The organism is Acinetobacter junii CIP 64.5, assembly GCF_000368765.1.
Taxonomy (GTDB): domain Bacteria; phylum Pseudomonadota; class Gammaproteobacteria; order Pseudomonadales; family Moraxellaceae; genus Acinetobacter; species Acinetobacter junii.
Window position 1 is genome coordinate 257,048 of sequence record NZ_KB849655.1, and the last position, 57,671, is coordinate 314,718.

46 protein-coding genes and 7 pseudogenes (1 of these 53 cut by a window edge) are annotated in these 57,671 nt (G+C 38.3%); 24 read left to right on the forward strand and 29 right to left on the reverse strand.

The window, feature by feature from the left end; all coding sequences use genetic code 11:
• A pseudogene (locus F948_RS15795) lies at positions 1-206 on the forward strand (IS701 family transposase); the annotation flags it as partial.
• Positions 207-341: 135 nt separating this feature from the next.
• Here F948_RS15795 and F948_RS06940 read toward each other — a convergent pair.
• The 3 genes and pseudogenes from F948_RS06940 to F948_RS06950 all read right to left on the reverse strand — a co-directional run bounded on the left by F948_RS06940 (position 342) and on the right by F948_RS06950 (position 5,014).
• A complete protein-coding gene (locus F948_RS06940) occupies positions 342-2,546 on the reverse strand; it encodes an OsmC domain/YcaO domain-containing protein (RefSeq protein WP_004961935.1) in 2,205 nt (734 codons plus the stop codon).
• Between the two features lie 261 nt (positions 2,547-2,807).
• The gene (locus F948_RS06945; RefSeq protein WP_004961937.1) at positions 2,808-3,881 is read right to left on the reverse strand and encodes an amidohydrolase family protein; all 1,074 of its coding nucleotides are present in this window, start codon (positions 3,879-3,881) and stop codon (positions 2,808-2,810) included.
• 199 nt (positions 3,882-4,080) lie between these two features.
• A pseudogene (locus F948_RS06950) lies at positions 4,081-5,014 on the reverse strand (LysR substrate-binding domain-containing protein).
• Between the two features lie 111 nt (positions 5,015-5,125).
• Between F948_RS06950 and F948_RS06955 the strand changes: the two are divergent.
• The 15 genes from F948_RS06955 to mdh all read left to right on the forward strand — a co-directional run bounded on the left by F948_RS06955 (position 5,126) and on the right by mdh (position 20,726).
• Positions 5,126-6,241, forward strand: a complete 1,116-nt coding sequence (locus tag F948_RS06955) for a muconate/chloromuconate family cycloisomerase (RefSeq protein ID WP_004961946.1) — start codon at positions 5,126-5,128, stop codon at positions 6,239-6,241.
• A gap of 12 nt (positions 6,242-6,253) precedes the next feature.
• The gene (gene catC / locus F948_RS06960) at positions 6,254-6,544 is read left to right on the forward strand and encodes a muconolactone Delta-isomerase (protein WP_004911173.1); all 291 of its coding nucleotides are present in this window, start codon (positions 6,254-6,256) and stop codon (positions 6,542-6,544) included.
• A gap of 143 nt (positions 6,545-6,687) precedes the next feature.
• The gene (gene catA, locus F948_RS06965; RefSeq protein ID WP_004961950.1) at positions 6,688-7,608 is read left to right on the forward strand and encodes a catechol 1,2-dioxygenase; all 921 of its coding nucleotides are present in this window, start codon (positions 6,688-6,690) and stop codon (positions 7,606-7,608) included.
• An 82-nt stretch (positions 7,609-7,690) separates the two neighbouring features.
• Positions 7,691-9,067, forward strand: a complete 1,377-nt coding sequence (benA, locus tag F948_RS06970; RefSeq protein ID WP_004954312.1) for a benzoate 1,2-dioxygenase large subunit — start codon at positions 7,691-7,693, stop codon at positions 9,065-9,067.
• Positions 9,068-9,078: 11 nt separating this feature from the next.
• A complete protein-coding gene (gene benB, locus F948_RS06975) occupies positions 9,079-9,579 on the forward strand; it encodes a benzoate 1,2-dioxygenase small subunit (protein WP_004961954.1) in 501 nt (166 codons plus the stop codon).
• A 70-nt stretch (positions 9,580-9,649) separates the two neighbouring features.
• The gene (gene benC, locus F948_RS06980) at positions 9,650-10,666 is read left to right on the forward strand and encodes a benzoate 1,2-dioxygenase electron transfer component BenC (RefSeq protein WP_004961956.1); all 1,017 of its coding nucleotides are present in this window, start codon (positions 9,650-9,652) and stop codon (positions 10,664-10,666) included.
• 17 nt (positions 10,667-10,683) lie between these two features.
• Entirely contained in the window at positions 10,684-11,469 is a 786-nt protein-coding gene (locus F948_RS06985; RefSeq protein WP_004961958.1) for a 1,6-dihydroxycyclohexa-2,4-diene-1-carboxylate dehydrogenase, read from the forward strand.
• Between the two features lie 39 nt (positions 11,470-11,508).
• Positions 11,509-12,741, forward strand: a complete 1,233-nt coding sequence (benE, locus tag F948_RS06990; protein WP_004961959.1) for a benzoate/H(+) symporter BenE — start codon at positions 11,509-11,511, stop codon at positions 12,739-12,741.
• 18 nt (positions 12,742-12,759) lie between these two features.
• Positions 12,760-13,443, forward strand: a complete 684-nt coding sequence (locus F948_RS06995; protein WP_004961962.1) for a 3-oxoacid CoA-transferase subunit A — start codon at positions 12,760-12,762, stop codon at positions 13,441-13,443.
• A gap of 10 nt (positions 13,444-13,453) precedes the next feature.
• Positions 13,454-14,107, forward strand: a complete 654-nt coding sequence (locus F948_RS07000) for a 3-oxoacid CoA-transferase subunit B (protein ID WP_004961964.1) — start codon at positions 13,454-13,456, stop codon at positions 14,105-14,107.
• Positions 14,108-14,517: 410 nt separating this feature from the next.
• Positions 14,518-15,744: a 3-oxoadipyl-CoA thiolase gene (gene pcaF, locus F948_RS07005; protein WP_004961969.1), complete on the forward strand. Its 1,227-nt coding sequence runs from the start codon at positions 14,518-14,520 to the stop codon at positions 15,742-15,744.
• Positions 15,744-16,517, forward strand: a complete 774-nt coding sequence (gene pcaD / locus F948_RS07010; protein WP_004961972.1) for a 3-oxoadipate enol-lactonase — start codon at positions 15,744-15,746, stop codon at positions 16,515-16,517. Before pcaF ends, pcaD begins: the two co-directional genes overlap by 1 nt.
• 189 nt (positions 16,518-16,706) lie before the next feature.
• Positions 16,707-18,071, forward strand: coding sequence for an aromatic acid/H+ symport family MFS transporter (locus tag F948_RS07015; protein WP_004911205.1), 1,365 nt, complete (start codon positions 16,707-16,709; stop codon positions 18,069-18,071).
• A 52-nt stretch (positions 18,072-18,123) separates the two neighbouring features.
• Positions 18,124-19,377, forward strand: a complete 1,254-nt coding sequence (locus tag F948_RS07020) for an OprD family outer membrane porin (protein ID WP_004961976.1) — start codon at positions 18,124-18,126, stop codon at positions 19,375-19,377.
• 176 nt (positions 19,378-19,553) lie between these two features.
• A complete protein-coding gene (mdh, locus tag F948_RS07025; RefSeq protein ID WP_004911209.1) occupies positions 19,554-20,726 on the forward strand; it encodes an iron-dependent methanol dehydrogenase in 1,173 nt (390 codons plus the stop codon).
• A gap of 223 nt (positions 20,727-20,949) precedes the next feature.
• Here the strand turns inward: mdh and F948_RS07030 are convergent, their stop codons facing one another.
• Positions 20,950-22,131, reverse strand: a complete 1,182-nt coding sequence (locus F948_RS07030) for a hypothetical protein (RefSeq protein WP_004911210.1) — start codon at positions 22,129-22,131, stop codon at positions 20,950-20,952.
• 139 nt (positions 22,132-22,270) lie between these two features.
• Between F948_RS07030 and exaC the strand changes: the two genes are divergently transcribed.
• Together exaC and F948_RS07040 are read left to right on the forward strand one after the other, a co-directional pair.
• Positions 22,271-23,782 (forward strand): acetaldehyde dehydrogenase ExaC, encoded by a 1,512-nt coding sequence (exaC, locus tag F948_RS07035; protein ID WP_004961979.1) that lies wholly within the window; start codon positions 22,271-22,273, stop codon positions 23,780-23,782.
• Positions 23,783-24,039: 257 nt separating this feature from the next.
• A complete protein-coding gene (locus F948_RS07040) occupies positions 24,040-24,915 on the forward strand; it encodes a bile acid:sodium symporter family protein (RefSeq protein WP_004961983.1) in 876 nt (291 codons plus the stop codon).
• Positions 24,916-24,975: 60 nt separating this feature from the next.
• Here the strand turns inward: F948_RS07040 and F948_RS07045 are convergent, their stop codons facing one another.
• The 19 genes and pseudogenes from F948_RS07045 to F948_RS07140 form a co-directional block, all read right to left on the reverse strand.
• Positions 24,976-25,977: a 2-dehydropantoate 2-reductase gene (locus F948_RS07045; RefSeq protein WP_004961986.1), complete on the reverse strand. Its 1,002-nt coding sequence runs from the start codon at positions 25,975-25,977 to the stop codon at positions 24,976-24,978.
• 146 nt (positions 25,978-26,123) lie between these two features.
• Positions 26,124-27,002 carry a glyoxalase III HchA gene (gene hchA / locus F948_RS07050; protein ID WP_004961988.1) on the reverse strand — a complete coding sequence of 293 codons (879 nt, stop codon included), beginning with the start codon at positions 27,000-27,002 and terminating at the stop codon, positions 26,124-26,126.
• Positions 27,003-27,108: 106 nt separating this feature from the next.
• Positions 27,109-28,113, reverse strand: coding sequence for an NAD(P)H-quinone oxidoreductase (locus F948_RS07055; protein ID WP_004961992.1), 1,005 nt, complete (start codon positions 28,111-28,113; stop codon positions 27,109-27,111).
• Between the two features lie 7 nt (positions 28,114-28,120).
• A pseudogene (locus F948_RS07060) lies at positions 28,121-28,997 on the reverse strand (AraC family transcriptional regulator).
• A gap of 159 nt (positions 28,998-29,156) precedes the next feature.
• Positions 29,157-29,465 (reverse strand): hypothetical protein, encoded by a 309-nt coding sequence (locus tag F948_RS07065; protein ID WP_004962001.1) that lies wholly within the window; start codon positions 29,463-29,465, stop codon positions 29,157-29,159.
• Positions 29,466-29,496: 31 nt separating this feature from the next.
• On the reverse strand, positions 29,497-30,192 hold the full coding sequence (locus F948_RS07070; protein WP_004639207.1) for a GntR family transcriptional regulator: 696 nt from the start codon (positions 30,190-30,192) through the stop codon (positions 29,497-29,499).
• 11 nt (positions 30,193-30,203) lie between these two features.
• Entirely contained in the window at positions 30,204-33,809 is a 3,606-nt protein-coding gene (gene uca / locus F948_RS07075) for an urea carboxylase (RefSeq protein WP_004962006.1), read from the reverse strand.
• A gap of 16 nt (positions 33,810-33,825) precedes the next feature.
• Positions 33,826-35,652: an allophanate hydrolase gene (gene atzF, locus F948_RS07080; RefSeq protein ID WP_004962009.1), complete on the reverse strand. Its 1,827-nt coding sequence runs from the start codon at positions 35,650-35,652 to the stop codon at positions 33,826-33,828.
• A 404-nt stretch (positions 35,653-36,056) separates the two neighbouring features.
• A protein-coding gene (locus tag F948_RS07085; protein ID WP_155118015.1) for an IS3 family transposase occupies positions 36,057-37,195 on the reverse strand; the annotation gives its coding sequence in 2 pieces (ribosomal slippage) (positions 36,057-36,937 and positions 36,937-37,195; 1,140 coding nt in all).
• Positions 37,196-37,268: 73 nt separating this feature from the next.
• A pseudogene (locus F948_RS07095) lies at positions 37,269-37,858 on the reverse strand (uracil-DNA glycosylase family protein).
• Between the two features lie 128 nt (positions 37,859-37,986).
• Complete coding sequence (locus tag F948_RS07100) at positions 37,987-38,859, reverse strand: MBL fold metallo-hydrolase (protein ID WP_004962018.1); 873 nt, start codon at positions 38,857-38,859, stop codon at positions 37,987-37,989.
• A gap of 14 nt (positions 38,860-38,873) precedes the next feature.
• Entirely contained in the window at positions 38,874-39,284 is a 411-nt protein-coding gene (locus F948_RS07105) for a DUF6691 family protein (RefSeq protein ID WP_004911272.1), read from the reverse strand.
• Complete coding sequence (locus tag F948_RS07110) at positions 39,281-39,700, reverse strand: YeeE/YedE family protein (protein WP_004954238.1); 420 nt, start codon at positions 39,698-39,700, stop codon at positions 39,281-39,283. The genes F948_RS07105 and F948_RS07110 overlap by 4 nt, the downstream gene beginning before the upstream one ends.
• 568 nt (positions 39,701-40,268) lie before the next feature.
• Positions 40,269-40,742: a DUF6438 domain-containing protein gene (locus tag F948_RS07115; protein ID WP_004962023.1), complete on the reverse strand. Its 474-nt coding sequence runs from the start codon at positions 40,740-40,742 to the stop codon at positions 40,269-40,271.
• Between the two features lie 118 nt (positions 40,743-40,860).
• The gene (ispD, locus tag F948_RS07120; protein WP_004962028.1) at positions 40,861-41,565 is read right to left on the reverse strand and encodes a 2-C-methyl-D-erythritol 4-phosphate cytidylyltransferase; all 705 of its coding nucleotides are present in this window, start codon (positions 41,563-41,565) and stop codon (positions 40,861-40,863) included.
• Positions 41,549-41,920 (reverse strand): cell division protein FtsB, encoded by a 372-nt coding sequence (gene ftsB / locus F948_RS07125; RefSeq protein WP_004911282.1) that lies wholly within the window; start codon positions 41,918-41,920, stop codon positions 41,549-41,551. The genes ispD and ftsB overlap by 17 nt, the downstream gene beginning before the upstream one ends.
• A 10-nt stretch (positions 41,921-41,930) precedes the next feature.
• A complete protein-coding gene (eno, locus tag F948_RS07130) occupies positions 41,931-43,220 on the reverse strand; it encodes a phosphopyruvate hydratase (RefSeq protein WP_004962031.1) in 1,290 nt (429 codons plus the stop codon).
• Positions 43,221-43,265: 45 nt separating this feature from the next.
• Entirely contained in the window at positions 43,266-44,123 is an 858-nt protein-coding gene (gene kdsA, locus F948_RS07135; protein ID WP_004962034.1) for a 3-deoxy-8-phosphooctulonate synthase, read from the reverse strand.
• A gap of 32 nt (positions 44,124-44,155) precedes the next feature.
• A complete protein-coding gene (locus tag F948_RS07140; protein ID WP_004911289.1) occupies positions 44,156-45,793 on the reverse strand; it encodes a CTP synthase in 1,638 nt (545 codons plus the stop codon).
• 366 nt (positions 45,794-46,159) lie between these two features.
• On the opposite strand from F948_RS07140, the gene F948_RS07145 reads away from it, so the two are divergent.
• Both F948_RS07145 and F948_RS07150 read left to right on the forward strand, forming a co-directional pair.
• Positions 46,160-46,603: an outer membrane protein assembly factor BamD gene (locus tag F948_RS07145; RefSeq protein ID WP_004911292.1), complete on the forward strand. Its 444-nt coding sequence runs from the start codon at positions 46,160-46,162 to the stop codon at positions 46,601-46,603.
• Between the two features lie 230 nt (positions 46,604-46,833).
• Positions 46,834-47,508, forward strand: a pseudogene (locus F948_RS07150) (metal-dependent hydrolase); the annotation flags it as partial.
• A gap of 40 nt (positions 47,509-47,548) precedes the next feature.
• Here the strand turns inward: F948_RS07150 and F948_RS07155 are convergent.
• Positions 47,549-48,624, reverse strand: a protein-coding gene (locus F948_RS07155; protein WP_115636315.1) for an IS3 family transposase whose coding sequence is annotated in 2 segments (ribosomal slippage) — positions 47,549-48,372 and positions 48,372-48,624 — 1,077 coding nt in all. Because the reading frame shifts where the segments join, the coding sequence is not laid out codon by codon here.
• A gap of 71 nt (positions 48,625-48,695) precedes the next feature.
• Between F948_RS07155 and F948_RS16570 the strand changes: the two are divergent.
• Positions 48,696-48,869, forward strand: a pseudogene (locus F948_RS16570) (metal-dependent hydrolase); the annotation flags it as partial.
• A 45-nt stretch (positions 48,870-48,914) separates the two neighbouring features.
• On the opposite strand, the gene F948_RS07165 reads toward F948_RS16570, so the two are convergent.
• The 4 genes from F948_RS07165 to F948_RS07180 form a co-directional block, all read right to left on the reverse strand.
• On the reverse strand, positions 48,915-50,009 hold the full coding sequence (locus F948_RS07165; protein WP_004962042.1) for a YheT family hydrolase: 1,095 nt from the start codon (positions 50,007-50,009) through the stop codon (positions 48,915-48,917).
• Between the two features lie 19 nt (positions 50,010-50,028).
• Entirely contained in the window at positions 50,029-50,745 is a 717-nt protein-coding gene (locus tag F948_RS07170; protein ID WP_004962046.1) for an SGNH/GDSL hydrolase family protein, read from the reverse strand.
• 33 nt (positions 50,746-50,778) lie between these two features.
• The gene (locus F948_RS07175) at positions 50,779-51,186 is read right to left on the reverse strand and encodes a nuclear transport factor 2 family protein (protein ID WP_004962049.1); all 408 of its coding nucleotides are present in this window, start codon (positions 51,184-51,186) and stop codon (positions 50,779-50,781) included.
• A gap of 73 nt (positions 51,187-51,259) precedes the next feature.
• Positions 51,260-53,284, reverse strand: a complete 2,025-nt coding sequence (locus tag F948_RS07180) for an NADPH-dependent 2,4-dienoyl-CoA reductase (protein ID WP_004962052.1) — start codon at positions 53,282-53,284, stop codon at positions 51,260-51,262.
• A 124-nt stretch (positions 53,285-53,408) separates the two neighbouring features.
• On the opposite strand from F948_RS07180, the gene F948_RS07185 reads away from it, so the two are divergent.
• Together F948_RS07185 and F948_RS07190 are read left to right on the forward strand one after the other, a co-directional pair.
• On the forward strand, positions 53,409-53,969 hold the full coding sequence (locus F948_RS07185) for a PadR family transcriptional regulator (protein ID WP_004962055.1): 561 nt from the start codon (positions 53,409-53,411) through the stop codon (positions 53,967-53,969).
• Positions 53,969-54,889 (forward strand): annotated as a pseudogene (locus F948_RS07190) (alpha/beta fold hydrolase). The gene F948_RS07185 and the pseudogene F948_RS07190 overlap by 1 nt, the downstream one beginning before the upstream one ends.
• Positions 54,890-54,937: 48 nt before the next feature.
• Here F948_RS07190 and F948_RS07195 read toward each other — a convergent pair.
• Positions 54,938-55,978 carry a 3-deoxy-7-phosphoheptulonate synthase gene (locus F948_RS07195; protein WP_004911319.1) on the reverse strand — a complete coding sequence of 347 codons (1,041 nt, stop codon included), beginning with the start codon at positions 55,976-55,978 and terminating at the stop codon, positions 54,938-54,940.
• Positions 55,979-56,586: 608 nt separating this feature from the next.
• Between F948_RS07195 and F948_RS07200 the strand changes: the two genes are divergently transcribed.
• On the forward strand, positions 56,587-57,671 hold the 5' portion of the coding sequence (locus tag F948_RS07200) for an ATP-binding cassette domain-containing protein (protein ID WP_004962067.1). Its footprint extends 487 nt past the window's final position; 1,085 of the gene's 1,572 nt are visible here — the first part of the coding sequence; the start codon lies at positions 56,587-56,589; its stop codon lies beyond the right edge, outside the window.

Consider the following 57,671-nt stretch of genomic DNA (forward strand, 5'->3'; position numbering starts at 1 on the left):
TTCAAGTAAGACGATCTAAACTGATTTTGAATCATATTTTTTCAGCCTTGATGGCCTACGTTGAGATACAAAAGAACCAGTTTGAGCGGATCTTTGAAAATATATATCGTTGGCAGAAGAAATTATTTAGACCAATGATCAAAAACTTCATTGATGACTTTATTCTTGATAAAAATCATCTGCTACCACAGAGAATCTATAAATAATAGTGCGTAAGTCCTAATAAAATATAATTTTAATTTATTTTTCTGATTTTAATAAAAAAATACACTTGACTAAAAACGCCTATATCGTGGATAGTCAAGTGTATTCAGTATGAATTTAAAAACTCATGCTGTTAATTATTTATTTAAACCGACTGCTTTTGCACGAGCCGCATGCAATTTTTTGTAGCTTTCAATCAAACGTAAATGACGATCCAAACCTTCTAGTTTCATACTAGTTGGCGTTAAACCATAAAAACGAACACTACCTTCTACTGAACCAATAACAGCGTCCATTCGTTCATCACCAAACATACGACGGAAGTTCTTTTCGTAATCTTGCAATTCCATCTCGTCATCAAGAATAACTTCTAGCACGACGTTCATACATTGATAAAACAAACCACGTTCTACAGTGTTGGTGTTGTATTGGAGGAATTGCTCAACTAAATCTTTAGCTTCTTCAAATTGCTTCAGAGCAATATAAATAAGAAGTTTTAATTCCAGTAGTGTCAATTGTCCCCAAACCGTATTGTCATCAAACTCTATGCCGATTAAGGTTGTGATTTCAGTATAGTCATCAAGTTCGCATTCTTCTAAACGTTCAACCAGTGCTTCAAGACGTGTGTCATCTAAACGATGAATATTTAGAATATCTTCACGGAATGCCAATGCTTTATTGGTATTGTCCCAAATCAAATCTTCAACTAAATAAATCTCAGAATAATCTGGCACGAGGATACGACAAGCTGTAGCACCTAAATGTTCATAGACAGCCATGTAGACTTCTTTGCCCATTTCTTCAAGAATGCCAAATAATTCAGCAGCCTCATCTGCATTCGAGTTTTCACCCTCATTGGTGAAATCCCATTCTACAAAATCATAATCAGATTTTGAGCTGAAGAAACGCCAAGATACCAAACCACTTGAATCAATAAAGTGTTCCACAAAATTATTCGGTTCAGTCACGGCTTCACTTTGGAAGGTTGGCTGAGGTAAGTCATTGAGACCTTCAAAACTACGACCCTGCAATAACTCAGTCAAACTACGCTCTAAAGCGACTTCAAAACTTGGATGCGCACCAAATGAAGCAAACACACCACCTGTGCGTGGGTTCATCAAAGTGACACACATCACAGGGAATTGACCGCCCAGAGAGGCGTCTTTAACCAATACTGGAAAACCTTGTTCTTCTAAGCCTTGGATACCTGCAACAATACTTGGATACTTAGCCAAAACTTCTTCAGGAACATCAGGTAGTGCAATTTCACCTTCGATAATTTCACGTTTTACTGCACGTTCGAAAATTTCAGATAAGCACTGAACTTGAGCTTCTTCTAATGTATTCCCTGCACTCATACCATTACTCAGATACAAGTTTTCGATCAAGTTTGATGGGAAGTAAACTGTTTCGCCATCAGATTGGCGCACAAAAGGCAGTGAACAAATACCACGTTCAATATTCCCAGAGTTAGTATCGTATAAATGCGTACCTAGTAACTCTTTTTCAGGATCGTAAATCTCAAGACAGTATTCATCTAAGATTTCTTTTGGTAGCTCACCATTTGGTCCTGGTTTAAACCATTTCTCATCTGGGTAATGCACAAACTCTGCGTTTGCAATTTCTTCGCCCCAAAATTGATCGTTATAGAAGAAATTACAATTAAGACGCTCAATAAACTCGCCTAATGCAGATGCTAATGCGCTTTCTTTGGTTGAGCCTTTACCATTGGTAAAACACATAGGCGACTGTGCATCACGAATATGCAGTGACCAAACATTTGGTACGATATTACGCCATGATGCAATTTCAATTTTCATGCCTAGACCAGCCAAGATTGCTGACATATTGGCAATGGTTTCTTCTAAAGGTAAATCTTTGCCTTGAATATAAGTAGTACTTTCAGATGCAAGATTTGGCATCAATAAAGCTTGAGCATCTGCATCGATACTTTCTACTTCTTCGATGACAAATTCAGGGCCCGTTTGAATAACTTTCTTTACGGTACAACGGTCAATTGAACGTAAAATCCCCTGACGATCTTTTTCAGAAATATCAGCTGGAAGTTCAACCTGAATTTTAAAAATCTGTTTATAGCGGTTTTCTGGATCAACAATATTGTTTTGAGATAATCGAATGTTGTCCGTTGGGATATCACGTGCAGCGCAATAGACTTTCACAAAATATGCTGCACAAAGTGCTGATGATGCCAAGAAATAGTCAAATGGACCAGGTGCAGAACCATCCCCTTTATATCGGATCGGTTGATCTGCAATTACTGTGAAGTCATCGAATTTGGCTTCTTGTCGAAGGTTGTCGAGGTAATTTACCTTGATTTCCATGCTGGCACCTAAAATATGCTTATAGTTCTATTGCAAGAAATATAAGTTTAAAAATGAATAAATAAGCCAAATCGAAGATAAGAGACTGACTTAGAAAGGATTAATTAGCATTACTTCATTTAAAATCACTTTTAAATCAGGAATGCTAATAAGGACGGCTAATTTTACAGAATTATGCGCTGAAATTGAGTAATTTTATTGAACTTTGCAAATTATTTATTGGATTTGGTCAAAACAAATACATTGGAATTCCAATGACAACTAATGTTTATTTATTTGATAAAAGGTTTCCGCATTACTTCTAAAAATTGCTCGCTGCGCCTCTTCACCTAGTGGTGCTGTCATTTCAATATACGCTTGAATGAGATCTTTTAAGGTGGTGTTGGGTTTATCCATTGGAAAGTTGGATGCAAATACAATGCGTTGGGTACCAAAACTCTGAATCGCATGTTCAATGAGTGGTGAAAGTAAATCTTGTATTTGCAGTACATTCGCCGTTATTTGTTGTTTATAAAATTGATGTCCCAGTACTGGCATCATTAATCCTGAAATTTTGGTATAAACATTTTTTTGTTCAGCTAGTTCTGAAATATCCTCTTTCCATTTTGCAAATATAAGCTCACGCTCAGTTGGTGTTCGCCCCGTTCTTTTTCCGACTTTTCCAAATAATCCGACTGGTGTTGCAAGATGATCTACCATGATCTTTGTATCAGGGAAATTTTGTGCGAGTGATTTGATTTCTTTAATTTGAGTGGAATATCCCCAAGCATCGAATGACAAATTCATCTTTGCTAGATGCTCAAAGCCCTTCAGGAATTTTTTCTGGGTGTATAAATGTGGCTGATCACACCAGCGATGAATACCATCATCTGGATACCATGCTGCCATTTTACGAATACCACAAAAATGTGGACTGGCATCTTGATGAGCTTTGAGAATATCCAAAAATCTTTTATTTCTTGGATCTGCTGTAGCCACGATACCCGCAAGTTTTAGTTGTTGCTGATTAAAAGGTAAATGATGAATCCATTTTGTTTCTTCAACCACACCAAAGTTTTTTTGGTGATGCCAATTCGCCTCAACATGAATAACACTATCAATCGAACATCCTGCACTATCAACTCGATAATCAAAAGGTAGATATGGTGATAAAGCATATTGAGTGATGCCTAAAGTTTCGATTAAGTCTTTAGGTTTAACAACGCGTACAATTTTGTCCATCAATTTAGGATATTTACCAAATGCCTTGACCAATCTCGCTGCTGAGTGTGGCGTAGTGTATGGATTCCACTGATGAATATGGGCATCAAGAATTGGGAAGTTTAATTGGTTCATTTTTATAATCTCTCTAAAATCCTTTTCTCAAGTTTTATTTAACTTGAAGTGGCCTATCATATTTATAATTATTTTGAAGTTACTAGATCGTTTGATTACAACCAAATGATTTATATGAATCTATCCATATGAAATAGATTCATTATTTATAACTCAAATAAAGACACTTTACCACAAGTAAGTATCTTTAAATATACGGCTATACTGTTTGACCCCATTGAAAAGTCGTTCTCTTGTATTCTATCCCTTCTAAATCATAAACCTGATAAATCGTATCGTATAAAGACTGGATATCTTCACTGTTATCCATGGCTCTTGCTGTAATAAAAATCGGACTGACTGCACCACTATCTAGGATTGGAATATAAAGTAAATGTGGGAATCGAATGGTATCGGCACTAGCAGGAATGACACATAAGCCTTCTCCTGCAGCCACCAAACCTAAAGCCAATTGAATTTCTCGTAATTCACGGACATTTTTCGGCACCAAACTATGCTCAGCAAAAATATTTAAAAGTTGGCTTGAAAAATTAGGTTTTGGTGTATTGGGATAAACAAATAATTTTTCATCAACCAAATCTGCTAAATGCACTCCCTCGACGCGTTGAGCAATTGGATGACTTGAATGGGCTGCAACAACTAGTCTTTCTTTGCGCAAAAGTACTCTTTTTTACAGCAGGATCGCTGATTCTCAACCGACCAAAACCAACATCTATTCGCCCTTCTTTGAGTGATTGAAGTTGTTCATTGGTACTGAGTTCTATCAACTGAATATTTAAATGTGGGTGTTGTTGGCGGTAGAGATAAATAATTCTAGGTAATAAACCAAATAATAATGAACCTACAAAACCAATGGTTAAGGTTCGCTCAATCAAACCAATTCGCTTCGTCATACTCTTAACCTCTTCCGCATTAGACAAAAGTTTTAAGGCATGTTGGTACAAAAATTGACCTGCGGTTGTGGTTTGAAGTGGTCTACTTCCTCGTTCAAAAAGCTGCACACCTAGTTCATTTTCAAGGTTTTGAATTTGCCGACTTAAAGGTGGCTGTGCGATGAACAGCCGTTCTGCTGCTTTGGTAAAGCTTTGCTCTTCCACCACTGCGACAAAATAACGTAAATATCTGAGTTCCATTCCTTATCTCCATACCTAATAGGTATAAAAAAATACATATTCAGTCTTAGACACAGTTTAATCATTCTTTTAAGGTATAGGAAGAGCATAAAGAACCAGTGATGGTGTGAAATGTACAAAACAATCGAAACCATATTAGTCGATATCCCAACGATACGTCCACATAAGCTATCTGTGACGACCATGCAAACCCAAACCTTGGTATTGGTCAAAATCACAACAACGGATGGTCTTGTGGGTTGGGGTGAAGCGACCACGATTGGTGGACTTAATTATGGTGAAGAAAGCCCTGAAAGTGTCAAAGCAAATATCGATACTTATTTTGCCCCGCTCTTATTGTCGATCAAATCTTCAATAAATGTGGCTCAAACACTCAAATTGATTCGTAAAAGTATCAATGGCAATCGCTTTGCAAAATGTGCCATTCAAACTGCGCTCTTGGATATTCAAGCGAAACAACTCAATTTGCCACTAAGCGAAGTATTGGGTGGTCGTCTACGTGATCGTCTCCCTGTGCTTTGGACTTTGGCTTCAGGTGATACTGAAAAAGACATCGCTGAAGCAAAAAAAATGATTGAACTCAAACGCCACAATATTTTCAAGTTAAAAATCGGTTCCAATCCTGTGCAACATGATGTTGATCATGTGATTGCCATCAAAAAAGCTTTAGGACCTGAAATCAGTATTCGTGTTGATGTAAATCGTGCTTGGTCAGAATTGGAATGTATCCAAGGTATTCAACAGTTGCAGGATGGCGGCATTGATTTGATCGAACAGCCTTGTGCGATTGAACAAACTCAAGTGTTGGCTCGCCTAACGCAGCGTTTTGATGTGGCCATCATGGCAGATGAAGCTTTGACAGGTCCTGACAGTGCTTATCGTTTAGCGAAACAGCATGCGGCAGATGTTTTTGCTGTGAAAGTTGAGCAATCAGGTGGTCTGATTGAGGCTTGTGAAGTAGCCAAAATCGCTAAGTTGGCGGGAATTGATCTGTATGGCGGCACTATGTTGGAAGGTCCGATCGGCAGCATCGCTTCGGCACATGCCTTTAGTACTTTTGACAGCCTTGCCTTTGGTACAGAGTTATTTGGTCCTCTCTTACTGACTCAAGACATTTTAAAAACACCATTGCGTTATGAAAATTTTGAATTGGTGGTGCCAAATACTGCAGGTCTAGGCATCGATATTGACGAAGACAAAATCGAGCAGTTGCGTCGTAAGGCTTAAGGGAGAAAGCACATGTTATTTCAGGTTCGTATGGATGTGCATCTTCCTGTGGAGATGCCTGCTGAACAAGCCAATCAGATTAAAGCGGTTGAGAAAGCTTATTCGCAAGATCTACAGCGTCAAGGTAAGTGGCGTCATATTTGGCGGATTACAGGACAGTATTCAAACATCAGTATTTTTGATGTCGAAAGCAACGAAGAGCTACACAACATTTTACAGGGCTTGCCCTTGTACCCCTACATGGACATTGAAGTGATGGCATTGAATCGTCATCCCTCTTCGATCCGTGAGGATGATCGTTAATTCACAACACCCCATCGTCACTCGACAGCGTCATCACATGCTCAGAGTGTCGTAGAGATAAGGACAGTGGTACGGCATAACGGATTGAATGACTCTCCGTTTCCCCACCACCTACGCGAGATGCATAGTTAAGGAGAAATCATATGAATCGTCAGGATATTGATGCATTAGTGAAAAAAATGAATGTTGATACTGCTACAGGTGCAGTCGATCAACGTGTTCAAAGCATCGTGGTACGTTTATTGGGAGATTTATTCCAAGCAATTGAGGATTTGGATATCCAAGCTTCAGAAGTGTGGAAAGGTCTAGAATATTTTACAGATGCAGCTCAAGCCAATGAATTGGGCTTACTCGCTGCGGGCTTAGGTCTAGAGCATTATTTAGATTTGCGTGCTGATGAAGCCGATGCCAAAGCAGGTGTTTCTGGTGGTACGCCACGTACGATTGAAGGCCCACTGTATGTTGCGGGTGCACCTGAGTCTGTAGGTTTTGCGCGTATGGATGATGGTTCTGAATCAGACAAAATCGATACTTTAATTATCGAAGGTACAGTGACGGATACAGACGGCAATATCATCGAAGGTGCCAAAGTTGAAATGTGGCATGCGAATAGTTTGGGGAACTATTCTTTCTTTGATAAGTCTCAATCTGATTTCAATTTACGTCGCACCATTCTTTCTGATGTGAACGGTAAATATGTGGCTTTGACCACCATGCCTGTAGGTTATGGTTGCCCACCTGAAGGAACGACTCAGTTTGTTCTGAATAAGTTAGGTCGTCATGGTAACCGCCCTTCGCATGTTCATTATTTTGTTTCTGCACCGGGTTTCCGTAAGTTAACCACACAGTTCAATATCGAAGGCGACAAGTACCTGTGGGATGACTTTGCTTTTGCAACACGTGATGGTCTTGTAGCGACTGCTGTCGATGTCACTGATGAGGCTGAAATTCAACGTCGTGGTTTAGATAAACCATTCAAACACATCACTTTCAACATCGAATTAGTTAAAGAAGCGGCTTCTGCACCTTCTACTGAAGTTGATCGTCGTCGTGCATCTGCATAAGCAAGCGTAATTTAGGAACCGAGTTATTGAAATTTAATCAAATAACTCGGGGCTTCCTCCTTAGGAAAGTCGGAGAACGGACATGCCAAAAATTCCAGTAATCAACACGACGCATCTTGATCGAATTGATGAATTGCTTGTTGATAATGAAGAAACAGGTGAATACAAACTTCATCGTTCAGTATTCACAGATCAAGCGATGTTTGATCTTGAAATGAAATATATTTTTGAAGGCAATTGGGTCTACCTAGCTCACGAAAGTCAAATTCCAAAAAATAATGACTTTTATACGACTTATATTGGTCGTCAACCAATCATTATTGCTCGCAATCGTAATGGCGAATTAAATGCCATGATTAATGCTTGTTCACATCGTGGTGCACAACTCTGTCGTCATAAACGCGGCAATAAAGCGACTTATACATGCCCTTTCCATGGTTGGACATTTAACAACTCAGGTAAATTGCTCAAAGTTAAAGATCCTACCGATGCGGGTTATTCTGACTGTTTTAACCAAGATGGCTCACACGATTTAAAGAAAGTTGCGAAGTTTGAAAGTTATAAAGGTTTCTTATTCGGTAGTTTGAATCCTGATGTTCCCTCTTTGAAAGAGTTTCTTGGGGAAACAACCAAGATTATTGACATGATCGTTGGTCAGTCAGAACAAGGTTTAGAAGTATTACGCGGCTCTTCAACCTATACCTATGAAGGTAACTGGAAGCTCACCGCTGAAAATGGTGCTGATGGTTATCACGTATCTGCCGTGCATTGGAACTATGCAGCTACTACACAACATCGTAAAGAAACTGAAGCTGGAGACAACATCCGTGCAATGAGCGCTGGTTCTTGGGGTAAACAAGGCGGTGGATCATATGGTTTCGAACATGGTCATATGTTGTTGTGGACTCAGTGGGCAAATCCAGAAGATCGTCCAAACTATCCAAAAGCAGATGAATACACCGAGAAATTTGGTGCTGCAATGTCTAAATGGATGATTGAGCGTTCGCGCAATTTATGTCTTTACCCAAATGTTTATTTGATGGATCAGTTCGGTTCACAGATTCGTGTGCTTCGGCCACTGAGTGTAAATAAGACCGAAGTGACCATTTACTGTATCGCACCAGTTGGTGAAGAGCCTGAAGCGCGTGCTCGTCGTATTCGTCAATATGAAGATTTTTTTAATGCTTCTGGAATGGCGACACCTGATGATTTGGAAGAGTTCCGCGCATGCCAAGCAGGTTATGCAGGCTTAGAGCTGGAATGGAATGATATGTGCCGTGGTTCAAAACATTGGATACATGGACCCGATGATGCAGCAAATGAAATTGGTTTAAAACCTAAATTAAGTGGCATCAAAACTGAAGATGAAGGCTTATATCTAGCTCAACATCAGTATTGGTTAAAGTCGATGAAGAATGCTATCGCAACTGAGAAAAAGTTAGCTGAAAGCCAAATTTAGGAAGATGCCAAATGAACACAACAACTCAAGCAACTTTAGAAAATATTGCTCAGTTTCTATATCGTGAAGCACGTTTTCTAGACGATGAACAATGGGATGAATGGTTAAGTTGTTATTCACCAGAGGCTTCTTTTTGGATGCCTGCATGGGATGACGACGATAAGTTAACGGAAGATCCACAGTCTGAAATATCACTGATTTATTACCCAAACCGTCAAGGTTTAGAAGATCGTGTATTTCGTATCAAAACAGAACGTTCATCAGCAACGATGCCAGATACACGGACCAGCCACAATATTAGCAATATTGAGGTGCTCGGACGTGATGGAGACAAAGTCACTGTTCGGTTTAATTGGAACACATTGAGTTTTCGCTACAAAACCAACTACAGCTATTTTGGTATGTCTCGTTATGTGATCGATTTTTCTAACGAACAACCAAAAATCATCAGCAAATATGTGGTGTTAAAGAACGATTATATCAATCAAGTGATTGATATCTATCATCTCTAACCAGCAAGCCCAGCCAAATGGAATTTTGGTTGGGTAAGCGAGATCAAAATTTTTAAATAGGATGATTGCCATGTCTAACCATAATGTAGCACTTCAATTTGAAGATGGTGTGACCCGTTTTATTACAGTTGCACAAGGTGAAACTTTATCTGACGCAGCCTATCGTCAGAAGATCAATATCCCTTTGGATTGCCGAGATGGTGCATGTGGTACGTGTCGTGCATTCTGTGAATCTGGTAGTTATAACATGCCAGAAGAAACTTATATCGAAGATGCTTTAACACCAGAAGAGGCTGAACAAGGCTACATACTTGCTTGCCAGTGTCGTCCTACTTCGGATGCAGTTTTCCAAATTCAAGCATCATCTGATGTTTGTAAGACAGAAATTCATAGCTTTCAAGGCACTTTATCACGTGTCGAAAACCTATCTGACTCAACAATTACATTTGATATTCAACTAGATGATGGTCAACCTGAAATTCACTTCTTAGCTGGTCAATATGTAAATGTTGGTATTCCAGGAACATCTGAAACACGTTCATATTCATTTAGTTCAAAACCAGGCAATCGTTTAACGGGTTTTGTGGTGCGTAATGTTCCAAATGGTCAGATGAGCGAATTTTTGAGTAAGAATGCAAAAGCTGGTGACAAAATGCACTTCACAGGTCCATTTGGAAGCTTCTACTTACGTCATGTCACTAGACCCGTTTTGATGCTCGCAGGTGGAACTGGTATTGCCCCATTTATGTCAATGCTTCAAGTACTTGAAGAAAAGGGTTCAGATCACCCTATTCGTTTAGTTTTCGGTGTGACAAATGACTTTGATCTTGTCGCAATAGAAAAGTTAGATGAATTGCAAAGTAAGTATCCTTGGTTTGAATATCGAACGGTTGTTGCACATCCTGAAAGTCAACATGAGCGCAAAGGCTATGTAACAGGTCATATTGAAAATGATTGGCTTAACAATGGGGATGTTGACGTATACCTCTGTGGGCCAGTACCAATGGTTGAAGCTGTTCGTAGTTGGTTAGATCAAGAAGGAATTAAACCTGCCAATTTCTTATTTGAAAAATTTTCTGCAAATTAATCAAATCGGAGATCAGCATGATATTTCAAGATAGATTTAAGAACAAAATCGTCATCGTAACGGGTGCTGCTCAAGGGATTGGACGTAGCGTTGCAATTCGGGTAGCCGCTGAAAATGGATATGTGGTTTTAGCCGATCGTTCAGAGTTGGTCGATGAAGTTGCTTCAGAAATCCGTAGCACAGGTGGTCATGCAATCACAGTACAAGCTGATTTAGAGCGCTATGATGGTGCCCAAGCTGTTGTACACAAAGCGATTCAGGAGTTTGGACGTGTAGATGTACTCATCAATAATGTTGGCGGTGCGATCTGGATGAAACCCTTTGATGAATTTAGCGAAGAGCAAATTATCAAGGAAATCAATCGTTCTCTGTTTCCAACTTTATGGTGTTGTCGTGCAGCTCTACCTGAAATGTTGAAGCATCAATATGGGGTCATCGTCAACGTATCGTCTATCGCTACCCGTGGTATCAATCGCATTCCATATTCGGCAGCTAAAGGTGGTGTAAATGCACTTACCGCATCGTTGGCTTTTGAGCATGCCAAAAATGGCATCAGAGTGAATGCGATTGCTACGGGTGGAACAGACGCTCCACCACGTAAAGTACCTCGTAATTCAACTCCACTTAGCGAAGATGAAAAAGTTTGGATGCAACAGGTTGTAGATCAAACCAAAGAAAGAAGTCTGATGGGACGATATGGAACTATCGGTGAACAGGTAAATGCCATTCTTTTTCTAGCATCTGAAGAGTCGTCTTATATGACTGGCAGTGTAATTGCAGTTGGTGGTGGTGATCAGGGTTAATTCTGATCTAAACAGCAGGAAATCTTGCAAGGAGGCGCTATGACTAACCTGTTGACGAGTTTAAAAAATGATTGGTCTATTTCAGCAACTATTGCAGGATTTTTAGCGGTTCTGATTTCATATTCTGGTCCGCTTATTATCTTTTTCCAAGCAGCACAAAAAGCCAATATCTCAACAGAAATGATGATTTCATGGATTTGGGGCATATCAATTGGTGCTGCTGTTGCTGGAATCTATCTTTCAATTCGTTATAAAACCCCTGTCATCACAGCATGGTCAGCTCCTGGTACGGCATTATTGGTTTCACTGTTTCCAAATATCTCTTTGAATGAAGTTATTGCAGCTTATATCACTTCAGCGATTGTCATTTTTATAGTTGTAGCGACAGGATATTTTGACAAATTGCTGAAATGGATTCCTCAAGGAATCGCAGCAGGCATGATGGCAGGGATTTTATTTCAATTTGGGCTCGGATTATTTGTAGCAACGGATTCCATGCCTTTGATCGTTTTCAGCATGTTGTTTTGTTATTTATTAGCAAAACGATATTCACCTCGTTACACCATGCTGTGGGTTTTGTTGTGTGGTGTTTCACTCAGCTTAGTTTTAGGAAAAATGAATCCTGTAGAAATGCAGTTTAGTTTTGCTATTCCTCATTTGATTTATCCAGAATGGACTTGGCACTCTACATTAAACTTGGCTTTACCTTTAATTCTTGTGAGTCTGACAGGACAGTTTTTGCCAGGTATGGCAATTATGAAACTGAGTGGCTATGACACCCCTGCTAAACCGATTATTACAGCATCAAGCATCGCTTCACTCGCAGTCGCATGTGTAGGTGGAATTACGATTGTACTTGCTGCAATTACTGCTGCTCTATGTATGGGTAAAGATGCTCATGAACTCAAAGAGAAGCGTTATATCGCAGGTATTGCGAACGGTATTTTCTATATTTTAGGTGGCTTATTTGCTGGCAGTATTGTCATGCTCTTCAGCCTTCTTCCCAAAGAACTCATCGCAGCTTTAGCAGGATTAGCTCTGCTTGGGGCGATTGGGACAAATGTCATGATTGCGATGAAAGATGATCATCAGCGCGATGCAGCATTAATCACATTTCTTGCAACGGTTTCAGGAATGCACTTTCTTGGACTTAGCTCAGTTTTTTGGGGCATCTGTATCGGTGTTATTGCCCAGATTCTTTTAAATCCTAACACCCACCCAAATACTGTGATGACCCAGTCATCTTCTGAAAAACAGATCAGCAAGACTTGATTGTAGGATGAATTTATTATGATCGACAAATCACAAGCTTCACTGGTTGAAGCACTCTCCCAAATCCAAGATGGCTCAACCATCATGATTGGTGGTTTTGGAACCGCAGGACAACCTGCTGAACTCATCGATGCTCTGATTGAACTCGGGGTTAAAGACCTTGTCATCGTCAATAACAATGCAGGCAATGGCGATTATGGTCTTGCCAAACTCCTAAAAACAGACGCAGTCCGTAAAATCATCTGCTCTTTCCCACGTCAGTCTGATTCATGGGTGTTCGATGAACTCTACCATGCAGGCAAGATCGAATTAGAACTCGTCCCACAAGGCAATCTCGCTTGCCGTATCCAAGCTGCTGGGATGGGATTAGGGGCGGTATTTACACCCACTGGCTTCGGAACATTATTGGCAGAAGGCAAAGAAACCCGTCATATCGATGGCAAAGACTACGTTCTTGAATATCCCATTAAAGCTGACTTTGCCTTAATCAAAGCTCACAAAGGCGATCGTTGGGGCAATTTAGTTTTTAATAAGTCGGCACGTAACTTTGGACCAATCATGGCCATGGCTGCAGATGTCACCATCGCTCAAGTCTCTGAAGTAGTAGAACTCGGTCAGCTTGATCCTGAACACATTATTACCCCAGGGATTTTTGTCCAGCATGTGGTTGCTGTTAAAGCAACATCACCTGTTGCGCAATAAGGAGAATAACATGAGCTATCAAAAACTCAGCCGTGATCAAATTGCAGAACGTGTTGCACAAGATATTCCTGATGGTGCTTATGTCAATTTAGGTATTGGCTTACCGACCAAGATTTCAAATTACTTACCAGCCGATAAAGATGTCTTTCTACATTCTGAAAATGGTTTATTGGCATTTGGCCCACCACCAGCCAAAGGTGAAGAAGATCCTGAGCTGATTAATGCAGGCAAAGAATATGTGACCATGCTCACTGGGGGATGCTTTTTCCATCATGGTGATTCCTTTGCCATGATGCGTGGTGGTCATCTGGATATTGCGGTACTCGGTGCATTTCAAGTTGCAGCCAACGGTGACCTTGCCAATTGGCATACAGGTGCTGCCGATGCGATTCCTGCTGTGGGTGGTGCAATGGATTTAGCTGTAGGTGCAAAGAAAGTGTTTATCACCACCGATCATATCACCAAACAAGGTGAACCTAAGATTGTGGAAGAGCTGTCTTATCCTGCAACAGGTCTGAAATGTGTTGATCGTATCTATACCGATCTGTGTGTGATTGATGTGACCACAGAAGGTTTAAAAGTGATTGAGAAAGTAGATGGTCTGAGTTTTGAGGAACTACAGGTGTTGACGGGTGCTCAATTGATTGATGCAACGCAGGAATAATGTTTACCAGCCACTAATTACGGGTTAAACCGAAAGCTTTTTGTATAAGCAGCACCTTACTTTTCAAGGATAAAAAGTAAAAAAATCCTTTGTTACTCAGACACAACATCCGTGTTGTGCTGAGTAACGAAGCGACATCAATGTCGCCACCGTGAAATACTGATTGGTATGATTTATATGCAGTTTTTTACTCACTTATATTTAGATTTTTTCTCGTACTTAACTATCGTGACAGGCGACATTGATGTCGCCCGTTGGACAGGGGGGCAAGGAAGCCTCCTCTGTTCAACAATGGGTTTTGTCACTTTTGCCCTGTCAAAAGTGAGGCATTGCCTACGCAAAGGAAGTATGACTGAACCCATAATTTGTGGCAGTGGTCACAACAGATTGATATATGGAAGTGTAAGACTATGAAAAACGCTTATATCATTGATGCGATTCGCACCCCATTCGGTCGTTATGCAGGTGGTTTAGCCCCTGTACGTGCTGATGACCTTGGTGCAGTTCCGATTCAAGCCTTAATGCAACGTAATCCAACGGTCGATTGGCAACAGGTGGATGATGTGATCTATGGCTGTGCCAATCAAGCGGGTGAAGACAACCGTAATGTGGGGCGTATGTCTGCGCTGTTAGCAGGCTTGCCTTATCAAGTCCCTGCAACCACAGTAAACCGTTTATGTGGTTCATCTTTAGATGCGATTGCCATGGCTGCACGTGCGATTAAAGCAGGTGAAGCAAATCTCATCATTGCGGGTGGTGTCGAGAGCATGAGCCGTGCACCCTATGTGATGGGTAAATCGGACAGTGCTTTTGGTCGTAGTCAAAAGATTGAAGACACCACGATGGGTTGGCGTTTTATTAATCCAAAGCTCAAAGAAATGTATGGTGTAGACACCATGCCACAAACTGCAGAAAACGTGGCAGAGCAATTTAAGATTAATCGTATTGATCAAGACCAGTTTGCCCTAAACAGCCAACAACGGACTACAGCAGCGCAAGCCAAAGGCTTTTTTAAACAAGAAATCATTCCAGTCACGATCCCACAACGTAAAGGTGATGTGGTCGTGATTGATACCGATGAACACCCACGTGCATCCACCACGATTGAAGCATTAACGAAACTTAAAGGTGTGGTGAAAGCAGATGGCACAGTGACTGCGGGTAACGCTTCAGGTATTAACGATGGTGCAGCAGCACTATTGATCGCTTCAGATGATGCGGTTGCTCAATACCAACTTAAGCCACGTGCCAAAATCATTGCCGCCACTACGGTGGGTGTTGAACCACGCATTATGGGTTTTGCCCCTGCGCCTGCAATCAAAAAGTTACTCAACCAAGCCAATCTTACTTTAGAACAAATGGATGTGATTGAGTTAAACGAAGCCTTTGCAGCTCAAGCTCTAGCGGTGACTCGTGATTTAGGTTTGGCAGATGATGATGCGCGTATCAATCCGAATGGTGGTGCGATCGCTTTAGGTCATCCACTCGGTGCATCGGGTGCGAGATTAGTGACCACAGCGCTGAACCAACTTGAACAGATCAAGGGGCAATATGCTTTGTGTTCGATGTGTATCGGTGTGGGTCAAGGTATTGCTTTGATTATTCAGCGTGTTGATCTAGATACAGGAGAACAGTAATGCCGATGTTTCAATCCGCAGATGTCATGATTCATTATCAGACCTTTGGTGATGCAAATGCCCCTGCTCTGGTGTTCTCCAACTCCCTAGGTACGAATTTTGGGATGTGGCAACAGCAGTTTAATTTTTTTAAAGATCGCTTTTTTGTGATTTGTTATGACACTCGTGGTCATGGTTCATCTTCTACTCCAACTGGTCCTTACACTTTGCAGCAGTTAGGTGAAGATGTGATTGCTTTACTAGATCATTTGAAGATTGAAAAAGCCGCCTTTTGTGGAATTTCAATGGGTGGACTAACTGGACAATGGTTAGCGATTCATTATCCATCGCGTTTTAGTCATGTGATTGTTGCCAATACAGCAGCGAAGATTGGACAGGAACAAGCATGGCAAGATCGTGCCGAACTGGTACGAAAGCAAGGTTTAGAACCAATTGCTGCAACCGCAGCATCTCGTTGGTTTACCGATCCCTTTCTCCAAAGTCATCCTTCAGTTGTTAGCCACCTATGTAACGACTTAAGTGCTGGCAGTGCACTGGGCTATGCCAATTGTTGTGAGGCTTTGGCTAAAGCGGATCTTCGTGATGAACTAAAACAAATCACGATACCTATTTTAATTATTGCAGGAACTCATGATCCTGTGACCACAGTTACAGATGCTGAATGGATGTTGCAACACATACCAAAGGCTCAGTTGGTTGAAATTAATGCTTCGCATATTTCAAACGTTGAAGCGCCTGTTGTGTTTAATCAGTATATAAATCAATTTATTTAATATACCTATTGTTATAAAAAAGCAGAGTATAAAAATACTCTGCTTTTTGTCGTCAAAAATTTAGATAGAAAATAATAAATTCAATACCTTAAAGACATAAAGATATATCAATTTAGTTTTTGACTGAATCTCCATAACAAAATAGTTTAAACATTAATAAAACAAAGCTTCACAAATTGGAGGTGAAGGATGTATATGGAAAAAGTAAATATCAATGAAACAATTGATAATGCCAAATTTAGTTTATTTCATTGGAAGGTTTTAGTTTGGTGTTTACTAATTATTATTTTCGACGGCTATGATTTGGTTATTTACGGTGTTGCATTACCATTATTAATGCAGCAATGGTCATTAACGGCTGTTCAAGCAGGATTATTAGCAAGTGCTGCCCTATTTGGAATGATGTTTGGTGCAATGATATTCGGTACATTATCAGATCGTTTAGGAAGAAAGAAAACCATCATGATCTGTGTCACTTTATTTAGTGGTTTTACATTTCTAGGGGCTTTTGCAACCAATCCCGTTGAATTTGCAATTTTAAGATTCATAGCAGGATTAGGTATAGGCGGCGTAATGCCAAACGTTGTTGCATTAATGACGGAATATGCACCTAAAAAAATTCGAAGTACTTTAGTCGCAATTATGTTTAGTGGCTATGCTATTGGCGGTATGACTTCAGCATTATTAGGTGCTTGGTTAGTCAAAGATATGGGATGGCAAATCATGTTCCTGATTGCAGGGATTCCATTGTTAATGTTGCCTATCATTTGGAAATTCCTACCTGAGTCATTGGCATTTCTGATCAAATCTGGAAAGGAAGAACAAGCTAAACAGATCATCAATAAGCTGTTACCTACACGAGACATTCATCAAAATACTCAATTGGTTTTCAATGAAAATATTCATCATGAAGCACCAGTAAAAGCCCTTTTCCAAGATGGTCGTGCATTTAGTACATTCATGTTTTGGATCGCTTTCTTTATGTGCCTATTAATGGTGTACGCATTGGGAAGTTGGTTACCTAAATTGATGTTGCAAGCAGGATATTCTTTAGGCGCAAGTATGCTGTTCTTATTTGCATTGAACATTGGTGGTATGGTTGGTGCAATTGGAGGCGGTGCTTTAGCAGATCGATTCCATTTAAAACCAGTCATTACCTCAATGTTTGTAATCGGAGCTGCTGCCTTAATACTATTGGGATTCAACAGTCCTCAAATTGTTCTCTATAGCTTAATTGCTTTAGCAGGTGCAGCAACGATTGGTTCACAAATTCTTCTATATACTTTCGTCGCACAATTTTATCCAACTACTGTTCGCTCAACAGGTATGGGCTGGGCATCAGGTATCGGTCGTATAGGTGCAATCATTGGGCCTGTACTTACAGGTGCATTACTCACTTTTGAACTACCTCATCAAATGAACTTCTTAGCAATCGCAATTCCAGGTGTGATTGCTGCATTTGCGATCTTCCTTGTCAATCTAAAAGTCTCGGTCAATGTACCTGAAAGTTCAAAATCAACTCTTCAAACACAAGCTTCAGTCAACCAACAATAAGTAATGTTGCGCCGAGGATTGGCGCAACTCAACTCAAAATGGAAATTAAAAAATGCATACATTTAAATGTAATAAGCTTATTTTGTCTTCTATTTCACTCCTAGGTGGATTAGTTTCAACTTCACTTTGGGCTGATAATGTAAGCGCTAAAGAAGAATGGAAATTTACCTTAAAAAATGCCTACATCAATCGTAATTTTGAGAATGAAGCACTGAAGGATACTGGAAGTTGGTCTCAAGCTGCCTCTTTGTTTTATAACTCACGAATGCTTGAGACACCATTAAGTATTGCCGAAAAACCTTTTACAATCGGTGTGGATGCTTCCGTTCAATATGCTGTTAGATTAAGTTCAGATAAACATGTGGCTGATACGGTATTACCATTTGATAAAGCGACTCAATCACAAGCTTCCGATTATTTAAAACATGGCGCCACTTTAAAATTAGGTTATGACCAAACCTTGTTGAGTGTTGGTGAGCTTTGGTTAGACTTACCTGTTACTGCCGTAGATACCAGTCGTCAGCTCTTAACATCTTATTGGGGTGCAAACCTTAAGTCACAATTAACTGATCAACTTTACGCAGAAATAGGTCATGTTGAAAAAGTATCCCCTCGTAATGAAGAAGATTTTCGTAAATTCTCTTTTACTTCAAATGGAAAGACAGAATACTCGGATGGCTTAAATTATATTGATTTACGTTATCAGTTCTCCCCTGATTTAAAGGGAGAATATTATTATGGCAATATGGAGGATTTATACAATAAACATTATTTGGGTTTAGAGCATAATTTGAAAGGAAAAAATTATGTACTTAATTCAAAATTTAAATATTTTAATGCTCAAGAAGATGGAAATAATTTTAATATTGATGCACAAAATATTGGTTTATTAGAAACATTGAAAGTAAATAATCATACTTTCGGTTTAGGCTATCAGCAAATTATTGGTGAATCTGCCTACCCATTACCAGATGGTTTTCTTCCTGAAACATATTTCATTAATTGGAATGCTACAGGTTTTTTTAAAAAAAATGAGAAATCATATCATTTTATTTATGGTTATAATTTTAAAGATTATATCCCCGGTTTTAATGCAGCCGTAAAATATGTTTATGGTGAGGATTTTGAAATGGCTGATGGTAAAAAAAATCATGAAAGTGAGTCTAATATTATCTTGAACTATGCTTTTCAACAGCCCTATCTCAAAGGTTTGGCATTGCAATATATTCGAATTGATTATGATGTGAAGCATGGAAATGATTTTGGTGAGGATCGCATGTTTGTAAACTACACTCATAAATTCTAAAGACTTAAACTTTGTATAGGGATACTCAACTTTATGTAGCGTATCCCTTTTATTTTTAAAACAATATTTTGGTAGGTATTTGGTAGGTAGGAAATTTTTTTAAGCACTCCATACTAAGTTCTAGGTGTAAATCACCTGAATAACAAACAATGGAAAATGGAAGAAGGAATCACTCCATGGCTTTTAAAAATATTGCAGATCAAACAAACGGTTTTTATATCCCTTGCGTTTCTCTCTTTGGTCCAGGCTGTGCAAAAGAGATTGGGACGAAAGCACAAAATCTCGGTGCAAAAAAAGCATTAATCGTTACAGACGAAGGTCTATTTAAATTTGGTGTAGCAGATACTATTTCAGGATATTTGAAAGAAGCTGGTGTAGATAGCCACATCTTTCCAGGTGCAGAGCCTAACCCAACAGATATTAATGTTCACAACGGTGTTAAAGCCTACAACGACAATGGATGTGATTTTATCGTTTCATTAGGTGGTGGTTCATCACACGATTGTGCAAAAGGGATTGGTCTTGTAACTGCTGGCGGCGGACATATTCGTGATTATGAAGGAATTGATAAAAGTACAGTTCCGATGACTCCCTTGATTGCAATCAATACTACAGCAGGTACAGCCTCAGAAATGACGCGTTTCTGCATCATTACCAACACGGATACTCATGTCAAAATGGCAATAGTAGACTGGCGTTGTACACCTCTGATTGCAATTGATGACCCTAAGCTTATGGTTGCAAAACCTGCAGGTTTAACGGCAGCTACAGGAATGGATGCATTAACTCATGCCGTCGAAGCTTATGTCTCTACTGCTGCAAATCCAATTACAGATGCCTGTGCTGAGAAAGCCATTACTATGATCAGTCAATGGTTACGCCCTGCTGTAGCCAATGGTGAAAATATCGAAGCACGCGATGCAATGAGCTATGCACAATATCTAGCGGGTATGGCATTTAATAATGCATCTCTAGGTTATGTCCATGCAATGGCACATCAGCTTGGTGGGTTCTACAATCTTCCTCATGGCGTATGTAATGCGGTGCTTTTACCACATGTTTGCGAATTTAATTTAATCGCTTGCCAAGATCGTTATGCAAAAATTGCAGAATTAATGGGCGTTAATGTTGAAGGTTTCACTGAAACAGAAGCTGCATTTGCCGCAATTGATGCAATTCGTGAACTCTCATCATCAATTGGCATCCCATCAGGATTAACCGAACTTGGTGTAAAAACTGAGGACTTGGCAATAATGGCTGAAAATGCTCAAAAAGATGCATGTATGCTGACCAACCCACGTAAAGCAACACATGCTCAAGTTGTAGAAATTTTTAAAGCTGCTTTATAAAGCTTTCCTCTCAAAAGTAAGCCAGAACTCCGAGACTTGGCTTACTTTTTTGTGGGAATATTAAAATGGTTATATTCCCACTTTTTTTATATAAATTAAAATTCAAAGTAAACAATGATTTATTTAATTTTTTGATCTTTCTACAGAATATCGAGTTCTTTTTCAGGCAAAGCAAATTTCATTTTTTAATTAACGCTAGATAATTCTAATCTCAAATATTCAATCAATATACGTCTTTAAACTTACTCAAAGATAAACGTGCAGGATGTTCGCTCGGGAACAATTCCATTAGACGTTCTACAGCATCGATTGCTTCTGGGAAATGGGCCACATGTTTAAGGAGTAGGTCTGTTTCTTTAGTTTTGAAAATCGCATCACTTAAACGAGACTCAAGACAATCACGCCATGCACATAAAAATGGACTTTCAGTTTTAGCGAGGAAAACACCTTTATATAATTGAAGTGCAGACGCGACATAACCTGCATCTAAAGCCTGCTCTGCTGACAGAAAATCAGCTTCAACATCAGCCAGTAGACGATATGGGCGAGAACCCAACATACCACCTAAAATATCCCGTAGTTGAGACATTTCTGCTTTGAGCGTACCGATACTCACCTTACGCTCACCATATAATGCTTGATGTAAATTTTCTAAATTCAAGCCATTTGGACATAAGGCTAAAATGACTAATATCTCGACCTGTCTTGGAGTTAATACCAATGATTTATGGTTAAAAATAATTTGAGGCGTGGCAAAGGCACGAATATATAAACGTTGGCGCTGTTGTTCGATTAAAGCAGTTTGAATAATAGATGCACATCGTTCAGCAGCTAATACACCGAGTGTATTGTGTTTTTTCCATGTCGTAGATAAATCAACGACACCTAATACCTGTTTTGAATACGGGTCTAAAATTGGTGCTGCATAGCACACCCAATCATGAATAGACTCCATGTAATGTTCATTTGAGAACACACAACTTGATTGTTGAGTTTTTAAAGAAAGTGCTAGAGCATTGGTTCCGACCATATCTTCAGCCCACTGCCCACCTGCAATAAAATGCACTTTTTCAGCTGCACTTTGCATTTGATTACTAGAAGCAGTCCAAATAATCGTACTTCCAACGTCACCTACCGCGATAACCATTGAGGATTGTTCTGCAATATGACTTAGTTCATCGGAACAGGTTTCAAGTGCTAGGTCCAAACTGCTTTTGTTCTTTTTATTTTGACTTAATAGTGGTGCAGCTAAGCGTTCTTTAGGAATCGAGGACGAAACAGATCGCTGCCATGAACTCGCAATACTTTGACCAAGTTTTTCAGCATTTTGTGGCGACAGACTACTTTGTTTTTTTAGCTGATCAACGGACGAACGATGTTGCAATAACTCTTGTTTTGTAAACATTTGTGTATCCCTCACACTTGATCATGGTTTCCAACCTTTCTCCAACCTTCGCACTTATATCCTAAAGAAATAACGTACAAAAGTACCTTATACCAAAGCTGTAGATCGTTAAATCAATTATAAGCAAAGGAATTTATATATGCGTTACATCGATCCTAACCAACCTGGTTCAAAAGTCCAATTTAAATCTCAATATGAGAACTTTATTGGCGGTCAATGGGTAGCTCCTGTAAGAGGAGAATACTTCGATAATGTTTCACCTGTCGATGGCAAAGTGTTTACAAAGATCCCTCGTTCTTCAGTTGAAGACATTGAACTTGCTCTCGATGCAGCACATAAAGCAAAAGCTGAATGGAATAAAAGCTCTGCTACAACGCGTTCAAATATTTTATTAAAAATAGCGGATCGTATGGAACAAAACCTTGAGTTTCTTGCAGTTGCAGAAACTTGGGACAATGGTAAACCAGTACGTGAAACTTTAGCCGCGGACATCCCGTTAGCGATAGATCACTTCCGCTATTTTGCTGGATGTATTCGTGCACAAGAAGGCGGAATTTCAGAGATTGATGAAGATACGATTGCCTACCACTTTCACGAGCCTTTAGGCGTTGTAGGTCAAATCATTCCTTGGAACTTTCCGATTTTGATGGCGGCTTGGAAACTCGCACCAGCACTCGCGGCGGGTAACTGTATTGTTTTAAAACCAGCAGAACAGACACCTGTGGGTATTTTACTGGTCTTAGAACTTATCCAAGACATACTTCCACCAGGTGTTCTCAACGTTGTTAATGGTTTTGGTGCTGAAGTGGGTCGACCATTAGCAACTAGTCCCCGTATTGCGAAGATTGCATTTACTGGTTCTACTCAAGTCGGTCAGCTCATCATGCAATATGCAACTGAGAATATTATTCCAGTCACCTTGGAGCTTGGGGGTAAATCACCAAATGTCTTCTTTGAAGATGTGATGGACAAAGATGATGATTATCTTGATAAAGCGCTAGAAGGCTTTGCAATGTTTGCATTGAATCAAGGTGAAGTATGTACTTGTCCTTCTCGTGCCTTAATTCAAGAAAGTATCGCAGATAAGTTTTTAGAAAAAGCAATCGAGCGAGTTAAACGAATTAAGTTGGGTCATCCATTAGATACTGAAACCATGGTTGGCGCTCAGGCTTCCTTAGAACAGCAAGAGAAAATCCTACGTTGTATCAGCACAGGTCGCGAGGAAGGTGCTGAAGTACTTGTAGGTGGTGGTGCTCGTCAAGAAGTTGATGAAGGTTTCTATATTGAACCGACGGTGTTCAAAGGACACAACAGTATGCAAATTTTCCAAGAAGAAATTTTTGGACCTGTATTGTCAGTGACCACTTTCAAAGATTTTGATGAAGCAATCAAAATTGCCAATGAAACCATTTATGGCCTAGGAGCTGGAGTTTGGTCACGTTCTGCACACACTTCATACCGTGCAGGTCGTGCAATAGAAGCAGGTCGTGTATGGACAAATTGTTATCACATTTACCCTGCTCATGCAGCGTTTGGTGGTTACAAAAAATCAGGTATTGGTCGCGAAAACCATCGCATGATGTTAGACCATTACCAACAAACCAAGAACCTATTGGTGAGCTACTCAACTAAACCAGCGGGTTTCTTTTAAAATTTAAAAAAGCTTATTTATCTCGATAAGTCAGTTTAAAGTAAAGGCAAGTACACGAATTGTACTTGCCTTTTTAGTTATTAGAAATTCACATAAAAATATCAGTTGTCGTGTAGTTGACAGATTTTCAAATAAATATATGTTTAAAGTGCTAGATCGAAACTTAGATCATCTTTGATTTGTACACGATGATGGTCACTTTTAAAAACGATATCAATTATTTATCAAAATAAAATTCATTTAGGAAAGCACGGTTTATGGATTCAGGATTGATCACAATATTTTTACCTATCGCCTTAGCCATCGTTATGGCAGGTATGGGGCTAGAACTAACACTTAAAGACTTTGCGCGAGTCAGCAAACACCCTAAAGCTGTTTTAATAGCATTGTTCTGCCAACTCATTTTATTAGTAGGGATAGCGTTTTTAATTTGTAAAATACTTGCTTTACCACCGCTTTTAGCGGTCGGTTTGATGCTATTGGCTGCATCACCTGGTGGTACGACAGCCAATTTATTTAGCTATCTATATAAGGGTGACATCGCACTTAATATTACTTTAACTGCAATTAACGCTATTATCGCAGCGGTGTTCCTACCCTTAATTGTAAATTTCTCGATTCTGTATTTTATGAATGAAGGGCAGCAAGTCGGTCTGCAATTTACTAAGGTTTTACAAGTTTTTCTGATTATTTTAGTGCCTGTATGCATCGGAATGATCATTCGTCATTATGCACCGCATGTTGCTGAAAAACTGAATCGTCCTGTACGAATCTTTGCCGTGGTTTTTCTGCTGATTATCATTCTAGGCGCAATTATCAAAGAGCGAAGCAACTTGGTAGATTATTTGGGACAGATTGGCTTAGCAACCGCACTATTCTGCGCAATTAGTTTAATGGTTGGATATTTCGTGCCACGAATGTTAGGCATTAGTTCATATCAAGCACGTGCATGTGCATTTGAGATCGGGATTCATAACAGTACTTTAGCCATGACAATTGCACTCACGATTATGGCAAGTACCACCATCGCAATGCCTGCCGCGGTATACTCCATTTTCATGTATATCTTCGCGACTATATTCGGCATATTAATTACGAAATTTGCCCCTCAAGATGCTGTAAAAACAGTCTAATCTAAGATTTTTATCAAAAAAGCGTATAGGTGCTATACGCTTTTTTTATGCATAATCGAATCACAATTGCGTTAACTGTGCTTTAAGTTTTGATCCAGACCATACTTTCGGTTCTGATTCTGCCTGTTTTACTAGCTCAATTAATTTTTGGTTAATTGGTGCTGTAAGATTCAACTGTCTTGCTAAATTAACAACCTCACCATTAATCCAATCGATTTCAGTTTTTCTTCCAACCATTAAATCATCAGCCATCGAAGAACGCGCAAGTGGATCAATCGCGAGCATTTTTTTACTGATAATCTTAAATATAGGATTGGGTAGTTTTAAAATTTTAGGAATAAATTGTGCTGGAATTGGAGTCAATTTAGCTGGTTTGATTTTGACTATTTTTAATAGATTCAATGTTTCTAATTGAGCAAGTGCCAAACACTGACGATATTCTCGAATAGATAATTCTTGTTTCAGTGGAAGTCGGGATAGCGCATTGATTGAATTATTTAAGTTCAATAATAATTTTGCCCATTGCACAGCTTGCATATCTTGTTCTAACTGAATCTCTAACTGCGCTTTTTGAAACGCAAGTACGAGTTCAGCTAATTGCTCATGGTTTTTTACATACAAAGCCCCATCAGTTCCTTGGTGGAAACGACCATTCCCCAGAGCTGCGACATTAAAAGGTACCATTCCTTCGAGTATAATGTGGTCTGTTAAAATTCTTTTTAGAATTCCCACATTACTTAAGCCATTTTGAAAACTAATAATAATGGTCTTTTTCTTTAGAATATCTTTTAATTCAAGGGCTACTTGTTCAGTAGATGTTGATTTTACGCAAACAAAGACAATATCAGCATGAGCTGCTACATTGTGATCAATGCTCATTTGTAATTGATTTACAGAAATAGTTTGCTTAAATCCTGTGTAATCTGAAACAGTTAAACCATAAGTTTGAAGTGCTTGCTGAATTTTAGGACGAACAATAAAATTTATGTCATAGCCAGCAGCAATGAGTCTACCGCCAAGATAGCATCCAATACTACCTGCACCATAAATACATATTTTCATTGATCAACTCTAACTACTGTTTTTCTATTGCTACTTTCCTAACATAATCAATATTACGGAGTAGATTTGTCAGCTAGCTTACAAATTTTAAATTTTGCTCAAGAAAAAGCCCAATATTGAATTGGGCTTTGAACTTATAAAATAGCTTATGCGTTAAGGCTTGGATCAGCTAATAAAGTTTCAGCAGCAAGTTTCCCCAAATTATTAGAGGCTAAGGGACTATCACCCGTTAACAGTTTTCGATCTTGATGAACTTGCCCTGTGATTCCCTTATTTAGAATTTCCACACCAAGCTTTTCAAGATTTTCGCCGACGAGCCACGGCAATTGTCCAGGCATATATCCAATATCGATATTGGCACCTTTATCTAATGAATCAGGGAAAACACAGACTTGATAGCCTTTAAAAATATAATCATTTGGGCTTTCATCAACTGCGGCTGCCAATAATGAAGCTGGACCATGACATAATGTAATAACATATTTGTCATTATCCACTGCCCATTTTAATAAAGCCTTAACTTCTTTACTCTCAGGAATTTTAGCTAAAACCCCATGCCCACCTGGTATAAAAATACCAGCATAAGGTGAGTCACTGCTTAAAGCCTGATCTAAAATATCTGCCAATTTTAGTGGTGATTTAAGTTGTTTTTCGTACTTGTGATAGGTATCCAAAACCACTTTCTCTTCTTTTGGCATTGCCCACATTTCAAGTTTTACTGGATTACCTGAAAGTGTTGCAACATCAAAGGCAAAACCAGCATTGTCTAAATGGAACATCGGTAACAACATTTCTACTGGATGATTTCCTGTAGAAAAGAATTTCTCATTTTGCATCAGAATATAGCGTTCATCCGTTGCAATCATGAGGATCTTTTTATCACCTTGATATGGATTTGGGTATGTAGTTCCGTCATAGTCAGTTTTAGGAGCCGTATACTGACTTAGAGAATAAGGTGATGGAAAAAAAGTATTATCTTCAGCTAGATCTGGAGTTGGGTTACGATCATCTGTATTTGTTGTCATGTTTAAATTCCTCGTAGGATATGTTTGATTTACATATTGCTTTTCCAAGTGATCATTCTCAAGCTTGATGTATAAATAGGCATAGATTGAATACGATTAGGCAAAATTACGATTTAATTTCGAGTACCACTTTTCCAATATGTTCACTGCTTTCCAAACATTGGTGTGCTGCTGCAACCTCTTCAAAAGTAAAAGTCTTATAAATAATCGGTTTACATTGACCTGTTTCGATTAGTGGCCAAACAAACTGCTCCAATTCTTGGGTAATTTTTGCTTTTTCATCATTGGTTCGAGCACGCATCGTAGAACCAGTCACCACAGCGCGTTTGAGCATGAGTTCTTGAATATCAAAGCCATCTACTTTTCGACCGCCCATAAATCCGATAATTACCAGTCGCCCATCTCTTTTTAGCAATCTCAGATTCTGATTAAAGTAAGCAGCACCGATAATATCTAAGATCACATCTACACCTTGCTGATCTGTGAGTGATAAGATTTCTTGTTCAAAATTTTGTGTCTTGTAATTAATAACCGTCGAAATTGAGCTTAATTTTTCTACTTTTTCTTCACTTCCCACTGTGGAAAAAGTTTGAATACCCATCGCATGACATAAGCTCAACGCTGTAGAACCAATTCCACTAGCTCCTCCATGAATTAACACGGTTTCATTCTTTTTTAACTGTCCGATCTGAAATAGATTTGCCCATACTGTGAAATAAGTTTCTGGAATAGCTGCCGCCTCAACAAAGCTCAGATTTTTTGGAATCGCTAAAGTTTGATTTGCTGGAACAGCACAGTATTCTGCATACCCTCCACCGTTGGTCAGCGCACAGACCTTATCACCGACTTTAAATTTTTCTACTTTTGAACCAATTTGTGAAATGATCCCAGCAACTTCCAATCCTGGAATCTGCGTTACACCTTTCGGCATCGGATACAACCCTTGTCGTTGCAAAATATCAGGGCGATTGATGCCTGTGGCATAGACTTCAATTAATACTTCATCTTCTTTAATCTCAGGTTTCTTACCTTGTACAACTTTTAGAACTTCAGGACCGCCAGCTTGAGTAATTTCGATATATTTCATTTGTTCGCTACTATTTTGATTCATGATTTACTCATTCCTTATGTATATTTACTTCAGTTTGATTAGGAGAAAAACCAAACTGCTTTTTAAACTCTCGACTAAATTGAGATGAGCTTTGATAACCAACAGCATAAGCTGCTTGAGCAACGCTTTGGTTTTCGTTTTGCAACATTTGTTTTGCCTTATGCAACCGCGTAACTTTGAGATACTGCAAAGGTGAATGTAATGTGACTTGTTTGAATGCTTTATGAAACGCAGAAATACTCATATTGGCTTGCTCAGCAAGCATTTCCACTGTTAATTTCTCTGTGAAATGATGTTGAATATATTCACAAATCTTATAAATCTGTCGTAAATTGCCTTGAACTACTAATCCTGTTAAAGCATCAGCACCCGAATGTTGAATCACTCGATACAATAACTATCGTTTAATTTGTTCACCTAAAATCAAGCAGTCTTGTTCTGAACCTAAAGTTTTTAATAGTCGTATCAATACATTCGAAATGGTTTGATCATATTGAATTACACTCATGCCTGTGGTGAGGGGTTTAAATTGCTCATCTTCAAAATATGTTTTTGCCAACAACTCATTTACCGTATCCGCCTCTAGTTTCATGCTGACTGCAATCATAGGCAATTCAGGACTCGCTACCGTATCACAATCAAATGGCATAGACACGGAGACGATAAGGCATTCGCCTTGCTGAAATGCATAGGTTTCAGTTCCGATATAACCACGTTTACTGCCTTGTAAAACAAAAAACTAAGGTCGGTTCTTGCAATACGGCTAATGGTGGTGTGTTGTGATCTACACGCATCAAAGTGATGCCATCTATTGCCGTAGCAAAGAAGCCTTCTTTAGCAACAAGTTTTAAAAACAGTGAGCTAAGTATTTGGTTATTCATCATGTGTCATCTGATGATTCTAAATTTGATCTTTATTATTAAATAGAAAATTCAGGAAAGATGTTAGTTTTATGCAGGATTAGGCATAGAAAATAGAGTTTTGTGAAGTTCATTTAAACATGTGATATAGATTTATAAAAAAGAGCTAGCAAAAACTAAATATTATTTATTATCAGAAAAAACAATAGCTAAGAAAAATAATAGTGTTATGAAAGCACCCACACCTAAACTAACCATAATTATTTCTAGATTCATAAACTCCATCAATATACCATGTTTTCCCCACGCACCATCAAAGCCATGATTTTCAGATTTCCTACCTAATCCTCCAATGATACAAAACCCTATACTAGAAATAAAAAAAATACTTAAGGAAGCCTTCCATAGTTTAAAAAGTTTGAGAAATAAAATTAAACTCATTCCAAGTATAGTCACAATTGAAGCTACAACGGCATAATGCCAGTTATCCATAAAAATCCTTATTGCTCATCATACTCTAATCTTAATAAAACTGACTTGAATCCAACATCTGTAAAGTAATTTTTTTCACTTCATCACGACTTTGCATAATATGTGCTTCAATCGCTTGAATGGCTTCATCTACTTTACGATTAAAAATATAACCCAGTATTTTCTGATGCTCCTGATAAGTCGCTTCAACGCGATAATCTTTAGAGAAGTCTAAACGACGAATAATACGGATTCGCTCGCTCAAATCACGATGAATTCTCGCCATTTCATTATTTCCAGAGGCACGAACTAAAGCGCAATGGAAATCCTCATCTTGTTGTGACAATTGTTTAATGTCTTTTAGATATTGATGAGGTTCAATCAACCATAAATCTTTTAGAACGGATAATTCAACCGAGTTTTGATGATCCATCTGGCAAAGTTTACGAATGGAATCTTTTTCTAATACGATCCGCACATCATAAAGTTCTTCATAATAACGAAAATTGAGCGGTCGGATTTGCCAACCGCTACGAAAACTCACATCAACATATCCCTCTTGTTGCAAACGATATAGCGCTTGTCGGATTGGGGTACGACTTACATCATAAGCTTTTGCAACTTCGGATTCAGTGAAACGTTCACCTGGCATCAGTTTGAAATCAAAGATATCATTCTTGATGCGTTGGTAAACCAGCTCAGACAAATTGTCTGAGCTTTTTGTTGTTTTTATTTTGGTTTCTTTCATGCAACATTGCCTTATTCCATATAAACCAGTGGTTCACCACTATGTACGGTTTGCCCTGCTCTACAAATAATAGCTTTTACAATGCCATCTTCTTCTGCATAAACCGGAAGTTCCATTTTCATTGCTTCAATAATAGCAACAGTTTCACCTTTTTTAACCTCTTGACCATGTTCAACAAAGATTTTCCAGATATTACCTGTCATCGATGCATTTAATGATGCTAAATGACTGTAATCAGCATGGTTATTTTCTTGAATCTGTTCTTCAGGTTGAGCTGCAAACTCCTCTTTCCAGCGATCCACTTCAGTTGCGAATGCTTGTTGTTGCTTAGCTTTAAACTCGGCAATACTTTCAGCTTCATTCTCTAAGAATTTTACATAATCTGCATAATCGAATTCTGTTTCTTCAATCTTGATCTCAGCACGACCATTTTCAAAGTCAGCACGCCATCGATTGAGTTCTTCTTCTGTAACCTCAAAATATTTAATTTGATCGAAGAATTGTAAGAACCATTGTTTATCACCAAATTGTTTGTTTTTCTTAAACTTGTTCCAAATTGGTAAAGTACGCCCAATCAATTGATAGCCGCCCGGTGAATCCATACCGTAGATACACATGTACATACCACCAATCCCAACCGTTCCTTCTGCGGTAAAGGTACGTGCTGGATTATATTTAGAACTGAGTAAACGATGGCGTGGGTCAATCGGTACGGCACAAGGTGCTGTTAAATACACATCACCCAAGCCAAGAATTAAATAGTTCGCATCAAAAATAATATCTTTAACTTCATTTCGATCTGCCAAGCCATTAATGCGTTGGATAAAATCAACGTTATTTGGCAACCACGCTGCTTTAGAGCAAACACTTTCTTGATAACGTTCTACAGCTCCTAAAGTCGCACTGTCTTCAAATGCCATCGGCAAATGTACGATACGAGATGGGATTTTTAATTGGCTCAAATCACCCATCTCTTTTTCGAGTTGAAGTAATTGAGCAATCAATTGTGATTGTGGAATTACTAAGCCATCGTATTTAATCTGTAGTGAACGAACACCCGGTGACAGTTCCAATACGCCTGCAATTTTTGCATCACGAATCATTTGAATAAGTTGATGCACTCGTAAACGTAAAGCTAAATCTAAAACATTTTCGCCGTATTCTAAGAGAATATAACTATCACCTGCTTGGCGATACACTGTTTTTGGCGACAATTCCGTTGGTTCACGTTGTGCCAGAATCGTACTGACAACTTCTTGAATTGGCTCAATCGTTTCTACAACTTTACTTGCTTCCGCAAAGTTTTGGATATTTTCAATTTGCTGACGTTCAAGTTCATTGGCTTGTTCTACACTAATAGGATAAAAGCGAATTTTATCATCGGCTTTGAGTTGTCCCACTTTCCAAAGTTCTGCTTTGGCAATCGTCACAGGACAAACGAAACCGCCTAAACTTGGACCATCTTTTGCCAGAATCACAGGGAAATCACCTGTGAAGTTAATTGCGCCAATCGCATATTCACAGTCATGTACATTTGATGGATGTAAACCAGCTTCACCACCATTTTCTCGTGCCCAGCTTGGTGTTGGTCCTGATAAACGAACACCTAAACGATTTGAGTTAAAGTGTACGGTCCACTCTGAGGCAAAAAACTCTTCTACATATTCAGGTTTAAAGAAATCTGGTGCGCCGTGCGGGCCATATAACACCGCAATTTCCCATTCATTACTATATTCAGGAATCAATTCAACCGACAATGCTTGAGGTTCATCATGAGCAAGTGGCAACTCTGTGCTCGCAAATGCTGGATCAACCATTTTAATCATATCGCCGACACGCAAGGTACGACCTGCATAACCACCAAAATTACCCAGCGCAAAAGTAGAACGACTGCCTAAATATACAGGGACATCCAAACCATTTCGAACCGCTAAATATGTACGGCAACCTGATTCAACTTGACCGATTTTTAGAATTTGTCCTGCTTTAACTTCTACAGGCTTCCAAAAATCAATTTCCTGATCATCTAACAACGCAGTACAGCTTGCTCCCGCCAAAGCAATAATCGTATTTGTGTGAAACTTTAATGTTGGTCCAACTAAGGTAAACTCGAAACCTGCGGCTTTAGCATCATTTCCAACAATACGATTGGCAAGCTGAAATGCATAGTCATCCATTGGACCTGATGGCGGTACACCTATATCCCAATAGCCCGTACGACCCGGATAATCTTGAATTGAACTCAACGTTCCTGCTTGAATCACTTCAATTACGTTTGGCGTGTAGTTGAAATCATCCAACATTCTTGTCCAGATTTGCATATCATCAAAACGCTGATCGGAAATAATCGCACGGGCATAATCCAAGTTTGTACTAATACCGTTCAAGCGTGTTTCAGCCAATACATGTTTTAATTTTTCAATAGCACTAGCACGGTCATCAGCATGCACAATAATCTTGGCAATCATTGGATCGAAGTATTGAGAAATCTCTGTGCCCGTTTTTACCCAAGTATCAACCCGAATCCCCTCTGGAAATGCAACCTCTGTCAGTACACCTGGACTTGGTTGGAAATTTTTCACAGGATCTTCAGCATAAACACGAACCTCAATCGCTGCACCTTGTGGTTGAATATTGTTGAGATATGTCCAATCAAGTTCATCACCAGCAGCCACTTTGAGCATGCATTCAATTAAATCCAAGCCAGTGACCATTTCCGTCACTGGATGCTCCACTTGTAGGCGAGTATTCACTTCAAGGAAATAGAACTCGTCACGGTTGGCATCGTAAATAAACTCCACTGTTCCAGCGCTGCGGTAATTCACCGATTTCCCGAGTTCTATCGCTGCTTGATGTAGTTTTTTACGTGTCGCTTCAGGTAAATTTGCCGCAGGCGTTTCCTCTACCACTTTCTGGTTACGACGTTGCAAAGAGCAATCACGCTCACCGAATGCAACAACTTGCCCTTTTCCATCACCAAAAATTTGTACTTCAACATGACGCGCTTTATCAATAAAGCATTCAATAAATACGCCAGCGTCTTTAAAGAATTGTTCTCCCAAGCGTTTGACACTTTCGTAAGCATCGGTCAAGGCTTGTGGTGTATCACAACGGGTCAAACCAATACCACCACCGCCAGCAGTACTTTTCAGCATAATTGGATAGCCAATACGATCTGCCGCCGTAAGAGCTTCTTCTAAGCTATCCAACAATCCAGTTCCTGGTGTCATTGGTACATTGGCAGCAGCAGCCAATTCACGAGCACGGTGTTTTAAACCAAATTCTAGAATTTGCTCTGCCGTTGGTCCCATGAAAGCAATATTATTTTCTTCGCAAGCACGAGCAAAATCAGCACTTTCAGAAAGAAAGCCATAACCAGGAAAGATTGCCTCAGCACCAGTTTGTTTAGCTGCCTGAATTAATTTTTCAATACTCAAATAAGTATCGGCTGGTTTTAAACCATCTAATCCAATCGCAATATCAGCATCTTCGACATGTTGCGCATAACGATCACTATCCGAATACACAGCAACACTGGTTATACCTAATTTTTTAAGTGTGCGAATCGCTCGAACAGCAATTTCACCACGGTTTGCAATAAGTACAGTTTTAAACATGATGATTTCCCCCCAATTAATTCGCTGTGTTTGCTGCTTGGCTGTTACGATGCTGGATATAGGCTCTCCATCCACCAAAATGACTAATATTCTCTGCATCATCTATGCCATAAGGCTCACAGATAAATCCTTTCACCCAACGTCCATCTTCTAACTCGACATTACCCATGCCTAAAGGTGTCGGAATTTCAGCCACAAATTCACCAAATCGAGCAGTTGGGACATCCCACAATTCAACAATTATGCTTTGACCATCTTGCTGACGTGCTAAGCCGGGTTTCGGTGGAACGGTGCCATTCAAAGCATAAAGCGCATAGTTTTTAGAGGTCGTTGTGGTTTCGATATGTACGGCATCACGTGTGGTGAGCTGAAAATTTAGCGGCATACCTGTCAAATGAGCACCGACGACTGCAACGCGAATATGATGTTGTGAAATAGGTGTAGAAGAACTTAAAGGCAGAGCTTTATCCAATGCCCCTAATTTCAGTGCAAGATAGTTTTGCCAAGCTTTGCCAAAATGAACTAATGCTGCATCATGCCAAGCTGGTGCAATTAGAGTGATCCCAAATGGTAAATGGTCAGCCCTAAATCCTGCTGGTAAAGCTAAAGCACTCAAATCTGCCAAGTTGGTAAAGTTAGTGTAGGTTCCTAAATGAGCGTTATATTCAATCGGATTTTGTTCAAGCTGCTCAATGGAATAAATTGTAGGTGCGGTTGGAACAATTAAGGCATCAAAATCAGCTAATCTTTGTTGGATTTTACGAGCTAAATCTTGTTTTAAATATTCTGCATTGTAGGCATCCACCGCTGAATATTTTTCGCCGTTTTTAATAATTTCTAATACCGTTGGATCAAATGCATCAGGATTGGTTTTCAGTAAATATTCAACGGCTGCGGTACGCTCTGCCACCCATGAACCTTGATATAGTTGCACCGCCAGTTGCTCAAAATCTGCAAAATCAATTTTAGTGATTTCAGCATTTAATGATTCAAGGAGTTGGACAGTATGCTGAAATGCTTTTTCTGATTGCTCATCCCCAAAGAAATTTAGTTTTTCTGGAATGGCAAATTTTAATTTGCTAGAGAAATGTGCTGGAACATTCTTTGGATGCTTACGTGAATAGCTGTCCAATGGATCATATGCTTCTAAAACATTTGCAACCAAGTCTGCATCTACAACGGTTAAGGCAAAGATCGAAATACAATCTAGACTTTTACAAGCAGGCAATAAACCACGATTTGAAAACCGCCCTTTGGTTGGTTTTAGCCCAACAATATTATTAAATGCCGCTGGCACTCGACCAGAACCTGCGGTATCAGTGCCTAATGCAAATGGGACAAATCCACGAGCAACCACACTTGCTGAACCAGAACTTGAGCCACCACTGACATATTCAGGTTTAAAACTGTTTGGTACTGCACCAAAAGGTGAACGCGTTCCCACCAAACCCGTTGCAAACTGATCAAGGTTGGTTTTACCAATTACAATCGCTCCCGCTTGTTTTAACAAACGCACTGTTTCAGCATCTTGTACTGCAATTGTATTTAATGCCTTACAAGCTGCGGTAGTTACAAACCCTGCAACATCAATATTATCTTTAACTGCAAACGGAACGCCGTAGAGTGGAAATTGTTTTGCTAAACTCTCAGCTTCTTTAGTTAATTCATTGAGAAATTGAATTTGCTGTTCAATCTGTTCTACGGTCGCAATTGAAATCCACGCATTATCTTGAGGATCAATTGATGCAACTAAATATTTTAAAGTATCAAGTTGGATTTCATTTTTTGAATAAGCTGTTTGCCACTCTGAAATTGTCCAACCTAAAGTTTTTATCTCATGCATTTTATGAATCCCATCTTGTATACAAGTTTGGATAAATAGATGCAGAAAGTGTGCCAGTTTATTTTTACATAAAATTCAATTAATTACCTTATTCACCATGAAATTTTAAACTTGTAGATTAACTAATGGTGCTAAAAAGGCTTTGTTTTAATGCACTTGCGCCACAATTCAGCAAGATGCGATTTTATTTAAGAGCTTAAGCTTAGTTTTAGAGCAAAGTTTTTCTTGGATTTTGCAATTTGAGAAATTGAAGCTATGAATTTGATTATTGTCAGCAATTAGCTTTGAGCAGAACAAAAGTCCTGATCGTTAGAGCATCTATATTAGGTTTTTTTGAAATTTTGAGAGGCTTCATTATGTAGCATTGATTGGACTGCTCCCAGTATCCTAGACATGAGACCGCCTCATTTTGAAGCTGTCTCAAATGCTTCTGGGCTCATCCCATCGAGATGCGAATGACGCCTGATTCGATTGTAAAACATCTCGATATAATCAAACACATCCGCACGGGCCATTTCTCGTGTTTTATAGATCCTCTTTTTAATTCTTTCCTTCTTTAAACTACTAAAAAAGGATTCAGCAACAGCATTGTCCCAACAGTTTCCACGACGACTCATACTCGGAACTAAATTATGCTTTTGACAGAATTTCTGCCAGTCTCCGCTACTGTATTGTGAACCTTGGTCTGAGTGTATGATCACAGGTTCATTGGGTCTGCGTCGCCATACCGCCATTAAAAGTGCATCCAAAACGATATCCTTGGCAAGCGTAGGTTTCATTGACCAACCGATGACTTTCCTTGAATATAAATCGAGAACCACAGCCAGATATAACCAGCCTTGCCAAGTACGGATGTAGGTAATATCAGTCACCCAGGAAGTATCAGGGGTGCTCACAGCGAACTCTCGATTTAAGTGATTTGGTGGCACAATCGGAGGACGGTCACAACCATAACTTTTATGCTTTTTATATCCTCGAACAGCGGCAATGCCATTGTTCTTCATGATCTTCAGCACACGATTGGGGCCACAGCTTTCACCTAGCTCTTTAAGATCCAGCGTGATGCGACGATAACCATAGATGCCATAACTGGCATCATAAGAAGAGCGGATCAGTTGTAATAACCGTTTGTCTTCAATTGTTCTGCCTGATTCGGGTTCATGTAGCCAGGCGTAATAGCCAGCACGAGCAATCTTAAGAACCCGACACATCGTTTTAATCTTAAATTGATGGCTGTACTCAAGGATAAACTGATACTTTACTCGGGCAGGCTTGCAAAGTACCTTGCGGCCTTTTTTAAGATATCTCGCTCTTCTTCAGTTTGCTTAAGCTGACTTTTAAGACGAAGGATCTCTTTCTTTGCTTCGAGTAGTTCATGTTCATCAGGGTTGTTGCGTAAAGGCTGTACGGCCTTTAGCCATTTATAAATGCTGTGCTGTGATACACCTAAACGTTCAGCCACATCAGTGACAGAATATCCACGTTCGGTAATCAATTTAACAGCTTCATCTTTAAATTCTGGGGTGTATCGTTGTCCACTCATAATGTTCTCTCCTATGCAAAAAGAATAGACGAAATTTGTCTAGGAGAGTGGTGGCAGTCCACTCTGTATTTAACTAAACCAAGCCAATTTCTTCAAAAAATAGCTTATATGCTTCTGCCTTCTTATCTAGAGCTAAAGGATAAGCACGTGACGATGAAGGTAAACGATATAAACTTAACTCTCGCTCCATATAGTTTACTTGCACAGATTGTCCAATCATCGGTTAATGGGGTTCTCAGGAAAATGCTGCATCAGTGTATCTGTCGCTTTATCACCAGTCGTCATAATGGTGTGACATGCAGGAATTTGGATGAGTAATTCTGACAAATCTGTAGGCGTGACTATTTCTAGAAATTTATCAGATGCATTACCATGTAATCTTTTAATTCGAAATGCGGTATCGAATATTCCTACACCAATTTCTATCAAAAATTCATGAATTTTTTGTTCTTTAAAGTTTTTGTTTGATAAATCAAGAAAATAGTTTTTATCTTTGAAAAATATCAATCCGAATATTCGCCACATGTCATTTTGATAATTTGGATAGTAAAAATTCATCTTCCATCTGTTTTGAGGAGGAGGAAAACTTCCCAACATTAGCAACTTAGCATTATATGGTAAGAATGGCTTCAGTGGATGTGTTTCAATTTCAAAAATAGTCATTAAAATCTAAAAACATGAAAAATTTAAAACAGTTTAATCAATTATTCTGTATCAAAATAGCTTTCACATTTCTAATAGAAAATAAAAAAAGAAGATAACGTGTATCTTCCTTTTTTATCAGTTTTTAATCAGCGTTTAAAAAAATTGAATGGTAACTTTAAATACCGCACACCATTACTTTCTGGTTCTGGAAAACGACCTGCATCCATATTGATTTGTATAGATGGCAGAATCAACTTTGGCATCGCCAAAGTCGCATCACGTGCCTGACGCATCTTTACAAAATCTTGTCGATCGGTATCAGATTTCAAATGAATATTACTTTGTTTCTGTGCAGCAATTGTTGTCTCATAGAAATACTCATTTCTACCTTCAGGCTTATAATCATGGCATAGATAAACACGCGTATCATCAGGTAGTTCATATAACTTTTGAACAGAATCAAAAAGTATATCCGCACTTCCTTTAGGAAAATCACATCTCGCCGTACCATAATCTGGCATGAATAAAGTATCACCAACAAAGACAGAATCACCAATGACATAACTCAAGCACGCTGGCGTGTGTCCAGGCGTTGGAATATTATAAGCATCTAGATGACCAATCTTAAAATGCTCATCATCTTTAAAGAGATAATCAAAGGTTTGGTGTGAATTAAACATTTTCACATCAAGATTGTATATTGAGCTAAATGTTTCTTGCACAATACCGATCTTTTCACTCATCGCAGTCTTTCCACCCAAATGTTCTTTGAGATACTGAGATGCAGTTAAATGATCTGCATGGACATGTGTTTCTAGTATCCACTCAACCTTTAACTGATGAGTCTTTACGAAATCAATAATTTGATCTGCACTATGAGTTGATGTAGTAGCAGATGCAGCATCATAATCTAGAACACTGTCAATTACGGCACATACTTTAGTTTCTGGATCAGTCACCACATAACTAAATGTATTTGTATTTTCATCAAAAAATGCTTTGACTTTAGGATGTTGCATCTAATCTCTCCTACTTATCGTTCTGCCCATATGCGATGAATAAAGATACCGAGGAACATTGCTCCGATAAAATACCATGCTTCAGCATAGCCTAACCCAATCAGAGTAATTGCAGGTGCAGGACATACACCAGCTATCCCCCAACCTATACCGAACAGCATCGAACCAACGATCAATTTTTTATCGATCTGCTTATTAGTGGGTAATGAAATTACTTCACCGAATAATGTTTTTGGATTTCGGATCGCTTTTTGGAATGGAATGATGGCAATCGCAATAGCCCCAATCATCACAAACATTAGGCTAATATCCCACTCACCAAAAATGTCTAAAAATCCTAAAACTTTTTCAGGATTTGACATACCTGAGACCATTAGTCCTAGTGCAAATAATCCGCCAAATATGAACGCAAATACATTTTTCATATCGCAACTCCTAAAATATGGCGAATAACGAATACAGTCACGATTCCAGCTAGCATAAATGTGACCGTTGCAACGATCGAACGCACTGATAAGCGACTCATACCACAGATACCATGACCACTAGTACATCCCGAACCTAATCGCGTGCCAAAACCTACCAAGATTCCAGCAATGATTAATCCAATTGGTGAGGATTTAATCACAATCTCAGGTTCAACAAATAATTGGTATATGAAAGGAATGATGAATAAGCCAGACAAGAACCAAAATGCAGGATTATTCAAAAGTGATTTAGGTTGTAAAACCTGCGCAAGCAAGCCACTAATCCCCGCAATACGACCATTTACATACAAATAGCCCACTACTGCAATTCCAAGGATAGCACCGCCAATCAAAGCTAAAATAATGCTAGACATTGTTTTACTCTTTAAAACATTATATGTTTTTATAATATATTATTTTGTATATTTAATGAAGTAATTATTCAAAAACTATACAAATCTTTTTGTACCTTTTTTCAAGCATTTTCTATGTGCTTTAAATTAAACATCTGATTTAATTGGATAATTTATCTCATTTAATTTTTAACAAAAAATATTTTTTGACCATTGGAAAAAACTTCAATGCTCTGCTCTATTTTACACTTTAAAACCTCGTCCTTTTAATTTAAACAACCGTTAGAGCCAAGTTAATGTTATCTAAAGTTAAAAAACTAAGTAATAATGCTCAGAAAATTTGATATCGTATTTTCTAGTTCAACTATTATTAGCATAAATAATGGCTAGGTTGTTAACTAAAACATAAAGTTTTTAATCAAGCGATTCTCAAGTTTGAGCTAATTTTAATTTATTAATTTTATATGGTGTTTACAGACTAATTCTCTATAGTTTTCTATCTAAGCTGCCGTATACAGTTATACGACAGCTAGTTTTTTACAATCTAAGAAATTTCTACAAGCGGTATGCGCTTGTTATCAGACAACACTTATACCAGTTTTTCAATTCCTATTAATGTAGGTAACTTATCAATTAATTTGTTTAATTCATCGTTTGCAGGTGAAATACAACCAGTGTAATGACTCAAACGTGTTGTAGTACCATCTGCTTGTTTCCACCAAAAATAAGAACTAGGTTTATCTGTTGCAGTTTGCACACAACCTGTTGTTTTTACATTAGAACCAGTTTCTGGACGATAAGTTTTTAATTCACTTTGTAATTTCTTATACACAGAAGGATCTACTTGAAGATCGCGTGTACCCGTCACTTTAGTGTACTGTTTACCCTCGAAATGAACTGTTCCATTAGGTGAAACTTCAAATGAATAAATTGGACATGCACCAAAACATGGGCTTGTTGAATAACGGATCGTTTCTTGAGCTACATTTTGAGATTGCTCAGGTGTTGAAGCACAACCAACTAATGCCAATGTAAAAAAACCTGAAAGTAATAATTTTTTCATTTGTTAATCCGTTGTAAAGTTTAGTTAATAAATTTATCAAATAGTGAAATAGTTGTCATTTATATTGGTGTTACAATCATTAAATTTTCAATTTTGCTTAGGCTATTTTTATAAAAAATTAATTTATGGCTTGTGATTGCAATATTAAACGAGCGAGTTCTAAATCATCTGGATAAGTGATTTTGATATTATCTGAACGACCTTGTACAACTTGTACGGGTTCATTTACATATTCAAGTGCACTTGCCTCATCAGTAATTACAATTTGATCTTTCAGTGCTGTCTCTATTGCATTTTTTAATATGCTTATCTTTGCCACTTGTGGTGTTTGAGCTTGCCACAATAGATCACGACTCACTGTTTTCTCTATTTGATGGTCCTCAACTACTTGTTTTAATGTATCTCGAACAGGTATAGCTAAGATAGAACTCTGATCTGACTCTATAGCAGTAATTATCAATTTTTCGAGACAATCCGTTGTAACGCAAGGGCGTGCTGCGTCATGTACGAGAACCCAATCATTTTCATCTGCAATATTTGATAAATACATCAAGGCATTTAATACCGAATGAACCCGCTCAGCTCCCCCCTTACAAAAGTGAAGTCTATCTAAGTGCTCAAAAGCTAATGTCTGTGCAAAGTTATCGCTCTCACCTATAGCGAGAACACATCCAGCTAACTGCAAAGTATTGAGTCTGTTTACAGTATGCTCAATCACAGTACGCTGAGCAATATATTGATATTGTTTTAATTCGGATTTTGAAAAACGACTACCTGAGCCTGCTGCTGGTACAACAGCCCATAATTTAGTCTGGATTTTCATTGGTTGGGGCATCTAATTTTGCATTTGGATCGATATAGATCGGTTTGTAATGGGTACTAATCGTACTCATTTGCACAAAGGTCTCATTTGGTTTGATTAAACCAAGATCGAGACGTGCATGTTCTTCAATCGCTTCAGTTCCATTTTTTAAGTCAAAAACTTCAGCCGCTAAAATGCGATTACGCTCTTTTAGCTCTTCATTGATTTCAGCTTGTTGCGTAATTTGTTGAGCTAAAGCTTGATGAGGGAAATATCCTCCCTCACCTAACCAAAATTGGTACTGTAAGCTTGCAATCAGAACGATTGCAAGCAACAGAATCAATTTACTCGAAGTTGATCGAAAGACTTCTAGCATAATTCAGAGATTATTTTAAACCTTTGAATTCAGCTTTACCGCGGTAAGCTGCTTTAGTCAATTCTTCAATACGAAGTAATTGGTTATATTTTGCAACGCGGTCAGAACGGCATAGAGAACCAGTCTTAATTTGACCAGCTGCTGTACCTACTGCCAAGTCAGCAATAGTCGAATCTTCTGTTTCACCAGAACGATGTGAAATAACAGTTGAATAGCCATTTGCTTTAGCTAGATAGATAGCATCTAATGTTTCAGTCAAAGTACCGATTTGGTTATATTTGATCAGAATAGAGTTACCTACTTTCTCCTCAATACCACGTTGTAAAATCTTAGGGTTTGTTACGAATAAATCGTCACCAACCAATTGGATTTTGTCACCAAGAATTGATGTTAAGTAGCTCCAACCTTCCCAATCAGATTCATCCAAACCATCTTCGATCGAGATGATAGGATATTGATTCGCAAGACCAGCTAAATAATCAGCAAATTGATGGCTTGTGAAAGCACGGTTACCTTCGCCTTCTAAAACGTATTGACCGTTTTTGTAGAACTCAGAAGATGCGCAGTCTAAAGCAAGCATCATGTCAGAACCAGCTTTATAACCAGTTAACTCAATTGCTTGTAAAATAACTTGGATCGCTTCTTCATTAGAGCGCAAGTTAGGTGCAAAACCACCTTCATCACCAACTGCAGTATTTAAACCTTGTTTCTTTAAAACTGATTTTAAAGAATGGAATACTTCAGCACCAGCACGTAACGCTTCAGCAAATGAAGTGAAACCAACTGGCTCAATCATGAACTCTTGAATATCAACAGTGTTATCTGCATGCTCACCACCGTTGAGGATGTTCATCATCGGTACAGGCATAGTCAAAATAGTTTGACCACGAAGGTCCGCGATATATTGAAAAAGAGGAAGTTTCTTTTCTTCAGCAGCAGCACGCGCAGCAGCTAAAGAAACTGCTAAAGTTGCGTTTGCACCTAATTTTTCTTTGTTTTCAGTGCCATCAAGCGCGATCATTGTATTATCAATGTCTTTTTGCTCAAAAACTGATTTACCCAACAAAGCGTCACGAATCAATGTGTTAACATTGTTAACTGCTGTACGAACACCTTTACCTAAGTAACGAGTTTTATCTCCGTCACGAAGTTCTAAAGCTTCACGAGAACCAGTTGAAGCACCAGATGGTGCACATGCACGACCAACAACCCCAGATTCTAAAATTACGTCTGCTTCGATGGTTGGGTTACCACGAGAGTCCAAAATTTCGCGTGCACGGATGTCAACGATTTGGCTCATGAACAATTCCTCTGTTTAATGAATAAAAAGATGTATTTTCATACATCAATGGGTATCTAACTTTTTGAATCCTTTAACTAAAGTATCCAATTCTTTTAACTGTGCCAAGAATGGCTCTAACTGAGATAAGCGTAATGCACATGGTCCATCACATTTTGCTACTTCAGGCTCTGGATGTGCTTCTAAGAACAACCCAGCTAAACCAGTCGCCATGCCTGCACGTGCTAGCGTCGTAATTTGAGCACGACGGCCACCAGCTGAATCAGCACGTCCACCAGGTGTTTGCAATGAGTGCGTCACATCAAAAAACACAGGGACATTCATTTCTTTCATGATGTCAAAACCAAGCATATCAACAACTAAGTTGTTATAACCGAATGCTGAGCCACGTTCACAAAGAATTAGTTTGTCATTTCCAGCTTCAAGACATTTATGCAAAATATGGCGCATTTCGTGAGGAGCTAGGAACTGTGCTTTTTTAATATTGATAATAGCTTGAGTCTTAGCTATCGCCTCAACCAAATCAGTTTGACGACTTAAAAAAGCAGGTAATTGGATAATGTCAGCAACTTCTGCAACTGGAGCTGCTTGATATGGTTCATGTACATCAGTAATGATAGGGACATTAAATTGTTTCTTAATGTCGGCAAGCCATTCAATCCCTTTTTCTAAACCGGGACCGCGAAAAGAATTCAAACTTGAACGATTCGCTTTGTCAAAGCTCGCTTTGAACACGTAAGGAATATCTAAGCGTTTGCAGATGTCAATATAAGTTTCAGCAATTTCAAAAGCTAAATCTTTTGATTCTAATACGTTCATTCCGCCAAATAATACAAATGGCAAATGATTTGCCATTTGTATATCGCCTAAACGTACAACTTCTTGTGGTTTTAATTGTGACATTTAAACTTTCCCAGTTTATTTAAAGAACTGCATTATTTACCTTGTTGGTGCTGTTTTTTCGCAGCATCAATAAAACCAGCAAATAATGGATGTCCATCACGTGGTGAACTTGTAAATTCTGGGTGGAATTGTACAGCAATAAACCAAGGATGTTCAGGAATTTCTACAGTTTCAACTAAATGTTGTACAGAAGAATAACCTGAAATTTTCATACCAGCTTCTTCAAGCGTAGGAATGAAACGATCATTCATTTCATAACGATGGCGATGACGCTCAGTAATTTCAGCTTTACCATAGACTTCGCGAGTTTTAGTACCTTCAACCAATTCTGACTTTTGAGCACCAAGACGCATTGTTCCGCCTAAGTCTGATTCAAGACTGCGCTGTTGTAATTCGCCACGCTCGTCTAACCATTCAGTAATTAAGCCAATTAATGGATATTTAGTTGAACGATTAAACTCTGTAGAGCTTGCTTCTGGAATACCTGCTACATTGCGAGCATATTCAATTACAGCAAGTTGCATACCTAAACAAATACCCAAGAAAGGTATTTTATTTTCACGTGCATACTGGATCGCACGCATTTTACCTTCAGTACCGCGCTCACCAAAACCACCTGGCACAAGGATCGCATCAGCAGTATTTAAAACACTAATATCTTGTTGTTCAAGATCTTCAGCATTTACATAATCAATCTGAACTTTTACGCGATTTTGGATACCAGCATGTAAAAGTGCTTCATTGACAGATTTATATGCATCTGGCAATTCAACATATTTACCAACCATAGCTACACGTACCGTGTACTCTGGATTGAGTAATGCTTCAACAACATTATCCCAATCTTCAAGATTTGCTTCAGGAAGATCATTAAAACCAAAACGTTCACAAATTAAATCGTCAACATTCTGTTCATAAAAATTACGTGGGATTTGGTAAATTGTTTTCGCATCTTTACAAACAACAACTGCACGCGCTTCTACGTTAGTGAAAAGAGCAATTTTACGTTTAGTATCAGCATCAACATCATATTCAGTACGACAGATTAAAATGTCTGGTTGAATACCAATTGAAAGTAATTCTTTAACTGAGTGTTGAGTAGGCTTTGTTTTTAACTCAGCAGCTGATTTGATATACGGCAACAAAGTCAAATGCATGAGCATTGTACGTTTATGACCCAACTCAACCATAAGTTGACGAACCGACTCCATAAATGGAAGTGATTCGATATCACCAACAGTCCCGCCAATTTCTACAATAGCAACGTCGTAACCTTCACCTGCACGAAGAACACGCTCTTTAATATTGTCAGTAATATGCGGAATTACTTGAACTGTACCGCCTAAGTAATCACCACGACGTTCTTTATTCAAAACATCTTGATAAACACGACCACTTGTAAAGTTGTTTAATTTGGTCATTTTCGCACGACGTAAGAAACGTTCGTAATAGCCCAAATCTAAGTCAGTTTCAGCACCATCCTCTGTGACGAAAACCTCACCGTGCTGGAATGGACTCATGGTACCTGGATCGACATTAATGTATGGATCCATTTTCACCATAGTGACTTTTAAGCCACGGGCTTCCAAAAGTGCAGCAACAGAAGCAGCAGAAATACCTTTACCTAGTGATGAAACTACACCACCAGTGACAAAAATAAAATGGGTCATTGAGTTTCTCGTACAATCGAGCCGAAATCGGCCTACAATGTTGTGCAATTTTACTGTACTCTGCCCTAATAAAGCAAAGTCAAACCGCATCAATTTAAAGAACTATAAACAACTGGCTATTCTATCAGCATTTTCGATAAAAATTTATCGGAATTGTGGATATTTCATACATAAATTCTTTTTGCATGGCTGACAGCAATCATTTTCAAGTTTAGATTATGATTTTTTAGTTTTATCACTTTAAAAATTAGTATGAATGGTGCAAGCAACTATAAAATATCAACAAAGCTGTTTGATGTAAGTGATTTATTCTTTTAATTTGCTGATATAATTCCCTCTGTCCTTTTTTAATATGTTGTTTTAACAATGGCGAATAAAAAACTTTTACTTTGTGCAGCGATTGCTACTGGTCTTTTATTAACTGCGTGCGTCAAAAAAGAAGAGCCTAAAAACGAAGATCAGCAAGAACAAACTGCTGAAACTGAAACGAGTCAAGCACAAACTGAGCCTAAGAACAGTGAGTTTGAAACGCTTGAAAGCGTAGATAATCAAGAAACTACAGCTCCTGTTACCGAAACTATTCGTGAAGAAACTCCAAATACAACAACTGAAGTTCGTCGTGAGATTCGCCCTGCTGAAACAACTACTAGCAGCCAAACTCAAACTTCTACAACAGAACAACCTAAACCGACTCAAACTGAACCAAAACCAGTAAAGACGGAACCACAAAAGCCAGCTACTCCAGCTCAATCTGAAGAAGATGCTGTTGCAGCAGCAATTGCGGCTGCTACACCTGCGCTTAATAATTAAGTTATCTTATGAATACCCAAATCAAAATTATGGTTTGGGTATTTAATTCATAAAAAATTTTATCTTCTTTTATCCTTTTACTCTAAAGCACATGTCAGAAACGATTCTCTATCTATCAGTTAGGGACAATATTATCTATCTTCTTCAAAATTAATTGACAGGAAAAGAATATAGAACTAGCTTCTACCCCATAAGTTCTATTTTAGAACTAATAATGAATGGAGTAAATAATGAAAACTAACTCAACCCGTTTACCTGCCTCATTTCCTGTACGTCGCATGGATTACAATTTCGAAAATACACCTAAATACTGGTGTGCTAATGATCCAGCAATGACACATTATTTCACCGGACTCTCAACCTTATTTCCAGAAGGTGAATCTTATTTCGTGCGATCAGTAAGAGCATTACGAGAACATGCAAAACTGAATGAAGCATTAGATAGAGAAATTAGTGCTTTCATCGGCCAAGAGGCTATGCATTCAAAAGAACATCATGCTTTTCATATTAGCGCTCAACAACATGGCTTAAATCCTGAATCTTTGGAAAAAATTACTGGTATTGTTCTCAAAGGTCTTGAAAAAGTATTTAGTAAAAAGTGGAATTTACTTGTTACTGTAGGTTTAGAGCATTACACAGCTGTACTAGTCGTAAGTATGATGGAAACTGTAAATGAGTATATGACGGATAAAACTATACGAGATTTATGGTTATGGCATAGTGTTGAAGAAACTGAGCATAAAGCAGTAGCTTTTGATTTATATGAATATTTATATGGAAATGGATTAAATGCTTACCTTCCTCGGGTCACAATTTTCACTTTAAGCCTGATTCTTATTACTGGACTTTCAACAATCTACCAAATAGTTTTAATGAAACGAGATAAACAATTATCAAATCTTAAAAGGTAATCCTCCCATAAATAACCGAAGTTAAAAGTAGAGGTTAAGCAGCCATTAGAGGTGGCTTTCCTTTGTTAGCTTGATGTGGTCTTTCATGGTTGTAATGCCACAACCAGTTTGTTGCATAATCTTGTACTTCATCCAAAGTATCAAATAAATGCTTGCTCAGCCAACTATAACGTATGGTCCGATTATAGCGTTCAATATACGCATTCTGCTGTGGCTTACCCGGTTGAATATATTCAATACGAATACCGTGCTCAGTAGCCCAGCGCACAAATTCGTGACTGATAAATTCGGGACCATTATCGCATCGGATCACTAACGGTTTTTCTCTCCACTCCAGCAATTGATTCAACGTACGAATAACCCTGATTGTGGGCAATGAGAACCCTGCTTCAATGGCTAGGCCTTCGCGGCGGTAATCATCAATCACATTCAATAATCGAAACTTGCGACCATCGGAAAGCTGATCATGCATAAAATCTAATGACCAAACCTGATTTTCTCGGATTGGTTCTTTCAATGGTTCAGGCGCATGCCGTTTTAGTCTTCTTCTCGGTTTAATACGCAGATTCAGTGCCAACTCACAGTAAATGCGGTAAACCCGCTTGTGATTCCAGCAGCAACTCCCAACATGCCGTAAATACGAGAAGCACAAACCAAAGCCCCAATCGGAATTTTCCTCAGTGAGTTCAATGAGCTGTTCAGCAATGAGTGCATTGTCATCGCTGAGATTGGCTTGATAGCGGTAGTAGGTTTCACTAATGCCAAATGCTTTACAAGCCAAACGAATACTAATGGCATGCTGGGCAACTGCCTGTTGTGCCATCTTACGCCGGCAAGATGGCTTTACCACTTTTTTGCCATCGCTTCCTGGATGATTTCGGCCTTTAATCGCTCTTCCGCATACATCTTTTTAAGTCTGGTATTTTCGGCTTCTAGCTCTTTCAGTCGAGCCATTAATGATGTATCCATACCACCATATTTGGCACGCCATTTATAAAAGGTAGCATTACTCATGCCATGTTCACGGCAAAGGGTCGCTACAGGTGTGCCAGATTCTGCCTGTTTCAAGATGGACATGATCTGACTGTCAGTAAATTTAGATGTTTTCATGCAGAATCTCCTGCTCGTATCTTAAGAGAAAATTCTACTTTTAGATCCTATTATTTTTAGGGGGGATTACCAAAACATGGCAAAACTTCTTTAATTTTGCAGCTAAGCAATATAAAACATTTATTCCCAAATTCTTTGAATACTATAGATATGACTTTCACCCTAACCAGACTAATGAAAAAAATTTAGTTGCAACCACGAAAATAAAACTTGGAATAAAAGATACACCTGCTTTGGTATCTTAAAATAAAAAAAGCCCATTCACACATGGGCTTTATTCCTTAAATTACTTAGCTTGAACGCTGAATAAGAAAATAATCTGAAATAAGTCGTGCTGACCAAGATGAAGTTTGCCAGCCTTCATAAAATCCACAGTGGCTTCCTTTTTTCGTTGTAATCACAGCAATATTATCCATTTGCTCTATAGCAGATTTATATGGATGAAAGTTTTTGATCGAGCACACAGGATCATCTTCAGAGTTTAGAATCATCAATGGAATTTTTATATTTTGAAAAACATATATCGGATTAATCGCTTTACAGTAGCTCTCATAATCTCTAAAACCTGCCATTTCAAAATAGACTTTTTCAAACTCTTCAAGAGTTGTTGATGCTAAAACCTTTTCTAATGAATCAAGCTGTTTCCATGTAGATTGGTAAGGATAAATAAAATGTTTAAACAATTTTTTCGTCATTAACTTTGTGTAAAACGGATGAACATTTTTGAATCCAATTTCGGTGTTATAACCAGGACACATCGCAAATGCAGCTTTAAAAGGTGTGTCTAGACCTTGTTCACCCAAATAACGCACTAATAGTCCAGTTCCAGCAGAAGAACCAACAGCATACAAATCAGACTCAGGAAATATATGTTGAATATGCGTAAGTTGTTCTTTCAAATCATCTGTCGATCCAAAAAGTGAAATGCGAGGTACAGGCATTGGTAAACCAGCGTGCCCACGACGTAAACATAGCGCGATTCTCCATCCTGTGTATTGATGCAAATCTTTTACTAGTTCTCGCATACTTTCAGGTGAACCCGTAATGGTATGCATAATAACAATCGTCGGTGTTTGCTTAGGCAAGTCGTATCCATACCATGCTATTCCTGTAACACCACCATCCTGCATAGTGAGTTGTTCAATACGATCATATTGAAGCTTTATCGTTTTTTTTCTAATAACATCAAAATACAACAGATGCATGTGATTGTTAGACAACCAAGGTGTTGGGCGGTACTTTTGTTTTAGCTGAGGCAATTTCTCTAAGATATTTTTAATCTTTCCATTTGGTGAATAATATGTCTTTGGTTTCTCTGCACCAACCACAAGATCAAATAACTCTAAGCCCAAAACTTTAATTTTATTTAAATTAGAAATACCCATAGATGACAATAGCCTTAAATTATGAGGTGAAGAATTCTCGCACTAACGACGCGACCTGTTTCCCCCAGATCTCGTAAATTTCTTTACTTGGATGAAACCCATCTATAGCCATGGGTAGATTCATCTCTTGAAAATGTTCAAGATCAAATTCAATAAACTTAAATATTGGTTCAGTTGATAAATAGCCTTGTAATTTTTTATTCATTTGTTGAGCATGTTTTCCAAATATCCAAGCAAGTGGATGAGGTAAAGCTGGAAAATGCTGCATAGGTGGAACACCAGTTACAATAATCAATTTTGGATCAAATTTCTTTCGTAATTCGGTAAACAATTGTTTTTGCTGCTTTATCCACAAGCGAGTTGAGGTAAGTTTAGTCACGTCATTTACCCCAATTGAAGTGACGATCACATCATAAACTTGCGGCTTTAAAGCATTAATTGCATCAATGACTTGTCTAGTATTATTACCAGTTTTAGCATGTAAAGCCCATGTCAGTTTATATTCATTCATAAGCTGTGAAAGTAATACGCCTGAAAGAGCTTGATGCTGATATTCAACACCAACTCCTGCAGCAGCAGAATCACCTAAAATAAGCAATGATAATGGTCGACCAAGACCTACAATTCCTTGACGTTCTCCAATTGGCTCTATAAATTTTGGTGTACGTTGTTTAACAACAATTCCTTGAGCAACTATGACTGGTAGTAGAAATAATGTCGATATTTTTAACCACATCTTAATTCAAATTTACTTAGGCTATTTTTAATATTAAGTAGCTTGATATTGGGAGATTCTTTGACCCATTTGCTCTGCTAAGGCAGCCAAACCACTCATTGGCCGAATCATCACTTCAAAATCAATAATTTGCCCTCGATCATTGAAGCGAATCATATCGATACCTTTTAATGATTTACCACTCACATTCGCACTAAATTCTAGCACTACATTTTCACCATCTTCCGTAAAGAACTCACGATGATAAGTAAAGTCCTGAAAAACTTGGATAACATTGGTCAAAATAAAGAAAACAACCTGTTTCCCTTCATACGGTTTATAAGCGACAGGTGATCTAAATACCACTTCATCTGCTAATAAATCATTTAAGATGGACATATCATTGGTTTCTAACATTTGATGCCATTTTTTGATTGATATTTGAGTTGTTGCAAGTGTCATTTTTATTGTCCTATTAAATTTATATGGTCTTGAAAAGGGCATTTTCTTAAAATAGAAAACACCCTTTTATTTATTATAGAATTGCCGCTAGTTCAGCACCTTGACGAATTGCACGCTTCGCATCTAACTCGCCTGCTTCTTTTGCACCACCGATAAGATGAACATTTTTACCATCAGCTTTGAGTTGATCATACATCGCTGTATATGATTCTTGGCCCGCACAAATTACAACGTTATCAACTTCTAATACTGTTGTTTTTCCATCAACAGTAATATGTAAACCTAGATCATCTACTTTGTCATAACTTGCACCTGCGATCATTTTTACATTGCGGTGTTTTAAGCCTGTGCGGTGAATCCAGCCAGTTGTTTTACCCAGACCTGCACCTACTGCCGAAGCTTTACGTTGTAATAAATAAATTTCTCGTTCAGATTTTTCAAGTTCAGGTTGTTTCAGACCACCAACATGCTCGTACGCTGTATCAATACCCCATTCTGCATAGAATTTTTCAGGGTTTAAGCTACCGCTTTCACCTTCGTGACTTAAATACTCAGCAGTATCAAAACCAATACCACCAGCACCAATAATCGCTACACGTTTTCCTACTGGTACACGCTCTTTAAGTACTTGGATATAACTTAGAACTTTTGGATGATGAATGCCTTCAAATTGTAATTGACGTGGTGTTACACCAGTAGCTACAACAATTTCATCATAGTTTGCTTTGCTTAACTCTTCATAAGTTACTGTATGGTTCAGCACCAACTCAATATTTGGTTGTAATTCGATTTGACGCTTGAAGTAGCGCAGTGTCTCGTAAAACTCTTCTTTACCGGGAATCGTTTTAGCGATATTAAACTGTCCACCAATCTGATTACTTGAATCAAAGATTTTAACTTTATGACCACGGCTAGCTGCATAAGTTGCAAAACTCAACCCTGCAGGCCCTGCACCAATTACTGCAATATTTTTTACGGCATTTGTTTCCTTGAAAATTAGTTCAGTTTCATAACATGCACGCGGATTGACTAAACATGTCGCAATCTTCATAGAGAAAATATGGTCTAAACATGCTTGGTTACAACCAATACAGGTATTGATTTCATCACTGCGATTTTCTTTAGCTTTTAATACAAATTCTGCATCCGCCAACATAGGACGAGCCATTGAAATCATATCAGCATGACCTGATGCTAAAACATGCTCAGCCATTTCAGGTGTGTTAATACGATTCGAAGTGATTAATGGAATAGATACACTTCCTTTAAGTTTTTCCGTTACCCAAGTGAATGCAGCACGAGGTACTTTTGTAGCAATCGTTGGAATACGTGCTTCATGCCAGCCGATCCCTGTATTAATAATTGTTGCACCCGCTTTTTCAATTTCTTTAGCAAGGTGAATCACTTCTTCTAAGCTAGAACCACCTTCTACCAAATCGAGCATAGATAAACGATAAATAATAATAAAGTTCTCGCCCACTAAATCACGCGTACGTTTAACAATTTCGATTGGAAAACGGATACGATTTTCGTAGCTACCACCCCACTCATCATCACGATGGTTGGTACGTGCGGCAATAAACTCATTAATCAGGTAGCCTTCTGAGCCCATGATTTCTACGCCATCATAACCTGCATATTGTGCTAATTTTGCACAATTCGCAAAGTCATCAATGGTTTGTTGAACTTCTGCAGAACTTAATGCTTTTGGCTTAATTGGGTTGATTGGAGCCTGAATTGCAGAAGGTGCAACGTTATTTGCTTGATAAGAATAGCGACCAGTATGAAGAATTTGCATAGCAATCTTACCACCTGCATCATGTACAGCTTGGGTAATCACTTTATGTTTTTCTGCTTCTTCGATTGAATCTAATTTTGTTCCATGCGCAAAAACAACACCATCATCGTTTGGAGATACACCACCTGTAACAATTAATCCAACCTCACCTTTCGCACGTTCAGCATAGAATGCTGCCATGCGTTCATAGCCTTGTGGCGCTTCTTCTAAACCAATATGCATAGACCCCATAAGCACGCGGTTTTTTAAAGTCGTAAAGCCTAAATCAAGTGGCTGAAGTAAATGTGGATAAGCTGACATAAATTCTCCTATGGCTAGCAATCTGCTTGCTAATGCAACTTGTTGCATAAAGTTATAAACAATATTTGATTTTTATGCAACATTTTGCATAATCTTCATAGTCACATTTTATTTTTGGATGTTTATGTCTCTTGCCCATGTTTTATTGACGAGTTTATTAGAAAAACCAAGCACTGGTTTCGAACTTGCTCGTCGTTTTGATCGCTCTATGGGCTTCTTTTGGAACGCGACACATCAACAAATTTATCGTGAACTCAATGGAATGCTCAAAAAAGGTTGGATATCAACCATTGAAGAAGAAACAACAAACAGTCGTAAAAAAACATATCAAGTCGAACAATTAGGTCGCATACAATTAGCTGCATGGATCGAGCAACAAAGTGAACCTGCGCAACTAAGAGATGATTTGATGGTTAGGTTGAGGGCTGAAGCACAATTAGGTGGCAATACGATATTACCTGAATTGATTCGCCACTTAGAGTTACACAAAGAGAAGTTAAAATTGTACCAAGCCATTCATGACAAAGACTTTAAAAATAACGAGCCAACAAATCGTATTTTATTTATTCATAAAATGATTCTTGAACTCGGTATTATTAAAGAAAATGAATGGATAAAATGGTTACAGAAAATGATCCCTCAGCTCAAAAAGTTTGAGGAAGCGGACAAGATTGGAGAAAAATAATGCCGTTTTACACCATGCCTGATAAAGAAAAATTATTTGTACGACGTGTTGGCGAAGGAGAACCTGTACTCGTCTTATCAGGACTTGGTATGCAAAGCTGGCAATGGCTACCTTTTTTATTTTCCAATCGCAATCAATATGAATTTATTATCCCAGATTGGAGAGGATTCGGCGGCTCTAAAAATTGTGGAATTCCATCAATGGATGCTATCTCAAGCCATTGAAATGATGTAGATGCACTCATCAAACTGCTTAATTTAGACCAGTTTATCCTGATGGGATATTCTATGGGTGCAACAACCGCTATGCATGGAATGAAACATGGTGATTTAGCTAAAAAAATTAAAGCCTACCTTCATATTGATCAAACACCAAAAATTGCTGTTGATGATACTTGGCAATATGGTCTATTTGGAACAAAGTATTCTCAATTCAAAAGTTTACTTCTCGATATTCAAACACTTTTATTGGATTATAAGTCTGCAAAAAGGCTTGAAAATTTACCTAAAGACATTCGATATCAACTTGTAAGTCTTTGGGGTGCATTTATTGAGTTACAAAGCAATAATGCTTATAGTCCAAAAATCTTTAAACTGGCATTAAATCGACCAGTTTTACAAAAGTATTTACTACCTATTCAACGACTAGACTATTTACTTTGGTATGTTGAAAATTATCTGAATCATGATGAAGATTACCGTGATGCCATCAGTCAATTAGAGTGTCCAACAACGTTCTTTATTGGCCGAGACTCTACGCTTTATCCAGAAACTGGACAAACTTTAGTTGCTAATAGTCTAGCAAATGCTCAAACAATCTATTTTGAACGTTCAGGGCATACTCCCTTAATTACCGAACCAAGAAAATTCTCTCAAGAAATTGGGCGTTTTCTTAGTAGTAATTCATTGGATGCTGCATAAAAAATACAATAAAAAAGCCAATCAACAAGATTTGCTTTTTATGATCAATCAGGATCTCATTTGCTCAGCGATTTCCAAGAGAACTTGTTCAGTTTTATCCCAACCTAAACAACCATCCGTTACCGACTGACCGTAAGTCATATTACATGAAATCTTTTGATTTCCATCAACCAAGTGGCTTTCGATCATCACACCACGTACTTTGGATTCTGCACGTTCTGCAATAATTTGTTTTAGTACATTTGGTTGCTGTAATGGGTCTTTACCACTATTGCCATGACTACAATCAATTACTAATGCAGGTAAATGTTTATGTTTGAAGTGCATCGCTTGAATTGAAGCCAAATCATAATTTGTACCATGGTTTGAACCACGCAAAATTAAATGCGGTAAAGGGTTACCATTGCTATGCAAAATAGCAGGTAAACCTTGCTGAGTCATTCCAAGGAATTGATGACCATTTAAAGCAGATTGAATTGCATCCAAAGCAATCTGAATCGAACCATCAGTACCATTTTTAAAACCAATACTATATGGCATATGGCTTGCGATCTCACGATGAATCTGAGATTCACTTGTACGTGCCCCAATAGCTCCCCAAGCCAACAAGTCATCAAAATAACCTGTTGCCATCGGACTTAAAATTTCACTCGCGATCGGCAAACCTTTTTCAATAAGCTGAATATATAGCTCACGAGATTTTTCTAATCCCAATTGTAAATCTGATGATCCATCTAGGTTTGGATCATATAAAAAACCCTTCCAGCCAACTGTTGTACGTGGTTTTTCAATATAAGCGCGCATTACAAGAAATATTTGATCTTTAACTTTTTCTTGGAGTTTTTGTAGGCGATCAGCATATTCAAGTACTGCGATAGGATCATGAATCGAGCATGGACCTGTAATCACCATAAGTCGAGGATCATGACCAGATAAAATATTCTGAATCGTTTGACGATGTTTTGAAATTTGCTGCGCTAAATTTGCAGACAATGGATACTGCGCTTTGAGTTGTGATGGCAAGCTAAGCATTGATTCTTTTATTTGCGTTTGTGATGATTGTTTCAAAGCCGTATTTAAAGCATTCATTTTCATTTCCTTTGGACTGAAATCAGCCCGAGTATTTATTTGAGCAAGAGTGATCTAAGTGATGTTGATTTTTTTGCAAAGTAAAACCAAGAAATCTTGCTAAAATATGAAATGTTTGATGTATACATAATATTTCTCCTAAATTAATGAATCTTAAAGCATAAAAAAACCTGATCGGTGTTGCCGATCAGGTATTAACTGGTTGGGCAACCCTTTCGCTGCCCGAAACGCATCAGGCAACTAGATATATTGCCAAAAGTAAAAGTATGCGTTCGTGTTTACAGTATGCTTTAACATGTTTATTTCAAATATCTTAAAAACTGTTGCTTAGTTCTAAGTTACGCACTATTTCTGTATTTGACAAGCACTTTTTATGTTTTTTTGATTTTACCTAAAAAATAGACAGTAATTGATCTTTTAGCCAAGCTTCAATAAAATAGCACAAAAATCCATCACCACGAGTATACGCCAATGAAGTAAGTCCTATTTTACATCATCAAATTCAATTTCTTTTTTGATGTGCAAAATAGACTTATCTATGGTTGAACCACTCATATTCTAAAACTGATTTCGATCTATTTTTGCATATCCTGTTTATGAGGTTTCTTATGACTCAACAGGCATGTGTCGTTTCAAATTTATCGCTAGAACTAGCACAAAGCAAACTATTTACTAATTTATCTTTCCAACTTCCAATTGGACAATTCACTGGTTTAATTGGAAGAAATGGACAAGGCAAATCTCTTCTGATGTCTATTCTTGATGGAGAAAAAACAACTCTACCCTATTCAGGTAAAATATCTTGGTTACACCCACATCAACATCTTCACCAGTTTCAACGTATCCAATCAGCGACTATTGCTGAGACACTGGAAATAGAAGACTTATATTTTTGTTTTGAACGCATTAATAATGGGACTGCAACATTGACTGATTTTGATCAAGTTGAACATCTTTGGCATTTACCTTCTGAATGGCAACAACTATTAGAAAGTGCAGACTTACCCACTGATCTAGGTAAAAGTACAAATCAATTAAGTGAAGGACAAAAGACTAAACTTGCACTATGTCGTTTATTCTTACTTAAAGATCATTATTTATTACTAGATGAACCGAGTAATCATTTGGATACGCAAGGAAGAAAATGGCTCGCTCAGCAAATGGAACTACATCCAACAGGCGGACTCATTATTAGTCATGACCGCCTACTACTCGCTCATGTAGAAGGTATTTTCAATTTAAACCACTTAGGTTTGCACTACTATGGAGGAAATTATGATCTTTATCACCGACAGCATCAGTTGCAAATACAAGCATTATCTCATTCAGTTCTACAAGAAAAGCGTGATTTGAAACAACTCAAAGAGCAACAACATCAAAGCCAAAAGAAAGCACAAAAAAGAAAGAAAACAGGTGAGAAATTAAGAGCTTCAGGATCTCAAGCGACAATCTTACTTGATGCAAAAAAGGAGCAATCTGAACAATCACTCTCTCAACTAAAAAAACAACAGATCAAACAGCTTACTCAAGCAAAAGATGAATTACAGCATAAACAACATCAACTGGAATATTACAAATCACAATCATTTGAGTTTACACATCCTACAAAAATATCAGGAGAAATATTACGCTGTTATGAATTAAAAATAGCTTACGCCAGTACAAATCCAATTCAGCTTGCGATTAAAGCAGG

Bases quoted from the DNA above. Each gene is read 5' to 3' on its own strand.
- F948_RS06940 (WP_004961935.1), bottom strand. From the start codon at position 2,546: ATGGAAATCAAGGTAAATTACCTCGACAACCTTCGACAAGAAGCCAAA.
- F948_RS07140 (WP_004911289.1), bottom strand. From the start codon at position 45,793: ATGACCCATTTTATTTTTGTCACTGGTGGTGTAGTTTCATCACTAGGT.
- F948_RS07100 (WP_004962018.1), bottom strand. From the start codon at position 38,859: ATGCAACATCCTAAAGTCAAAGCATTTTTTGATGAAAATACAAATACA.
- F948_RS06985 (WP_004961958.1), top strand. From the start codon at position 10,684: ATGATATTTCAAGATAGATTTAAGAACAAAATCGTCATCGTAACGGGT.
- mdh (WP_004911209.1), top strand. From the start codon at position 19,554: ATGGCTTTTAAAAATATTGCAGATCAAACAAACGGTTTTTATATCCCT.
- benA (WP_004954312.1), top strand. From the start codon at position 7,691: ATGCCAAAAATTCCAGTAATCAACACGACGCATCTTGATCGAATTGAT.
- F948_RS07020 (WP_004961976.1), top strand. From the start codon at position 18,124: ATGCATACATTTAAATGTAATAAGCTTATTTTGTCTTCTATTTCACTC.
- ispD (WP_004962028.1), bottom strand. From the start codon at position 41,565: ATGAAAATCCAGACTAAATTATGGGCTGTTGTACCAGCAGCAGGCTCA.
- F948_RS06995 (WP_004961962.1), top strand. From the start codon at position 12,760: ATGATCGACAAATCACAAGCTTCACTGGTTGAAGCACTCTCCCAAATC.
- F948_RS07195 (WP_004911319.1), bottom strand. From the start codon at position 55,978: ATGAATGCTTTAAATACGGCTTTGAAACAATCATCACAAACGCAAATA.
- F948_RS07045 (WP_004961986.1), bottom strand. From the start codon at position 25,977: ATGAAAATATGTATTTATGGTGCAGGTAGTATTGGATGCTATCTTGGC.
- F948_RS07070 (WP_004639207.1), bottom strand. From the start codon at position 30,192: ATGAAAGAAACCAAAATAAAAACAACAAAAAGCTCAGACAATTTGTCT.
- F948_RS07110 (WP_004954238.1), bottom strand. From the start codon at position 39,700: ATGTCTAGCATTATTTTAGCTTTGATTGGCGGTGCTATCCTTGGAATT.
- catA (WP_004961950.1), top strand. From the start codon at position 6,688: ATGAATCGTCAGGATATTGATGCATTAGTGAAAAAAATGAATGTTGAT.
- F948_RS07180 (WP_004962052.1), bottom strand. From the start codon at position 53,284: ATGTCAGCTTATCCACATTTACTTCAGCCACTTGATTTAGGCTTTACG.
- ftsB (WP_004911282.1), bottom strand. From the start codon at position 41,920: ATGCTAGAAGTCTTTCGATCAACTTCGAGTAAATTGATTCTGTTGCTT.
- atzF (WP_004962009.1), bottom strand. From the start codon at position 35,652: ATGCATGAGATAAAAACTTTAGGTTGGACAATTTCAGAGTGGCAAACA.
- F948_RS07040 (WP_004961983.1), top strand. From the start codon at position 24,040: ATGGATTCAGGATTGATCACAATATTTTTACCTATCGCCTTAGCCATC.
- F948_RS07185 (WP_004962055.1), top strand. From the start codon at position 53,409: ATGTCTCTTGCCCATGTTTTATTGACGAGTTTATTAGAAAAACCAAGC.
- F948_RS06955 (WP_004961946.1), top strand. From the start codon at position 5,126: ATGTACAAAACAATCGAAACCATATTAGTCGATATCCCAACGATACGT.
- exaC (WP_004961979.1), top strand. From the start codon at position 22,271: ATGCGTTACATCGATCCTAACCAACCTGGTTCAAAAGTCCAATTTAAA.
- F948_RS07145 (WP_004911292.1), top strand. From the start codon at position 46,160: ATGGCGAATAAAAAACTTTTACTTTGTGCAGCGATTGCTACTGGTCTT.
- F948_RS07000 (WP_004961964.1), top strand. From the start codon at position 13,454: ATGAGCTATCAAAAACTCAGCCGTGATCAAATTGCAGAACGTGTTGCA.
- F948_RS07165 (WP_004962042.1), bottom strand. From the start codon at position 50,009: ATGGGTATTTCTAATTTAAATAAAATTAAAGTTTTGGGCTTAGAGTTA.
- F948_RS07115 (WP_004962023.1), bottom strand. From the start codon at position 40,742: ATGAAAAAATTATTACTTTCAGGTTTTTTTACATTGGCATTAGTTGGT.
- F948_RS07015 (WP_004911205.1), top strand. From the start codon at position 16,707: ATGTATATGGAAAAAGTAAATATCAATGAAACAATTGATAATGCCAAA.
- F948_RS07030 (WP_004911210.1), bottom strand. From the start codon at position 22,131: ATGTTTACAAAACAAGAGTTATTGCAACATCGTTCGTCCGTTGATCAG.
- benE (WP_004961959.1), top strand. From the start codon at position 11,509: ATGACTAACCTGTTGACGAGTTTAAAAAATGATTGGTCTATTTCAGCA.
- F948_RS06945 (WP_004961937.1), bottom strand. From the start codon at position 3,881: ATGAACCAATTAAACTTCCCAATTCTTGATGCCCATATTCATCAGTGG.
- uca (WP_004962006.1), bottom strand. From the start codon at position 33,809: ATGTTTAAAACTGTACTTATTGCAAACCGTGGTGAAATTGCTGTTCGA.
- pcaD (WP_004961972.1), top strand. From the start codon at position 15,744: ATGCCGATGTTTCAATCCGCAGATGTCATGATTCATTATCAGACCTTT.
- F948_RS07055 (WP_004961992.1), bottom strand. From the start codon at position 28,113: ATGAATCAAAATAGTAGCGAACAAATGAAATATATCGAAATTACTCAA.
- catC (WP_004911173.1), top strand. From the start codon at position 6,254: ATGTTATTTCAGGTTCGTATGGATGTGCATCTTCCTGTGGAGATGCCT.
- benC (WP_004961956.1), top strand. From the start codon at position 9,650: ATGTCTAACCATAATGTAGCACTTCAATTTGAAGATGGTGTGACCCGT.
- eno (WP_004962031.1), bottom strand. From the start codon at position 43,220: ATGAGCCAAATCGTTGACATCCGTGCACGCGAAATTTTGGACTCTCGT.
- F948_RS07105 (WP_004911272.1), bottom strand. From the start codon at position 39,284: ATGAAAAATGTATTTGCGTTCATATTTGGCGGATTATTTGCACTAGGA.
- kdsA (WP_004962034.1), bottom strand. From the start codon at position 44,123: ATGTCACAATTAAAACCACAAGAAGTTGTACGTTTAGGCGATATACAA.
- F948_RS07170 (WP_004962046.1), bottom strand. From the start codon at position 50,745: ATGTGGTTAAAAATATCGACATTATTTCTACTACCAGTCATAGTTGCT.
- F948_RS07175 (WP_004962049.1), bottom strand. From the start codon at position 51,186: ATGACACTTGCAACAACTCAAATATCAATCAAAAAATGGCATCAAATG.
- pcaF (WP_004961969.1), top strand. From the start codon at position 14,518: ATGAAAAACGCTTATATCATTGATGCGATTCGCACCCCATTCGGTCGT.
- benB (WP_004961954.1), top strand. From the start codon at position 9,079: ATGAACACAACAACTCAAGCAACTTTAGAAAATATTGCTCAGTTTCTA.
- hchA (WP_004961988.1), bottom strand. From the start codon at position 27,002: ATGACAACAAATACAGATGATCGTAACCCAACTCCAGATCTAGCTGAA.
- F948_RS07065 (WP_004962001.1), bottom strand. From the start codon at position 29,465: ATGGATAACTGGCATTATGCCGTTGTAGCTTCAATTGTGACTATACTT.